58 protein-coding genes and 1 tRNA gene (1 of these 59 only partly in view) are annotated in these 55481 nt (G+C 63.3%); 19 read left to right on the top strand and 40 right to left on the bottom strand.

Annotated elements, in window-relative coordinates; translation table 11 throughout:
* Positions 1–61 precede the first annotated feature (61 nt).
* From iscX to trmJ, 10 genes are all read right to left on the bottom strand, one after another.
* Positions 62–262, bottom strand: coding sequence for a Fe-S cluster assembly protein IscX (iscX, locus tag B4L76_RS08075; RefSeq protein ID WP_023382209.1), 201 nt, complete (start codon positions 260–262; stop codon positions 62–64).
* Between the two features lie 10 nt (positions 263–272).
* Complete coding sequence (fdx, locus tag B4L76_RS08080; RefSeq protein WP_025337773.1) at positions 273–614, bottom strand: ISC system 2Fe-2S type ferredoxin; 342 nt, start codon at positions 612–614, stop codon at positions 273–275.
* 3 nt (positions 615–617) lie between these two features.
* Positions 618–2480, bottom strand: coding sequence for a Fe-S protein assembly chaperone HscA (hscA, locus tag B4L76_RS08085; protein ID WP_296231721.1), 1863 nt, complete (start codon positions 2478–2480; stop codon positions 618–620).
* A gap of 42 nt (positions 2481–2522) precedes the next feature.
* Positions 2523–3044, bottom strand: coding sequence for a co-chaperone HscB (gene hscB / locus B4L76_RS08090; RefSeq protein ID WP_296231722.1), 522 nt, complete (start codon positions 3042–3044; stop codon positions 2523–2525).
* A gap of 8 nt (positions 3045–3052) precedes the next feature.
* Positions 3053–3376, bottom strand: coding sequence for an iron-sulfur cluster assembly protein IscA (gene iscA / locus B4L76_RS08095; RefSeq protein ID WP_170028347.1), 324 nt, complete (start codon positions 3374–3376; stop codon positions 3053–3055).
* A gap of 28 nt (positions 3377–3404) precedes the next feature.
* Complete coding sequence (gene iscU / locus B4L76_RS08100; protein WP_003248539.1) at positions 3405–3791, bottom strand: Fe-S cluster assembly scaffold IscU; 387 nt, start codon at positions 3789–3791, stop codon at positions 3405–3407.
* Positions 3792–3837: 46 nt separating this feature from the next.
* On the bottom strand, positions 3838–5052 hold the full coding sequence (locus tag B4L76_RS08105; protein ID WP_296231723.1) for an IscS subfamily cysteine desulfurase: 1215 nt from the start codon (positions 5050–5052) through the stop codon (positions 3838–3840).
* 46 nt (positions 5053–5098) lie between these two features.
* On the bottom strand, positions 5099–5590 hold the full coding sequence (gene iscR, locus B4L76_RS08110; protein WP_050704358.1) for a Fe-S cluster assembly transcriptional regulator IscR: 492 nt from the start codon (positions 5588–5590) through the stop codon (positions 5099–5101).
* Positions 5591–5769: 179 nt separating this feature from the next.
* Positions 5770–6555 carry a serine O-acetyltransferase gene (gene cysE / locus B4L76_RS08115; protein ID WP_296231724.1) on the bottom strand — a complete coding sequence of 262 codons (786 nt, stop codon included), beginning with the start codon at positions 6553–6555 and terminating at the stop codon, positions 5770–5772.
* A gap of 3 nt (positions 6556–6558) precedes the next feature.
* Positions 6559–7314, bottom strand: a complete 756-nt coding sequence (trmJ, locus tag B4L76_RS08120) for a tRNA (cytosine(32)/uridine(32)-2'-O)-methyltransferase TrmJ (protein ID WP_296231725.1) — start codon at positions 7312–7314, stop codon at positions 6559–6561.
* Between the two features lie 151 nt (positions 7315–7465).
* Between trmJ and suhB the strand changes: the two genes are divergently transcribed.
* Positions 7466–8284 (top strand): inositol-phosphate phosphatase, encoded by an 819-nt coding sequence (suhB, locus tag B4L76_RS08125; protein ID WP_296231727.1) that lies wholly within the window; start codon positions 7466–7468, stop codon positions 8282–8284.
* Positions 8285–8498: 214 nt separating this feature from the next.
* On the opposite strand, the gene B4L76_RS08130 is transcribed toward suhB, so the two are convergent.
* The 6 genes from B4L76_RS08130 to queA all read right to left on the bottom strand — a co-directional run bounded on the left by B4L76_RS08130 (position 8499) and on the right by queA (position 14564).
* Positions 8499–9041, bottom strand: coding sequence for a glycine zipper 2TM domain-containing protein (locus B4L76_RS08130; RefSeq protein ID WP_296231728.1), 543 nt, complete (start codon positions 9039–9041; stop codon positions 8499–8501).
* 118 nt (positions 9042–9159) lie between these two features.
* On the bottom strand, positions 9160–10068 hold the full coding sequence (gene secF, locus B4L76_RS08135) for a protein translocase subunit SecF (protein ID WP_296231729.1): 909 nt from the start codon (positions 10066–10068) through the stop codon (positions 9160–9162).
* A gap of 10 nt (positions 10069–10078) precedes the next feature.
* Entirely contained in the window at positions 10079–11941 is a 1863-nt protein-coding gene (gene secD / locus B4L76_RS08140; protein WP_296231730.1) for a protein translocase subunit SecD, read from the bottom strand.
* A 65-nt stretch (positions 11942–12006) separates the two neighbouring features.
* The gene (gene yajC / locus B4L76_RS08145) at positions 12007–12342 is read right to left on the bottom strand and encodes a preprotein translocase subunit YajC (protein ID WP_085623861.1); all 336 of its coding nucleotides are present in this window, start codon (positions 12340–12342) and stop codon (positions 12007–12009) included.
* Between the two features lie 42 nt (positions 12343–12384).
* On the bottom strand, positions 12385–13500 hold the full coding sequence (gene tgt, locus B4L76_RS08150; RefSeq protein ID WP_161959640.1) for a tRNA guanosine(34) transglycosylase Tgt: 1116 nt from the start codon (positions 13498–13500) through the stop codon (positions 12385–12387).
* Between the two features lie 14 nt (positions 13501–13514).
* Entirely contained in the window at positions 13515–14564 is a 1050-nt protein-coding gene (gene queA, locus B4L76_RS08155; protein ID WP_296231731.1) for a tRNA preQ1(34) S-adenosylmethionine ribosyltransferase-isomerase QueA, read from the bottom strand.
* 107 nt (positions 14565–14671) lie between these two features.
* Here queA and B4L76_RS08160 point away from each other — a divergent pair.
* Positions 14672–14756: transfer RNA gene (locus B4L76_RS08160), tRNA-Leu, on the top strand.
* 88 nt (positions 14757–14844) lie between these two features.
* Here B4L76_RS08160 and B4L76_RS08165 read toward each other — a convergent pair.
* Positions 14845–15753, bottom strand: a complete 909-nt coding sequence (locus B4L76_RS08165; RefSeq protein WP_296231732.1) for a LysR family transcriptional regulator — start codon at positions 15751–15753, stop codon at positions 14845–14847.
* Positions 15754–15860: 107 nt separating this feature from the next.
* Here B4L76_RS08165 and B4L76_RS08170 point away from each other — a divergent pair, with 107 nt between their 5' ends.
* The 5 genes from B4L76_RS08170 to B4L76_RS08190 all read left to right on the top strand — a co-directional run bounded on the left by B4L76_RS08170 (position 15861) and on the right by B4L76_RS08190 (position 20048).
* Positions 15861–17102, top strand: a complete 1242-nt coding sequence (locus B4L76_RS08170; protein ID WP_296231733.1) for a D-amino acid dehydrogenase — start codon at positions 15861–15863, stop codon at positions 17100–17102.
* Between the two features lie 26 nt (positions 17103–17128).
* Positions 17129–17479 (top strand): RidA family protein, encoded by a 351-nt coding sequence (locus tag B4L76_RS08175; RefSeq protein WP_296231734.1) that lies wholly within the window; start codon positions 17129–17131, stop codon positions 17477–17479.
* A gap of 26 nt (positions 17480–17505) precedes the next feature.
* Positions 17506–18408: a transporter substrate-binding domain-containing protein gene (locus B4L76_RS08180; protein ID WP_296231735.1), complete on the top strand. Its 903-nt coding sequence runs from the start codon at positions 17506–17508 to the stop codon at positions 18406–18408.
* A 135-nt stretch (positions 18409–18543) separates the two neighbouring features.
* Positions 18544–19032: a GNAT family N-acetyltransferase gene (locus B4L76_RS08185; protein ID WP_296231736.1), complete on the top strand. Its 489-nt coding sequence runs from the start codon at positions 18544–18546 to the stop codon at positions 19030–19032.
* A 122-nt stretch (positions 19033–19154) separates the two neighbouring features.
* Positions 19155–20048, top strand: a complete 894-nt coding sequence (locus B4L76_RS08190; protein ID WP_296231737.1) for a bestrophin family protein — start codon at positions 19155–19157, stop codon at positions 20046–20048.
* Between the two features lie 136 nt (positions 20049–20184).
* Here the strand turns inward: B4L76_RS08190 and phnE are convergent, their stop codons facing one another.
* The 4 genes from phnE to B4L76_RS08210 are packed head-to-tail and all read right to left on the bottom strand — an operon-like array spanning position 20185 to position 23433.
* Positions 20185–20952 (bottom strand): phosphonate ABC transporter, permease protein PhnE, encoded by a 768-nt coding sequence (gene phnE, locus B4L76_RS08195; RefSeq protein ID WP_296231739.1) that lies wholly within the window; start codon positions 20950–20952, stop codon positions 20185–20187.
* Positions 20949–21776 (bottom strand): PhnE/PtxC family ABC transporter permease, encoded by an 828-nt coding sequence (locus B4L76_RS08200; protein WP_296231740.1) that lies wholly within the window; start codon positions 21774–21776, stop codon positions 20949–20951. The genes phnE and B4L76_RS08200 overlap by 4 nt, the downstream gene beginning before the upstream one ends.
* Positions 21770–22564 (bottom strand): phosphonate ABC transporter ATP-binding protein, encoded by a 795-nt coding sequence (locus tag B4L76_RS08205; protein ID WP_296231945.1) that lies wholly within the window; start codon positions 22562–22564, stop codon positions 21770–21772. The genes B4L76_RS08200 and B4L76_RS08205 overlap by 7 nt, the downstream gene beginning before the upstream one ends.
* 14 nt (positions 22565–22578) lie before the next feature.
* Positions 22579–23433 carry a putative selenate ABC transporter substrate-binding protein gene (locus tag B4L76_RS08210; RefSeq protein WP_296231741.1) on the bottom strand — a complete coding sequence of 285 codons (855 nt, stop codon included), beginning with the start codon at positions 23431–23433 and terminating at the stop codon, positions 22579–22581.
* A gap of 126 nt (positions 23434–23559) precedes the next feature.
* Here B4L76_RS08210 and selD point away from each other — a divergent pair, with 126 nt between their 5' ends.
* Together selD and mnmH are read left to right on the top strand one after the other, a co-directional pair.
* Positions 23560–24594, top strand: a complete 1035-nt coding sequence (gene selD, locus B4L76_RS08215; RefSeq protein ID WP_296231742.1) for a selenide, water dikinase SelD — start codon at positions 23560–23562, stop codon at positions 24592–24594.
* Positions 24594–25706 carry a tRNA 2-selenouridine(34) synthase MnmH gene (gene mnmH / locus B4L76_RS08220; protein WP_296231743.1) on the top strand — a complete coding sequence of 371 codons (1113 nt, stop codon included), beginning with the start codon at positions 24594–24596 and terminating at the stop codon, positions 25704–25706. Before selD ends, mnmH begins: the two co-directional genes overlap by 1 nt.
* A gap of 106 nt (positions 25707–25812) precedes the next feature.
* Here mnmH and B4L76_RS08225 read toward each other — a convergent pair whose 3' ends face one another.
* The 13 genes from B4L76_RS08225 to hmpA form a co-directional block, all read right to left on the bottom strand.
* Positions 25813–26199: a lysozyme inhibitor LprI family protein gene (locus tag B4L76_RS08225; protein ID WP_296231744.1), complete on the bottom strand. Its 387-nt coding sequence runs from the start codon at positions 26197–26199 to the stop codon at positions 25813–25815.
* A gap of 21 nt (positions 26200–26220) precedes the next feature.
* Entirely contained in the window at positions 26221–26760 is a 540-nt protein-coding gene (locus B4L76_RS08230) for a hypothetical protein (protein ID WP_296231745.1), read from the bottom strand.
* 84 nt (positions 26761–26844) lie between these two features.
* Positions 26845–27408: a GNAT family N-acetyltransferase gene (locus B4L76_RS08235; RefSeq protein ID WP_296231746.1), complete on the bottom strand. Its 564-nt coding sequence runs from the start codon at positions 27406–27408 to the stop codon at positions 26845–26847.
* 86 nt (positions 27409–27494) lie between these two features.
* Positions 27495–27878: a YkgJ family cysteine cluster protein gene (locus tag B4L76_RS08240; protein WP_170028317.1), complete on the bottom strand. Its 384-nt coding sequence runs from the start codon at positions 27876–27878 to the stop codon at positions 27495–27497.
* A 159-nt stretch (positions 27879–28037) separates the two neighbouring features.
* A complete protein-coding gene (locus B4L76_RS24480) occupies positions 28038–29165 on the bottom strand; it encodes a hypothetical protein (protein WP_296231747.1) in 1128 nt (375 codons plus the stop codon).
* Between the two features lie 116 nt (positions 29166–29281).
* Positions 29282–30490 carry an alanine transaminase gene (gene alaC, locus B4L76_RS08250; RefSeq protein WP_296231748.1) on the bottom strand — a complete coding sequence of 403 codons (1209 nt, stop codon included), beginning with the start codon at positions 30488–30490 and terminating at the stop codon, positions 29282–29284.
* 267 nt (positions 30491–30757) lie between these two features.
* Positions 30758–31645: a heme o synthase gene (gene cyoE, locus B4L76_RS08255; protein ID WP_296231749.1), complete on the bottom strand. Its 888-nt coding sequence runs from the start codon at positions 31643–31645 to the stop codon at positions 30758–30760.
* A gap of 11 nt (positions 31646–31656) precedes the next feature.
* On the bottom strand, positions 31657–31989 hold the full coding sequence (gene cyoD / locus B4L76_RS08260; protein ID WP_296231750.1) for a cytochrome o ubiquinol oxidase subunit IV: 333 nt from the start codon (positions 31987–31989) through the stop codon (positions 31657–31659).
* On the bottom strand, positions 31989–32612 hold the full coding sequence (gene cyoC / locus B4L76_RS08265) for a cytochrome o ubiquinol oxidase subunit III (RefSeq protein ID WP_296231751.1): 624 nt from the start codon (positions 32610–32612) through the stop codon (positions 31989–31991). The genes cyoD and cyoC overlap by 1 nt, the downstream gene beginning before the upstream one ends.
* Before the next feature lie 3 nt (positions 32613–32615).
* The gene (gene cyoB / locus B4L76_RS08270) at positions 32616–34634 is read right to left on the bottom strand and encodes a cytochrome o ubiquinol oxidase subunit I (protein WP_063911280.1); all 2019 of its coding nucleotides are present in this window, start codon (positions 34632–34634) and stop codon (positions 32616–32618) included.
* A 3-nt stretch (positions 34635–34637) separates the two neighbouring features.
* Positions 34638–35582, bottom strand: coding sequence for a ubiquinol oxidase subunit II (gene cyoA / locus B4L76_RS08275; protein WP_015268993.1), 945 nt, complete (start codon positions 35580–35582; stop codon positions 34638–34640).
* A 558-nt stretch (positions 35583–36140) separates the two neighbouring features.
* Entirely contained in the window at positions 36141–36647 is a 507-nt protein-coding gene (locus B4L76_RS08280) for a disulfide bond formation protein B (RefSeq protein WP_170028313.1), read from the bottom strand.
* Positions 36648–37141: 494 nt separating this feature from the next.
* Complete coding sequence (gene hmpA, locus B4L76_RS08285) at positions 37142–38320, bottom strand: NO-inducible flavohemoprotein (RefSeq protein ID WP_296231752.1); 1179 nt, start codon at positions 38318–38320, stop codon at positions 37142–37144.
* Between the two features lie 154 nt (positions 38321–38474).
* On the opposite strand from hmpA, the gene norR reads away from it, so the two are divergent.
* The 7 genes from norR (at position 38475) to B4L76_RS08320 (ending at position 45853) form a co-directional block, all read left to right on the top strand.
* Positions 38475–40028: a nitric oxide reductase transcriptional regulator NorR gene (gene norR / locus B4L76_RS08290; protein WP_296231753.1), complete on the top strand. Its 1554-nt coding sequence runs from the start codon at positions 38475–38477 to the stop codon at positions 40026–40028.
* 69 nt (positions 40029–40097) lie between these two features.
* The gene (locus B4L76_RS08295) at positions 40098–40997 is read left to right on the top strand and encodes a chemotaxis protein (RefSeq protein WP_296231754.1); all 900 of its coding nucleotides are present in this window, start codon (positions 40098–40100) and stop codon (positions 40995–40997) included.
* Positions 40998–41084: 87 nt separating this feature from the next.
* A complete protein-coding gene (locus tag B4L76_RS08300) occupies positions 41085–41396 on the top strand; it encodes a hypothetical protein (RefSeq protein ID WP_296231755.1) in 312 nt (103 codons plus the stop codon).
* On the top strand, positions 41393–42127 hold the full coding sequence (locus tag B4L76_RS08305) for a YkgJ family cysteine cluster protein (RefSeq protein ID WP_296231756.1): 735 nt from the start codon (positions 41393–41395) through the stop codon (positions 42125–42127). The genes B4L76_RS08300 and B4L76_RS08305 overlap by 4 nt, the downstream gene beginning before the upstream one ends.
* 174 nt (positions 42128–42301) lie before the next feature.
* Complete coding sequence (locus B4L76_RS08310; protein WP_296231757.1) at positions 42302–42526, top strand: hypothetical protein; 225 nt, start codon at positions 42302–42304, stop codon at positions 42524–42526.
* A 204-nt stretch (positions 42527–42730) separates the two neighbouring features.
* Positions 42731–44065, top strand: coding sequence for an OprD family porin (locus B4L76_RS08315; RefSeq protein ID WP_296231758.1), 1335 nt, complete (start codon positions 42731–42733; stop codon positions 44063–44065).
* Between the two features lie 297 nt (positions 44066–44362).
* Positions 44363–45853 (top strand): sensor domain-containing diguanylate cyclase, encoded by a 1491-nt coding sequence (locus tag B4L76_RS08320; protein ID WP_296231759.1) that lies wholly within the window; start codon positions 44363–44365, stop codon positions 45851–45853.
* On the opposite strand, the gene B4L76_RS08325 is transcribed toward B4L76_RS08320, so the two are convergent.
* On the bottom strand, positions 45850–46326 hold the full coding sequence (locus B4L76_RS08325; protein ID WP_296231760.1) for a ferritin-like domain-containing protein: 477 nt from the start codon (positions 46324–46326) through the stop codon (positions 45850–45852). The two genes, B4L76_RS08320 and B4L76_RS08325, sit on opposite strands and share 4 nt — an antisense overlap.
* 201 nt (positions 46327–46527) lie before the next feature.
* Between B4L76_RS08325 and B4L76_RS08330 the strand changes: the two genes are divergently transcribed.
* Entirely contained in the window at positions 46528–46749 is a 222-nt protein-coding gene (locus B4L76_RS08330) for a DUF3820 family protein (protein ID WP_289134240.1), read from the top strand.
* Between the two features lie 59 nt (positions 46750–46808).
* On the opposite strand, the gene B4L76_RS08335 is transcribed toward B4L76_RS08330, so the two are convergent.
* Genes B4L76_RS08335 through ptsP form a run of 3 tightly spaced genes read right to left on the bottom strand, consistent with a single transcriptional unit; the run spans position 46809 to position 52345 of the window.
* A complete protein-coding gene (locus tag B4L76_RS08335) occupies positions 46809–48548 on the bottom strand; it encodes a PTS fructose-like transporter subunit IIB (protein ID WP_296231761.1) in 1740 nt (579 codons plus the stop codon).
* Positions 48545–49492: a 1-phosphofructokinase gene (gene pfkB, locus B4L76_RS08340; RefSeq protein WP_296231762.1), complete on the bottom strand. Its 948-nt coding sequence runs from the start codon at positions 49490–49492 to the stop codon at positions 48545–48547. Before pfkB ends, B4L76_RS08335 begins: the two co-directional genes overlap by 4 nt.
* Positions 49493–52345, bottom strand: coding sequence for a phosphoenolpyruvate--protein phosphotransferase (gene ptsP, locus B4L76_RS08345; RefSeq protein ID WP_296231763.1), 2853 nt, complete (start codon positions 52343–52345; stop codon positions 49493–49495).
* Positions 52346–52629: 284 nt separating this feature from the next.
* Between ptsP and cra the strand changes: the two genes are divergently transcribed.
* Together cra and B4L76_RS08355 are read left to right on the top strand one after the other, a co-directional pair.
* A complete protein-coding gene (gene cra / locus B4L76_RS08350; RefSeq protein ID WP_296231764.1) occupies positions 52630–53625 on the top strand; it encodes a catabolite repressor/activator in 996 nt (331 codons plus the stop codon).
* A gap of 2 nt (positions 53626–53627) precedes the next feature.
* Entirely contained in the window at positions 53628–54404 is a 777-nt protein-coding gene (locus tag B4L76_RS08355; protein WP_296231765.1) for a TatD family hydrolase, read from the top strand.
* A gap of 59 nt (positions 54405–54463) precedes the next feature.
* Here B4L76_RS08355 and ampE read toward each other — a convergent pair whose 3' ends face one another.
* Both ampE and ampD read right to left on the bottom strand, forming a co-directional pair.
* A complete protein-coding gene (ampE, locus tag B4L76_RS08360; protein ID WP_296231766.1) occupies positions 54464–55294 on the bottom strand; it encodes a regulatory signaling modulator protein AmpE in 831 nt (276 codons plus the stop codon).
* A protein-coding gene (gene ampD, locus B4L76_RS08365; RefSeq protein ID WP_296231767.1) for a 1,6-anhydro-N-acetylmuramyl-L-alanine amidase AmpD crosses the window boundary here: on the bottom strand, positions 55291–55481 show its 3' end. The gene runs 382 nt beyond the window's last position; only the last 191 of its 573 coding nucleotides appear in the window; its start codon lies beyond the right edge, outside the window; its stop codon occupies positions 55291–55293. Before ampD ends, ampE begins: the two co-directional genes overlap by 4 nt.

Genomic DNA, 55481 nt, shown 5'->3' on the forward strand with positions numbered 1-55481 from the left:
AAAAATTAAACCCGCGAATTATACGCGGGTTCCAGGGGATTGCCTAACCTGCAGGACGCGTTCAGTCGGCTTCTTCGATCCAGGCCGCCTGGATGGCCTCGAGCACTTTCTCACCGCCGCGTGACGGATCGTCGCTGAATTCTGGCAAGGCCAGCACCCAGCGGTGCAAATCGACGAAATTCACATAACGAGGATCGACGTCCGGCTTGCTTTCTGCAAGCTGGATGGCGATCTCAAGTACATCAATCCATTTCAGGCTCATGGAACAAACCTCAGTGCGGCGCTTCGGCGGCGTGGTTGAGCGAATATTTGGGGATCTCGATGACCAGGTCCTGGTCAGCGACGACCACCTGGCAGCCGAGGCGCGATTGCGCCTCCAGGCCCCAGGCCTTGTCCAGCATGTCCTCTTCCAGCTCGTCGGCCTCTTCCAGCGAGTCGAAGCCCTTGCGCACGATGCAGTGGCATGTGGTGCAGGCCTTGACGCCGCCGCAGGCGCTTTCCATCTCGATGTGATGGTCGTGGGCCAGCTCCAGGATGTTGGTCCCGGGCTCGACCTCCACAGTCAGCCCTTCTGGGCAGAACTTCTCGTGCGGCAGGAATGTCACCAGCGGCATCGGTTACTCCTCGATCTCATTCAGGTTGCGCCCGGCCAGTGCGGCTTTGACCGTCGAATCAAGGCGACGGGCGGCAAATGCGTCGGTCACCTGCGACAGACGCTTGGTCTGTTGCTCGATGGCTGCGCCATCGGTGCCGGCCAGCAAATCACGTAGTTCTTGCATCTGGAATTCGATGGCTTCGCGCTCGTCACTGCTGAGCAGGCGTTCGCCATCGGCGTCCAGGGCGCCCTGTACCGCTTCGAGCAGGCGTTCGCCATCCACCTGGTGCTCGCGCAACTGGCGGGCTTGCTTGTCCGAACCTGCGTGTTCGAAGGAGTCCTTGAGCATCCGGGCAATTTCGCCGTCGGTCAGGCCGTAGGACGGTTTGACCTGGATGCTGGCTTCCACGCCCGAACCCAGCTCGCGGGCAGCGACACTGAGCAGGCCGTCGGCATCGACCTGGAAGGTGACGCGGATCTTTGCCGCACCGGCGACCATGGCCGGAATGCCGCGCAGTTCGAAACGCGCCAGCGAGCGGCAGTCGCTGATCAGCTCGCGCTCACCTTGCAGCACGTGGATCATCATGGCCGTCTGGCCGTCCTTGTAGGTGGTGAACTCCTGGGCACGCGCCACCGGAATGGTGGTGTTGCGCGGGATCACCTTCTCCATCAGCCCGCCCATGGTCTCGAGGCCAAGCGACAGCGGGATAACATCGAGCAGCAGCAACTCGCCACCCTCGCGGCGGTTCCCGGCCAGGGTATCGGCCTGGATCGCGGCACCGATGGCCACCACCTGGTCAGGATCGATCGAGGTCAGCGGGGTGCGCCCGAACAAGCCGCCCACAGCTTCGCGCACACGCGGCACGCGGGTCGAGCCACCGACCATGACCACGGCGCTGACTTCTTCCAGCTCGATGCCGCTGTCACGCACGGCGCGGCGGCAGGCCTTGAGGCTGCGGGCAACCAGCGGTTCGATCATGGCTTCGAAACCGGCACGGCTGAGTTCGCCCTGCCAGGCGCCATGGCTGACGCTGACCACGTCGGCGTCGGTCAGGGCTTCCTTGGCGGCACAGGCGGTTTGCAGCAGTGCGCGCTGGGTGGCCGGGTCTAGGTCGGACGACAGGCCGGCCTGCTCGATGATCCAGCCGGCAATCGCGTGGTCGAAGTCGTCACCACCCAGGGCGGTGTCGCCACCGGTGGCCAGTACTTCGAACACGCCGGCGGTCAGGCGCAGGATGGAGATATCGAAGGTGCCGCCCCCCAGGTCATAGATGGCCACCACGCCTTCGGCATTCTGGTCCAAGCCATAGGCCACGGCGGCTGCGGTCGGCTCGTTGAGCAGGCGCAGCACGTTCAGGCCGGCCAGGCGCGCAGCGTCCTTGGTGGCCTGGCGCTGGGCGTCGTCGAAATAGGCAGGCACAGTGATCACCGCCCCGACCAGCTCGCCGCCCAGAGTGGCTTCGGCACGCTCGCGCAGCACCTTGAGAATATCGGCGGACACTTCAACCGGGCTCTTCGGCCCCTGCACGGTATCGATGAACGGCATGTGCGATTCACCGCCGACGAAGCGGTACGGCAGCTGCTCGCCCAATTGCTTGACGTCGGCCAGGCCACGCCCCATCAGACGCTTGACCGACAGCACGGTATTCAATGGGTCGAGGGAAGCGGCGTCACGCGCAGCCTGCCCCACCTCGTTGCGCCCGTCGAGGTAGCGCACCGCGGACGGCAGAATGACGTTGCCCTGCGCATCGGGCAGGGGCTCGCTACGGCCGCTGCGCAGTGCGGCGACCAGGGAGTTGGTGGTACCCAGGTCGATCCCCACCGCCAGGCGGCGCTGATGCGGTTGAGGGCTTTGACCGGGTTCGGCAATCTGCAGTAGGGCCATGCTTATCTGAATACCTTAGGTGCCATCACGGGCAGCACCGGGTTAGTCGTCGAGGCGCTCTTCCAGTTGGCGCACTTCTTGGGCGAGCTTGTCGAGGAACTGCATGCGGCGCATCAGGCGCTCGGCCTTGTCGCGCTCGCCCGGGGCGTCCCAACAGGCGGCAAAGTCCTCGTTCAGCGTGTCCTGGGCGACCTTCAGGCGCTTCTTGAACACAGCTACACCGTCAAGGTCGGCTTCGTCCTGCAGCTCTTCGAGCTCCTCGCGCCACTGCATCTGCTGCAACAGGAAGTCCGGGTCGTGGACCGTGACTTCCTGTGGCACTTCGTGACCGCTGATGGCCAGCAGGTAGCGGGCGCGACGCGGCGCACTGCGCAGGGTCTGGTAGGCGTCGTTAAGGGCTGCGGACTTTTCCAGCGCTACGCGTTGCTCACGCTCGGAGGCATCGGCAAAGCGGTCGGGATGGACCTCACGGGCCAGCTCGCGATAGCGAGTGGCCAGCTTTTCGAGATCCAGACGGAAGCCTGGCTGGAGGTCAAACAATGCGAAATGACAAGGAGTACCCACAGCCAGCCTCAAACGTTGAAGCTTTCGCCGCAGCCACACTCACCGCGCACGTTGGGGTTGTTGAACTTGAAGCCTTCGTTCAACCCTTCCTTGACGAAGTCCAGCTCGGTGCCGTCGAGGTAGACCAGGCTCTTGGGATCGATGATCACCTTGACGCCATGGTTCTCGAACACCTGGTCTTCCTCCGCCAGTTCGTCGACGAACTCCAGCACGTAGGCCAGGCCCGAGCAACCGGTGGTGCGCACGCCCAGGCGAATGCCTTCACCCTTGCCGCGCCCTTCCAGGGAACGCCGCACGTGGTTGGCGGCGGCTTCTGTCATGCTGATAGCCATCTGGACTCCTTACCTCGCAACAGGCGACTTAGATCAAGCCTTTCTTCTGCTTGTAATCGCGTACCGCTGCCTTGATGGCATCTTCGGCGAGTACCGAGCAGTGGATCTTGACCGGCGGCAACGCCAGTTCTTCGGCCAGCTGGGTGTTCTTGATGGTTTCGGCTTCGTCCAGGGTCTTGCCCTTCATCCACTCGGTGGCGAGGGAGCTGGAAGCGATGGCCGAACCGCAGCCGTAGGTCTTGAACTTGGCGTCTTCGATCACGCCCTGCTCGTTGACCTTGATCTGCAGGCGCATCACGTCACCGCAGGCCGGGGCGCCGACCATGCCGGTGCCAACGTCCGGGTCTTCGGCATTCATCTTGCCGACGTTGCGCGGGTTTTCGTAGTGGTCGATGACCTTTTCACTGTATGCCATGGTGCAATTCCTTCCTCATCAGGGAGCCGCTCTTGCCGGCGACTGCTTAGTGGGCGGCCCACTCGATCTTGGAGATGTCAACGCCGTCTTTGTACATGTCCCACAGCGGCGACAGCTCACGCAGTTTGTTCACTGCCTCGCAGACTTTCTGCGCGGCGTAGTCGACTTCTTCTTCAGTGGTGAAACGGCCGAAGGAGAAGCGGATCGAGCTGTGCGCCAGCTCGTCGTTGCGGCCCAGGGCGCGCAATACGTAGGACGGTTCGAGCGACGCGGAGGTGCACGCCGAACCGGACGATACGGCGATGTCCTTCAGCGACATCAGCAGCGATTCGCCTTCGACGTAGTTGAAGCTCAGGTTCAGGTTATGCGGCACGCGGGCGGTCTGGCTGCCGTTGACGTACAGCTCTTCAAGGTTGGAAACCTGCTTGAAGAAGCGCTCGCTCAGGGCCTTGATGCGTACGTTTTCCGCGGCCATTTCCTGCTTGGCGATGGCGAAGGCTTCGCCCATGCCGACGATCTGGTGGGTCGGCAGGGTGCCCGAACGCATGCCCCGCTCATGGCCACCGCCGTGAATGATGGCTTCCAGGCGTACCCGCGGCTTGCGGCTGACGTACAGCGCGCCAATACCCTTGGGACCGTAGACCTTGTGCGCCGAGAACGACATCAGGTCGACTTTCAGCTTTTGCAGGTCGATTTCGACCTTGCCGGCCGACTGGGCGGCGTCGACGTGGAACAGAACGCCACGCGAGCGGGTCAGTTCGCCGATGGCGGCGATATCGTTGATCGAGCCGACTTCGTTGTTCACGTGCATCAGCGAGACCAGGATGGTGTCGTCACGCAGCGCTGCCTCTACCATGGCCGGGGTGACGATGCCGTCTTCGCCCGGCTCCAGGTAGGTGACTTCGAAACCTTCACGCTCCAGCTGGCGGGCGGTGTCCAGGACTGCCTTGTGCTCGATCTTGGAGGTGATGATGTGCTTGCCCTTGGTCTGATAGAAGTGCGCGACTCCTTTCAGCGCGAGGTTGTCGGACTCGGTGGCACCGCTGGTCCAGACGATTTCGCGCGGATCGGCATTGATCAGTTCGGCAACCTGACGGCGGCCGTTTTCGACCGCTTCCTCGGCCTTCCAGCCGAAGACGTGGGAGCGGGAAGCCGGGTTACCGAAGTTTCCGTCGACCAGCAGGCACTCGGCCATTTTCTGGGCCACGCGTGGATCGACCGGAGTGGTCGCGGAGTAATCGAGGTAGATCGGCAACTTCATTTGTCTCTCCTATCAGGCGGTGGCGTCGCTCGTCGTCCCAGCGGGATCAATCGACGGCGGACGTCTCAATCTTGTCCAGCTGGGCGACTCGGCCTGCGACACGACGCAGGTCCTGGCGCTGGGCGACTTCCTGCACCTCGCGGCGCATGACGAGGTCGGCCAGGCTGATGCCGCTGAGGAATTCATGGATCTGCTGGCTGAGGTCGCACCACAGGTGGTGGGTCAGGCAGGTATCACCGGCATGGCAGTCCCCGAGGCCCTGGCAGCGCGTGGCATCGACCGATTCGTTGACCGCATCGATGACCTGGGCTACCTGGATGGTTTCCATGCCCCGCGACAGCTGGTAGCCACCGCCTGGACCGCGCACGCTGGAAACCAAGCTGCTGCGGCGCAGCTTGGCGAACAGCTGTTCCAGATAAGAAAGGGAAATGCCCTGGCGCTCGGAAATATCGGCCAAAGACACCGGCCCATGCTGCGCGTGCAACGCCAGGTCGAGCATGGCGGTCACGGCGTATCGGCCTTTGGTAGTCAGTCGCATGGCTATTGGGTACCACGGGAGTTTCGGGATGTGTGCGAGTATGCGATTCCCGAGCATTTAAGTCAACTATTAGACCTACTGCTTTAGTCGGGTTTGCATCTGGGAGGCGGGCGCGAGTGTAGCAGACCAGGGGCGCCAGCACACGCCCCGTATGTCATTGCACCGCGGACACGGCGCAATCAATGCGTCTGAGTGTCGCGCTGGGCCACCTGAGCGACATCCTTGAAGTCATCTTCCGGCAGCGCGGGCAGCTCCTTGGCGCAATAGTCGCTGCCCATCTTGGTCAGGGCCCCGCACATCCCCTCAAGCCGCTCGTCGACCGCTTGCAGGTGATCGAGCATCTGGCCGATAGCACGGGCCACCGGATCGGGCATGTCGCCGCTGACACCGTAGGCATCGAAACCGATTTTCTCGGCCATGGCCTTGCGCTTGGCCTCCACTTCAGTGTCTTCGCTCTTGACGATGATCCGCCCCGGGATACCCACCGCCGTGGCGCCCGCCGGCACCGCCTTGGTCACCACTGCATTGGAGCCGATCTTGGCCCCGGCGCCGACGGTGAACGGGCCCAGCACCTTGGCCCCCGCCCCTACGACCACGCCGTTTTCCAGGGTGGGGTGGCGCTTGCCCTTGTTCCAGCTTGTGCCGCCCAAAGTCACCCCCTGATACAAGGTGACATCATCGCCGATCTCGGCGGTTTCACCAATGACGATGCCCATGCCGTGGTCAATGAAGAAGCGTCGGCCGATGGTGGCGCCGGGATGAATCTCGATGCCGGTCAGCCAACGCCCGAAATTCGACACCAGGCGCGCCAGCCATTTGAAATCACGCTTCCACAGGGCATGGCCCAGGCGGTGCAGCCAGATGGCGTGCATGCCGGGGTAGCAGGTCAGTACCTCGAAGGCGTTGCGCGCAGCCGGGTCACGGTGGAATACGCTTTGAATATCTTCACGCAGGCGTTCGAACATCTGTCAGTCCTTCCGTTTATGCGGCTCGCCCCGAACCACCTTCTGGGTCTCGGTGAGGATGCCGCGCAAAATGCTCATTTCCGAACGCTCGACCGCGACCCGCCCGTACAGCCGGCGCAGGCGCGGCATCAGGTGCTTGGGCTTCTCGGGGTCGAGGAAGCCGATACCGACCAGGGTCTTCTCCAGGTGGTCGTAGAACAGCTCCATTTCGTCCATGGTCGCCAGTTCGCTGGCGTCAACCTTGTCGACCTTGCCCGCTACCTCACCGGCCGCCAGCCAGGCCATGCGCACCTCGTAGGCGAGCACCTGGACGGCGGCAGCCAGGTTCAGCGAGCTGAAGTCGGGGTTGGAGGGAATGTGCACGTGGAAGTGACATCGCTGCAGTTCTTCGTTGGTGAGGCCGGCGTGCTCGCGCCCGAACACCAGGGCGATCTCCTCGCCACCATTGGCATGTTCCACCGCCTTGGCCCCGCATTCACGCGGGCCGATCAGCGGCCAGGGAATGCTCCGTTCGCGGGCGCTGGTGCCCATCACCAGGTTGCAGCCGACCAGCGCCTGCTCCAGGCTGTCGACCACCTGGGCGTTGTCCAGCACATCGTCGGCCCCCGAGGCTCGGGCGCTTGCATCCACGGCGGGAAATTCTTTCGGCTGCACCAGCACCAGACGCGACAAGCCCATGTTTTTCATGGCACGCGCAGCGCCGCCGATGTTGCCGGGGTGGCTGGTATTGACCAGAACAACACGAATATTTTGCAGCAAGGTGTCGTGCTCACAGATGCAGGAATCAGGGCTTTCGATCTTACAGAACCGACAGACGTAACGCCACGAAAGCAAATGTCACACTTCTGCCGCCAAAGATTTCTGCTAGAATGATCGGCTTTCTTCTTTAACATCTCCAGGTGACCCGCCCATGCAGCCTATGCTGAATATCGCCCTGCGCGCCGCTCGCAGCGCCAGTGAACTGATTTTCCGCTCCATCGAACGCCTGGATAGCATCAAGGTCGATGAGAAAGAGGCCAAGGACTACGTTTCCGAAGTCGATCGCGCCGCCGAGCAAAGCATCGTCAACGCCCTGCGCAAGGCCTACCCGAACCACTCCATCCAGGGCGAGGAAACCGGCCTGCACGCGGGCAGCGGCGAAGAAGGCAAGGACTACCTGTGGGTCATCGACCCACTGGACGGCACCACCAACTTCCTGCGTGGCATCCCGCACTTCGCGGTCAGCATCGCCTGCAAATACCGTGGCCGCCTTGAGCACGCCGTGATCGTCGACCCGGTTCGCCAGGAAGAATTCACCGCCAGCCGTGGCCGTGGCGCCCAGCTCAATGGCCGTCGCCTGCGCGTCAGCTCGCGCACCAGCCTGGAAGGCGCCCTGCTGGGCACCGGCTTCCCGTTCCGTGACAGCCAGATGGCCGAGCTGGACAACTACCTGGGCATGTTCCGCGCACTGACTGGCCAGACTGCCGGCATCCGCCGCGCCGGCTCCGCCAGCCTGGACCTGGCCTACGTGGCTGCAGGCCGTTTCGATGCCTTCTGGGAATCGGGCCTGTCCGAATGGGACATGGCAGCCGGCGTGCTGCTGATCCAGGAAGCGGGCGGCCTGGTCAGCGATTTCAACGGTAGCCATGACTTCCTCGAGAAAGGCCATATCGTTGCTGGCAACATCAAGTGCTTCAAGGCGGTGCTGACTGCCATCCAGCCGCACCTGCCAGAGAGCATGAAGCGCTAAGCGCGGATTGCAGGCAAAAAAAAGCACCCCTCGGGGTGCTTTTTTTGCCTGTCGAAGCCATGCGCAATCTGCTTCTTGTGGGAGCGGCCTTGCGCCGCGAAAGGGCTGCAAAGCAGCCCCGACGATCTCTAATGGTTCACAGCCCCCGGGGCCGCCACGCGCCCCTTTCGCGACGCAAGGCCGCCCCCCACATCTAGAACAGGCCGCATGCGCCTTACTGCGCGGCTTCGCTGAGGATCAGCTTGCCATTCTTGTCCACGGGAATGGTCGAACCGGGTTCGTGATCCATCTTCACCTGGCCTACCTGGTCGCCGATGGTGTACTTGACGTTGTAGCCCACCACCTTCTCGCTGATGTCATTGACCGTGTTGCAGCGGGTTTGCGTAGTGGTGTAGGTATCACGCTCCTGCATGCCTTCCTGCACCTTGTTACCGGCATAACCGCCACCGACCGCACCGGCCACAGTGGCAATCTTCTTGCCAGTACCACCGCCGATCTGGTTACCCAACAGACCGCCGGCAAGGGCGCCTACCACAGTACCGGCGATCTGGTGCTGGTCCTTGACTGGCGCCTGACGCGTCACGGTGACGTCCTTGCAGACCTCACGCGGGGTTTTAACCTGTTGTTTGATCGGTTGCACGTCGGTGACCTGGGCATATTCAGGCCCCTTGTTGACCAAGCTGTAGGTCGCGACAGCACCTCCGGCAGTCACACCGACAGCACCCAGTACCGCACCTACCAGCATTGATTTGTTCACATGAACCTCCTGATCATACCGGCGGGTCCGACCCGCCTTCTCCCAGCCTTGGAGTAAAAAAAAAGGCGCAAGTTCAGTACTTGCGCCTTTCGGGCCGCCAGGCGGCATGCAGCATGCCTTATGGACGGTCGTCCACACCGTCGCTCTTGGCCGGCGGGATCAGGTCCTCACTGCTCAGGTTCAGCCAGATCAGCACCACGTTGGCGATGTAGATCGACGAATAGGTACCGGCCATGACACCGATGAACAGTGCCAGCGAGAAGCCGAACAGGTTGTCACCACCGAAGAACAGCAATGCGGCGATGGCCAGCAAGGTCGAAACCGAGGTGGCGATGGTACGCAGCAGGGTCTGCGTGGTGGAAACGTTGATGTTCTCGATCAGCGAGGCCTTGCGCATGACGCGGAAGTTCTCGCGCACCCGGTCGAACACGACGATGGTGTCGTTCAACGAGTAACCGATGATCGCCAGCACCGCAGCCAGCACGGTCAGGTCGAAGGTGATCTGGAAGAACGACAGGATACCCAGGGTCACCACCACGTCGTGGATCAACGAGACAATCGCGCCCACGGCGAACTTCCACTGGAAGCGGAAGGCCAGGTAGATGAGGATGCCGCCCAGGGCCAGGAGCATGCCCATGCCACCCTGGTCGCGCAGCTCTTCACCCACTTGCGGGCCGACGAACTCGACCCGCTTGACCGTGGCAGGGTTGTCGCCGCCGGCCTTCTGCAAGGCTTCGGCCACTTTGTTGCCCAACTGCGGGTCATCGCCCGGCATGCGCACCAACAGGTCGGTGGTGGCGCCGAAGCTTTGCACCACCGCCTCGTGGAAGCCGGAGCTGACCAGCTCGCTACGCACCGCCTGGAGATCGGCGGGTCGCTCGTAGGTCAGCTCGATCAGCGTACCACCGGTGAAGTCGAGGCCGAAGTTCAGGCCCTTCTGCCACCAGCTGAACAGCGCCAGCACGGTGAGGAGCACGGTGATGGCGAACGCGACATTGCGCACGCCCATGAAATTGATGGTTTTCATCGCAGCTCCCTCAAACCCACAGCTTCTTGATGTCACGCCCGCCGCAGGTCAGGTTGACCATTGCGCGAGTCACCATGACGGCGGTGAACATCGAGGTGAAAATCCCGAGGGACATGGTGACCGCAAAGCCCTTGACCGGGCCGGTACCCATGGCGAACAGGATGCCACCGACCAGCAGGCTGGTCAGGTTGGCGTCGATGATCGCGGTGTAGGCGCGGTTGAAGCCTTCATGGATGGCGCGTTGTACCGACATGCCAGCTTTCAGCTCTTCGCGGATACGCGAGAAGATCAGCACGTTGGCGTCCACCGCCATCCCCATGGTCAGCACGATACCGGCGATACCGGGCAGGGTCAGGGTGGCGCCCAGCAGCGACATCAGCGCCAGCAGCAGGACCATGTTGCCCGCCAGGGCGACGGTGGCGATCACACCGAAGCCGCGGTAGATGGCGATGATGAACAGCGAGACGAACAGCATGCCCCACAGCGACGCATCGATGCCCTTGGTGATGTTATCGGCACCCAGGCTTGGACCGATGGTACGCTCTTCAGCGAAGTACATCGGAGCGGCCAGGCCACCGGCACGCAGCAGCAGGGCCAGTTCGGACGATTCGCCCTGGCCGTTCAGGCCGGTGATGCGGAACTGGCTGCCCAGCGGCGACTGGATGGTCGCCAGGCTGATGATCTTCTTTTCTTCCTGGAAGCTCTGGACGGCAACGTCCTTCTCGACGCCATCGACGGTCTGCTTGACGTAGCGGGTGACCGGCTTCTGCTCGATGAAAATCACCGCCATGCTGCGGCCGACATTGCTGCGGGTAGCACGGCTCATGAGCTCGCCACCGTGGCCATCAAGGCGGATGTTCACCTGCGGGCGGCCGTGCTCGTCGAAACTGGCCTGGGCGTCGGTAACCTGGTCACCGGTGATGATCAGGCCGCGCTCGACCGCGGCGGAACGCCCGCCTTCACGGAACTCGAACACTTCGGTAGTGGCCCTGGAGGCACCCGGTTCGGCACCGAAGCGGAACTCCAGGTTGGCGGTCTTGCCGAGGATGCGCTTGGCTTCGGCAGTGTCCTGCACGCCTGGCAGCTCTACCACGATGCGGTTGGCGCCCTGGCGCTGTACCAGCGGCTCGGCCACGCCCAGCTCGTTGACCCGGTTGCGCACGGTAGTGAGGTTCTGCTTGATCGAGTATTCGCGGATCTCGGCGACTTTCGCCTGGGTCAGCGCCAGACGCAGCACGGCGAGCTCGTTGCGCTCGGTGGTGGTCAGGTCGAAATCATTGAAATTCTTGCGAATCAGGGCACGCGCCTGCTCGCGGGTGGCATCGTCGGCGAAGCCCAGCATGATGCCGCCATCCTGCTGAGGCAGGCTGCGGTAGCGGACGCGCTCTTTGCGCAGCAAGGTCTTGACCTCGCCTTCGTAGACTTTCATGCGCGCGCTCATGGCCTTGTCCATGTCCACTTCCAGCAGGAAGTGCACACCACCGGACAGGTCCAGGCCCAGCTTCATCGGGCTGGCGCCCAGGTTGCGCAGCCATTGCGGGGTCGTCTGGGCCAGGTTCAGCGCCACGACATAGTCATCGCCGAGTGCCTTGCGCACGACATCCTTGGCTGGCAGCTGATCTTCCTGATTGGTCAGGCGGATCAGCCCGCTGCCCTTTTCACCCAGGCTCGCGCCCTTGACGGCGATCTTGGCATCGACCAGCGCCTTGCTGACGCGGTCGAGGTCGGCCTGGCTCACGTGCAGCGCCGAGCTGGCACCACTGATCTGTACCGCCGGATCATCCGGGTAGAGGTTGGGAGCGGAATAAATAAAACCGATCGCCAGTACCAGCACGATCAGTGCGTATTTCCACAGAGGGTATTTGTTCAGCATCACGCCGCCCGTTCAAGACGCGGGGCGCTTTGCGCGCCCCGACTGGAAAATATGAAACCGGTAACTCAGATAGCCTTGAGCGTACCTTTTGGCAGGGTGGCCGCAATGGCACCCTTCTGGAACTTCAGCTCGACGCTGTCGGAAACTTCCAGGACCACGAAATCATCGGAAACCTTGACGATCTTGCCGGCGATGCCGCCGTTGGTGACAACTTCGTCACCTTTCTGCAAGTTGCTCAGCAGGTTCTTCTGCTCTTTGGCACGCTTGGCCTGCGGGCGCCAGATCATCAGGTAGAAGATGACCAGGAAACCGACCAGGAAAATCCACTCGAAGCCGGTACCGGCTGGGCCGGCGGCGGGTGCTGCGGCGTCCGCGTATGCGGCGGGGATCAAGAAGCTCATTGGGCACTCCTAATGTAATGTTCTAATAATGGATGCGGACAGTCAGTCCAAGGGCGGTACGGGAAGCCCGCGCTTGGCGTAGAAGGCGTCGACAAAGGCGGCCAATTTACCCTGTTGAATAGCCTCGCGTAAACCGGCCATCAAGCGCTGGTAATGGCGCAAGTTGTGGATGGTATTCAGCATGCTACTCAGCATTTCGCCGCACTTGTCCAGGTGGTGGAGATAGGCGCGGGAGAAGTTGCTGCAGGTATAGCAGTCACAGGTCGGATCCAGCGGCGAATCATCGTGGCGATGGAACGCGTTGCGGATCTTGATTACCCCGGTATCGACGAACAGATGACCGTTGCGCGCGTTACGCGTGGGCATCACGCAGTCGAACATGTCGACGCCGCGGCGCACACCCTCAACGAGATCCTCCGGTTTGCCTACCCCCATAAGGTAACGAGGTTTGTCAGCCGGCATCTGGCCCGGCAGGTAATCCAGCACCTTGATCATTTCGTGCTTGGGTTCGCCGACCGACAGGCCACCGATGGCCAGGCCGTCGAAACCGATGTTTTCCAGGCCTTCCAGCGAGCGCATGCGCAGGTCCTGGTACATGCCGCCCTGGACGATACCGAACAGCGCCGCGGTGTTGTCGGCATGGGCATTCTTCGAGCGCTGGGCCCAGCGCAGCGACAGCTCCATGGAAGCGCGCGCCACATCATGCTCGGCCGGGTAAGGGGTGCACTCGTCGAAGATCATCACCACATCCGAGCCCAGGTCGCGCTGCACCTGCATCGACTCTTCCGGGCCCATGAATACCTTGGCGCCATCGACCGGCGAGGCGAAGGTCACGCCCTCCTCCTTGATCTTGCGCATGGCGCCCAGGCTGAACACCTGGAAGCCCCCGGAGTCGGTGAGGATCGGGCCTTTCCACTGCATGAAGTCGTGCAGGCCGTTGTGCTTCTTGATCACCTCGGTGCCCGGACGCAGCCACAGGTGGAAGGTGTTGCCCAGGATCATCTCGGCGCCGATGGCCTCGATATCGCGCGGCAGCATGCCCTTGACCGTGCCATAGGTGCCGACCGGCATGAAAGCCGGGGTCTCCACGGTGCCACGTGGGAAGGTGATGCGGCCACGACGGGCCTTGCCGTCGGTGGCCAGCAGTTCGAAGGACATTCGACAGGTGCGACTCATGCTTGATCCTCGGGCCCGCGTGGCGCCGGATTGCGGGTGATGAACATGGCATCACCGTAACTGAAGAAGCGGTACCCCTGCGCCACCGCCGCCGCATAGGCGGCCATGGTCTCGGGGTAGCCGGCAAAGGCCGAGACCAGCATCAGCAGCGTGGACTCCGGCAAGTGGAAGTTGGTGACCAGGGCGTCGACCACATGGAACGGCCGGCCCGGGTAGATGAAGATGTCGGTATCGCCGCTGAAGGCCTTGAGCACGCCGTCGCGCGCCGCGCTTTCCAGCGAACGCACGCTGGTGGTGCCGACCGCGATTACGCGACCGCCACGGGCGCGGCAGGCGTCGATGGCATCCACCACATCCTGGCTCACTTCAAGCCACTCTTTATGCATGTGGTGGTCTTCGATCTTGTCGACCCGCACCGGCTGGAAGGTGCCAGCGCCCACGTGCAGGGTGACGAAGGCGCGCTCGACGCCCTTGGCGGCGATCTTCTCCAGCAGCGCCTCGTCGAAGTGCAGGCCCGCCGTGGGCGCGGCGACCGCGCCGGCGCGCTCGGCGTACACGGTCTGGTAGCGCTCGCGGTCGGCGCCCTCGTCCGGGCGGTCGATATAGGGCGGTAGCGGCATGTGGCCGACGCGGTCGAGCAACGGCAGCACCTCTTCGCTGAAGCGCAGCTCGAACAGCGTGTCGTGGCGCGCGACCATTTCCGCCTCGCCACCGCCATCAATGAGGATCACCGCGCCTTCTTTCGGCGCCTTGCTGGCACGCACATGGGCCAGCACCCGGTGGCTGTCGAGCACGCGCTCGACCAACACTTCCAGCTTGCCGCCGGAAGCCTTCTGGCCGAACAGGCGCGCCGGGATCACCCGGGTGTTGTTGAACACCACCAGGTCGCCCGGGCGCAGGTATTCGAGCAGGTCGGGGAATTGCCGGTGCGCCAGCGCACCGGTTGGCCCATCGAGCACCAGCAGACGGCTGCCATGGCGCTCGGCCAACGGGTGGCGGGCGATCAGGGAATCAGGGAGTTCGAAGGAAAAATCGGCGACGCGCATGATGATGTTCGGTTCGGCAGGGCCGGGAAGTTTAGCCCAATGTGTGAAAATTGACCATGAAAGCCGATTGACCGACCAGCGGAGCCTCTCTATACTGCGCGCCACAAGCCCTGATGGCGGAATTGGTAGACGCGGCGGATTCAAAATCCGTTTTCGAAAGGAGTGGGAGTTCGAGTCTCCCTCGGGGCACCATCACATCGTTCCAAGCGGTCCCTCCAGACCCGGAACACCAGAGAAACCGGCCACTGAGCCGGTTTTTTTGTGCCTGCCCGAACCGTTTTCAATCAGCCCAACGGTCCAGCTGCCCCTGGGCACGCCTGCTGAAGATGGTCAACAACTCGCTCAAGGTATGCGGTGAGGGTTCGGCAGCGCGGGTCACGGCATACAAGGTGATCGGCAATGCCGGGGCCAGCGGACGAATCGTGGTCGCCCCAGGCGCTGCGCCAAGCGCGGTGAAGGGGTCGATGACCGCCAGCCCGGCGCCGGATTCGACCATCGCCCTGGCCAGCGAATAGGTCTGCACCGCGATGCTCACCCGGGGCGGCGGCTCGACTGCCTTGAGGTAGCTGTCGAGGCGGGCCGACAGCGGGTCGGCGCTGGACAGCCCGATCAAGGGCGCACCGGCCAAGGCCGTCAACGGCAGCGGCTTGCCTTCCTCTTCCAGCGGCCAATAACCTGCCGGCGCCAACGCCACCAGCACCCCGCTGGCCAGCGCCTGGGCCTTCAGCGCCGGGTGATCGGGCTGTTGCAGGGTCAGGGCGACATCGATCTCGCGCATCAGTAGGTTCTGCACCAGTTCGCGGCTGTGGGCGCTGGACAGCTCACAGGCGATGTCCGGATAACGCTGGATCCACTCATGAATGGCCGGCGGCAACAGTGACAGGGCCAGTGCCGGTGTGGCACCGATGCGCAGGCTGTGGCCCGGCTCGCGACGCAGGCTTTGTGCCAGGCGGCGCACCCCTTGCAGGCTCTCCGTGACCTTGTCCACTTCACGCTCCAGTTCCAGCGCTTCGGGGGTCGGCTGCAGTTTGCCACGCACCCGCAAAAACAGTGGGAAACCCAGTTGCTGCTCGGCGTGCTGCAGCACCTTGGTCACGGCAGGCTGGGAAACGTGCAGCAACTGCGCAGCACCGCTGACCGAGCCGGTCTGGCGGATGGCCTGGAAAATCTCGATATGGCGAAGGCGCATGGTCAGTCCATAACCTTTGTTTATGGCTCAGCGATCTTTATTCATTTTCCGCCACCTGTCACCTGGCCATAACCTCAGGCTCGTTCCAATAACGACCAAGGACTGACATGGCTCGGCAGGTATGCATCATCGGCGGTGGCGTCATTGGCCTGGCAACCGCTTACGCACTGGTTCGCGACGGCTTCGACGTGACGCTGATCGAGGCGCGCGATACGTTGGGCAGCGAAACCAGCTTCGCCAACGGCGGCCAACTGTCCTATCGCTACGTGGCGCCGCTGGCCGACGCCGGCGTGCCATTGCAGGCCATTGGCTGGATGCTGCGCGGCGACTCCCCGCTCAGGCTGCGCCCGCGCTTCGACCCGGCACAGTGGCGCTGGATGGCCTCGTTCCTCGGGGCTTGCCGCGCCTCGGTCAATCGCGCCAACGCAGGCCATCTGTTGCGCCTGGCGCTGTTGAGCCAGTCGACCTTGCAAGCCTGGCGTGAGGAGGATGGCCTGGAGGGGTTCCACTGGCGGCGCAACGGCAAGCTGGTCACCTTCCGCCAGGCCGGCAGCTTCGAACATGCACGCAAAAGCCTGGCCGCGCCCCAGCAGCAACAGGTGTTGTCGCACGCCGACTGCGCCCGCCTGGACCCGGCGCTGGCAGAAGCCCCCTTTGTCGGCGCCATCTATACCCCGGATGAAGAGGTAGGTGACTGCCATGCTTTCTGCCAGCAACTGGCGGCGCGCCTGCAGGCGTCGGGACGTTGCCAGTTCCGCCTGGGCCAGGCCGTGTCCGGCATCCGCCATGCGCATGGCGTGGTCAATGCGGTCGAACTGGGCGATGAAGTGCTGCCGGTCGAGCAACTGGTGGTCGCCGCCGGCCATCGCAGTGCGTTGCTGGCACTGCCGGGTGTCGACCTGCCGCTGTATCCGCTCAAGGGTTATAGCCTGACAGTCCCGATCGGCGCCGAGCACCGGGCGCCGGACCTGAGCATCACCGATTACGACCGCAAGATCGTCTACGCGCGGATCGGCGAGCAGTTGCGGGTGGCGGCGATGGTCGACATCGTCGGTTTCGACCCGTCGCTAGACCCCAAGCGCCTGGCCCTGCTCAAACGCCAGGCCCGCGAGACCTTCGCCAACGCCGGTAATTATGACTACGCCGTCGAATGGGCCGGTATGCGTCCGGCCACACCTAGCGGCGTGCCGCTGCTGGGCGCAACGGCGTATCGCAACCTGTGGCTGAACCTTGGTCATGGTGCGCTGGGCTTTACCCTGGCCTGCGCCAGTGCTCGCCTGCTGAGTGAACTGATCGGCCAACGCCGCCCCTCCATTGACCTGCAGGGTTTCACACCCCGTGCGGCGTGATCCCCTACCCCTTGAAGGACTACCCTATGACCATTGACCGCATCCAGCCCAATCCACGCCTGTCCGCCGCCGTGACCTACGGCAACCTGGTGTTTCTTTCCGGCCAGGTGCCGGGTGACGCCACCGATGCCGCTGGCCAGACTCGCCAGGTACTGGAAAAAATCGACGCACTGCTGGCCGAGGCAGGCAGCGACAAAGACCATTTGCTCAGCGCGACCATTTACCTGAAGGACATCGGCAGGGATTTCGATGCGATGAATGACGTCTGGTCTGCCTGGCTGTCACCTGGCCAGGCGCCCAGCCGCACCACTTTGCAGGCCGAACTGGCGCGCCCGCAGGTGCTGGTGGAAATATCCGTGATTGCGGCACGTCGCTGACCCCTTACCCACAACGGAGAACAACAATGCAAAAAATCACGTTGATCGGCTGTACCCTCGCCCTGTTGCTGGGCACCCAGGCCCATGCTGACGAAGCAGCGCTGGGGCCTACCCTGAGCAAGATCGCCAAAGCCAACAGCATTACCCTGGGCTATCGCGATGCGTCAGTGCCATTTTCCTACGTGGGCGATCACTCGGGCCAACCGATGGGCTATTCGGTAGACCTGGCGAGCAAGATCGTCGAGCGGGTGCAGCAGAAGCTGGCAATGCCCCAGCTCAAGGTGAAGTACAACCTGGTGACATCGCAAACCCGTATTCCGCTGGTGCAGAACGGTACCGTCGACCTTGAGTGCGGTTCGACCGGCGTCACCGCAGAGCGACAGAAGCAGGTGGCGTTTTCCTACGGGTTCATTTATGTCAAAGGCCAGTTGCTGACGGCCAAGGACAGCGGGATCAAGCGCTTCGCCGACTTGCGTGGCAAGAATGTGGTGACCACCGCCGGCACCACCAACGAGCGCTACCTGAAAAGCTACAACATCGATCACAAGATGGACATGTACGTGATCAGCGCCAAGGACCATGGCGAAGCCTTCCAGATGTTGCAGTCCGGACGGGCGGCGGCGTTCTACATGGACGATGCGCTGCTCTACGGCGAACGCGCCAAGGCGCGCGACCCGCACAACTGGGTGGTAGTCGGAGAAGAGCAGTCGCGGGAAATCTACAGCTGCATGGTGCGCAAGGATGACCCGCAGTTCCTCGCCCTGGTGAATGCATCGCTAGGCGAGCTGTATAGCTCAGGCGAAATCAACGGGATCTACCAACGCTGGTTCCAGCAGCCGATTCCGCCTAAAGGCTTGAACCTCGAATTCCCGATGACCAGCGAACTCAAGGCCATCTTTGCCAAGCCGGTAAGCGATCCGGTGCAATAGCTGCAGCCCGGCGTCCACCCTCGGTGAACATCCGAGAGCGGCAGTGAACAACGTGTGTCACTGCCACAGGTCGCTATTGCGAAGCGTCAGCGCCGCAGTAGCGACTTCCGATCAGCCAGCACACAAGGACTCGCCATGCCCCTGACCCACCGCCCGGTACGGCCCGACGACATCCCCGCAATCTGCAGCTTCCCGCAAAGCCCGGCCGAACTGTTCTATATGTTCCCCAAAGCCACCTATCCCCTGACCCCTGCGCAATTGAGCGATGCCATCGCCCAACGCAGCGGCTCCACGGTGGTGGAAGGCAACGGCACGGTGCTGGCCTTCGCCAACTTCTACAAGGCCGAACACGGCGGCGTGTGCGCCCTGGGCAACGTGGTCGTGGCCCCCACCGCGCGCGGCCAGGGCGTAGCGCAGTACCTGGTGACAGCCATGCTCGAACTGGCTCGTCAACAGTTCGCAGCACGGGAGGTGTGGGTGTCGTGCTTCAACCACAACACTGCGGGCCTGTTGCTCTATCCACAGCTGGGCTTCGTACCGTTCGGCATCGAGGAGCGGCAGGCGTGGGAGGGGTCGCGAGTGGCGTTGGTGCAGATGAAACAGGTGTTGATTCAGCCCGGCTGAGCCAGCGAGGCCGCGTTGGGGCTGGACCGTATAATCAAAAATCCCTTGCAACAATCACCCACCGAACCTTCGCCCTGCCTCGACGTCGGATCCTGCATCTGCCCATTTTCGAGGTACCCCGCGTGAAAGAGATCATCGTCCGCAAGTACCGTCTGGCCGTGAAGACCATCGGTTATATCGGCTGGTCGCTGTTCTGGCTGCTGATCTGGGATGTGCTGGTCACCATCGACTTCATGCTGTTCTTCAACAGCAAGTTCACCCTGCCGCTGATCCCGCTGACCTTGCTGGGTTCTGCGTTGGTAGTGCTGGTCAGTTTTCGCAACAGCAGCGCCTACAACCGCTGGTGGGAGGCTCGCACGTTGTGGGGGGCGCTGGTCAACAATTCGCGCAGCTTCGCCCGGCAGACCCTGACCTTGATCGACGACCCGGATGGCGCGCTCAACCCAGTCAAGGCCAGCCTGCTGCGCCGGCATATCGCCTATGTGAACTGCCTGGCGGCGCACCTGAAGGGCGAGAGCTGCCCGGATGAGCTGATGGCCTTCATCCCGCCCGCAGAGTTCGAACGGCGCAACCGCTCGAACAACTTCGCCAACGACATCCTCAGCGGCTCGGCGGCCCTGCTGGCGCGAGAATACCAGGCCGGCAGGCTGGACAGCATCCGTCTGGCGCGGCTGGAGTCGACGCTGGTAGACCTGTCCAACGCCCAGGGGGGCATGGAACGGATCGCCAACACCCCGCTCCCCTACCCCTATGTGTATTTCCCGCGGCTGTTCATTACCCTGTTCTGCCTGATCGTGCCGGTGGGCCTGGTGGAGTCGCTGGGTTGGTTCACGCCACTGGCGTCCACGGTGGTGGGGTTCATGCTGCTGGCGATCGAGCGGATCGGCACGGACCTGCAGAGCCCGTTCCGCTTCAGTGAGCACCAGATCCAGATGGACAGCATCTGCGAGACGATCGAACGCAACCTGGAGTCGATGCAGCGGGAAGCGCAATGCGCCGAAGCGGTGGGTGCCTGAATGATTGATACCAGACACGCATCTGTCTTGCTCGGGATCCAAAAAACCTTGCCTGATCCTTGCAAAAGCGGCTTCAGCCGCGCACACCCGAGCCGGTGCCAGCCTGGATGCAGGCGCAACGCGCCCCGGCTACCGATCAGGCGCGCACGTAGCGCTGGCGCAGCACATCACTCAAGGCATCCACCAGCAATACCAGCACCAGCATGCCCATGATCACCGTGCTGGCCTGGGCCTCCTGGAACAGGCTCAAGGTGGTGTAGAGCATCTGCCCCAGGCCACCCGCCCCGACGAACCCCAGCACACTGGCCATGCGGATGTTGTTCTCCCAGCGGTACAAGCTGTAGGCCAGCAACTGCGGCCACAGGTTGGGCAAGGTGCCGAAACAGAACGCTGCCAGCTGGCTGCCACCCTGCAGGCGGATGGCCGTCGCCGGCTCTGGTGGCGCGTTCTCCAGGGCCTCGGCAAACAGCCGCCCCAGCACCCCGGCGGTATGCAGCGCCAGGGCCAGGGTACCGGCATTGGGCCCCAGCCCAGCTGCCAGCACCGTCAGCGCGGCCCACACCAGTTCCGGAATGGCCCGCAGGGCATTGAGCAGCAACCGCGCACAGCCCTGCAGCGGCCAACCGAAGCGGCCCGCGGCCGGTAGCGCCAGCGCCAGGCCCAACAACATGGCCAACAAAGTGCCCAGCCCCGACATGGCCAAGGTTTCCAACGCGCCATGCGCGACCGCGCGCAAATGCCCGGCAGACAGGTCCGGCTGCAGAAAACGCCCGGCGTATTCCGCCATCTGCCCCAGCCCGCCATTGCCGAACAGCGCTTGCCAGTCCAGCTCAAGGTACGCGAACGAGGCCACCACCGCGGCGATCATGGCCCCGAGCAGCAGCAGGTTGATCGCCCGGTTCATGCCAGCCTCCAGCGCAACAAGCGGCTGAACAGGTCGGCCAGCATCACCAGCAGCAGGAACGTCAGCAGCATGCTCGCCACTTCCGCTCCCGCGAACATGCGCATCGACAGGTCGATCTGCTGCCCTAGCCCACCGGCACCGACGAAGCCCATCACCACCGAGGCCCTTACCGCACACTCCCAGCGATACACGGTATACGACACCACTTCCGATGCAGCGCTGGGCAGGATGCCGTAGAGAAATGCCGCCAACCTGCCACTGCCCGCCTGCAGCAGCGCATGGGCCGGGCGCTGGTCGACCGACTCGAAGATTTCGGCGTAGACCTTGCCGAGCATGCCGCTGTAGGTAATGGCGATAGCCAGCACACCGGCGGTCGGCCCCAGCCCGACAGCCCGCACGAACAACAACGCCCAGACGATTTCCGGCACGCTGCGCAGGAATATCAGCAGCCAGCGCACCGGCAGGCGCAGCATGCGTGACCACAGCCCCGCACGACCACCACGCGAGGCCGCGCGCAACGACAGGGCCCGGCTGGCCAGCAGCCCGGCAGGGACCGCCAGCAACAAGGCCAACGCCATTCCGGCGGTGGCCACGGCCAGGGTCTGCAAGGTGGCTTCAGACAGCAACGCCAGGAAATCTGCAGTGTGAGCCGGCGGCCAGAAGGCGCTGGTAAAACTGGCGATCTGCTGGCGGTTCTGCGCCTGTAGCAGTACCCCGGGGTTGAGCTCGCTCAGTTGCACGCCCGGCCACAACACCAGAACCGCCAGCAGGGCCAGCAGCAACCTCGGCAGCAAGGCCGGGTCGCGCTCGTCAGCCTTCAGCATCGCGGAATCTGCACGGTCAGCGTCGGCCCCTGAGGCGGCGTCGGCACCAGCTGTTCATTGGCATACAGCGCATCGAGCAACTGCTCGGTCACCGCTTGCGCCGGGCAGTCGAACACCACCTGCCCTTCGCGAATGCCAATCACTCGCGGAAAGTGCGCCAGCGCCAGTTCCACCGCGTGCAGGCTGGCCACCAGGGTCACGCCATTGGCCTGGGCGTGACGGTTGAGCAAGGCCAGGCTGTGGTCAGCCAGCACTGGGTCCATGGCCGACACCGGCTCATCGGTCAACAACACTTGCGGCTGCTGGTACAACGCCCGGGCAATGCCCACACGCTGCAACTGGCCGCCGGACAATTGCCCACACTGCACGAACAGTTTGTCGGCCAGCCCCAACTCGGCCAGGGCCTGGCGCGCGCCAGGCACATCGCTGGGGTACAACAGGTTGAGCAAGCCTCGCAGCACGCCCCACTGCCCCAGGCGGCCGGCCAGCACCGCCGTCACCACGCGCTGGCGCAGCGGCAACGGCGGGGCCTGATGCACCAGGCCGACCCGCGCACGCAGGCGCTGCCGCGCCCTGGCAGACAACGCCCAGGGCTGTTCGCCCAGTAGCTCCAGGCGCCCGCTGCTGGGCTGGAGCGCCGTGGCCATCAGGTGCAGCAAGCTGGACTTGCCGGCCCCCGACGGCCCGATGATGGCGACGCGTTCGCCCTGGCAGATGCGCAGGTTCACCGCTTCAAGCGCACGCACCTGGCCATGGCACAGGCCGGCGCCGTACAGCTGGATAGCCACTTCGCCGGAGACCGTCACTTGAGCAGGCCGGCCTCGCGTGCAGCCTGCTCGGTGCCCACGTAGTTCTCAGGCTTGGTCTCGATGAAGCGGCTGGCCGCCTGCAGGTCGAGAATGGCCTTGTGCTCCGGGTTGGCCGGGTCGAGGTCGAGGAATGCCTTCCTGATCTTTTCCTTCAGCGCCGGATCCATGTTGCCGCGCACGGTCCAGTTGTAGTCGAAGTAGGTCGGGGTGGTAGCGAACACCCTCACCTTGGCGGTGTCGACCTTGCCGGCATCGACCAGCTTCTGCCAGACACTGGCATTGAGCACGCCGCCATCGACCTTGCCGGCTTGCACCCAGGCCACGGTCGCATCGTGGGCGCCGGAATAGGCCACTCGGCTGAAGTAGTTCTCAGGCTTGATGCCGTCCTGCTTGAGCATGAAGTAACGCGGCATCAGGCTGCCCGAGGTGGACGAGATGGAGCCGAAGGCAAACGACTTGCCCTTGAGGTCGGCCAGGCTTTTCACGTCGGGGTTGGCGGTGATGAACTTGGAGGTGAACTGGGCATCCTGCTCACGCTGCACCAGCGGCGTGGCGGTCGGGTCCTTCAAGTGTACCTGGACGAAGGTGAACCCACCCAGCCAGGCCAGGTCCAGGCGATCGGAGGCCAGCGACTCCACCACTGCCGGGTAGTCGGCGACCGGCACGAACTTCACTTCCATGCCCAGCTGCCTGGCCAGGTATTCGCCCAATGGCTTGAACTTGCGCTGCAGTTCGGTCGGCGCTTCGTCGGGAATGGCACTGACCCGCAGGGTTTCAGCAGCCTGGGCGACTACGGCACAGCAGGACAGCACGAGGCCGGCGGCGAGCGCCAGGGGGCGTTTGAGCATGGGTGTTCTCCGGTTCAATAGCGGGGAAAGGCCGGCCTTTGAGCCGACCACGTGGATTATAAGAGGCGCAGGCACAAAGGCCAGCTTTGCTACAATCGCGCAATAATTTGACCTGCCGAGGTACACATGAGCGAGCCGATTCGCCTGACCCAGTACAGCCATGGTGCCGGCTGTGGCTGCAAGATCTCCCCCAAGGTGCTGGATGTGATCCTCGCCGAAAGCGGCGCCCAGGCACTGGACCCGAAGCTGTGGGTCGGCAATGCCTCGCGTGACGACGCTGCCGTGTATGCGCTGGACGATGAGCGTGGCGTGGTCTCGACCACCGACTTCTTCATGCCGATCGTCGATGACCCCTACGACTTCGGCCGCATCGCCGCCACCAACGCCATCAGCGATATCTATGCCATGGGCGGCGACCCGCTGATGGCCATTGCCATCCTCGGCTGGCCGGTCAATGTGCTGCCGCCGGAAGTAGCCCGCGAAGTGATCCGCGGCGGCCGTGCGGTGTGCGCCGAAGCCGGTATCCCGCTGGCCGGCGGCCACTCCATCGACGCCCCCGAACCGATCTTCGGCCTTGCTGTCACCGGCGTGGTGAACAAGCGCCACCTCAAGCGCAACGACACCGCCAGCGCAGGCTGCCGCCTGTACCTGACCAAGCCGCTGGGCATCGGCATCCTCACCACCGCCGAGAAAAAGGCCAAGCTGCGCCCACAGGACCAGGGCCTGGCCCGCGACTGGATGTGCACCCTCAACACCCCTGGCAGCCGCTTCGGCAAGCTCGACGGGGTCAAGGCAATGACCGACGTCACCGGCTTTGGCCTGCTCGGCCACCTGGTGGAGCTGGCCGAAGGCAGTGGCCTTACCGCGCACCTGGACTACACAAAAGTGCCACGGCTGCCGAGTGTCGAACACTACCTGGCCGAGGGCTGCATCCCTGGCGGTACCCTGCGCAACTTCGACAGCTACGGGCACAAGATCGGCGCCCTCACTGACGACCAGAAACACCTGCTGTGCGACCCACAAACCAGCGGCGGCCTGCTGGTGGCGGTCGCCCCTGACGGGGAAGCCGAGTTCCTCGCCGAAGCCGACAGGCTGGGCCTGCAATTGGCAGCGATCGGCCAGTTGGTCGAGCGACAGAGCCACGCGGTCGAGGTGATCTGATGCGCCCCGACTGCACCGACTTCCGCCAGCTGTTCCTCGATGACGTGCCGATGATGGACATGCGCGCGCCCATCGAATTTGCCAAGGGCGCCTTCCCCGGCGCCGTCAACCTGCCGCTGATGACCGATCAGGAACGCCAGAAGGTCGGTACCTGCTACAAGCAGCAGGGCCAGGCCGCCGCCATCGCCCTGGGCCACCAGCTGGTCAGTGGCGCCACCAGACAGGCGCGCCTGGAGGCCTGGGCGGCATTTGCCCAGGCTCACCCGGAGAGTTACCTGTATTGCTTCCGTGGTGGCTTGCGCTCGCAGATCGTGCAGGGCTGGCTGCGTGATGAAGCAGGCATCCAGTACCCGCGGGTCAAAGGTGGCTACAAAGCCATGCGTTCCTTCCTGCTGGAAACCACTCAGCAGGCCGTGAAGCAATGTGATTTCGTGCTGATTGGCGGCCTGACCGGTACCGGCAAGACTGACGTGCTGCACCAGCTGGGCAATGTGCTCGACCTGGAAGGCCACGCCAACCATCGCGGCTCCAGCTTCGGCAAGCGCGCCACCGCACAGCCGGCACAGATCGACTTCGAGAACCAGCTGGCCATCGATGTACTGAAGAAACGTGCCCGCGGCATCGAGCAGTTCGTATTGGAAGATGAAGGCCGCATTGTCGGCAGCTGCACGGTACCGCTGGAGCTATACCAGGGCATGCAGCAGTACCCACTGGTGTGGCTGGAAGATACGTTCGCCAACCGCGTGGAGCGCATCCTGCGTGATTACGTGATCAACCTGAGCGCCGAGTTCGTCAGCGTGCATGGCGAAGAAGACGGCCGCCGGTTGTTCGCCGAGCGTCTGCTGCAGAGCATGGCGAACATCTACAAGCGCTTGGGCGGCGAACGCTATCAGCGCCTGTCGGACATCCTGCGGCAGGCCCTTGAGGAGCAGCAGCGCAGCGGTGCGGTGGACTTGCATCGAGGCTGGATCGAAGGCCTGCTGAACGAGTACTACGACCCGATGTACGCCTACCAGCGCGCAGCCAAGGCAGAGCGTATCGAGTTTGCCGGAGATGCCGTGGAAGTACGCGAGTACCTAAAGGCCCGGGCGCTACGCACACCGCACAAGTAGAAGCCGGGGAGCCTTGCGCCCCATCACCGGCAAACCCGCTCCCACCTGGCGCCCACACAGTCCCTGTGGAAGCGGGTTCACCCGCGAAGAGGCCTCGGTCGGCTACTCACTGCCCGGGGCTGAGCAACCGCTCCAGCTCCGCGGCGCGGTCACGGGTCATGTCCATCAGGCATGTACCACCTTGCAGTGCCGCCATGGTTCCGCCACTGGCCTGCACATGGAACTGGCAATTGCCATCGCGGTAAGCCAGCCACGTGCGCTGCACATCCCGCAGGCTCTTCTGCTGCCCGGCATCGAGCTTGCCCATCAGTTGCTTGTACACCCGGTTCAGGCGTTGGTCCTGCACATGCGTTTCGGTCTTGATGCAGTCACTCATGGCCACGGTGCTGGAGGCCTTGTCCATGCATTGGCCATAGGCCGCCGTGTAGTCATCGGCCATTGCCGATGACAGCGAGCAGGCCAATGCCAGACCTGCCAGGTAATGCTTGATCATGCAAACTCTCCTTGTGGGATTTCAAAGCGTCTGCGGCTGCTCCGGCGGCATCAGCACCCTGCCCGGCTCAAAGCGCAACGTCGGCATCTGCGTCGCGGCATAGAGCACCACGCCCAACGCCGCAACCAGCACCACGTCTAGCCAGCTCCAGCCCGGCATATCGGCGGCACTGCGCGCCTTCCAGCAATACCAGGCCTGTCCCAGGCAAAAGACCATGATCGCCGCCAGCCACAGGTAGAACCCGGCACCAAAGCCGGTACGCTCATGAAACGCGTAGCTCTGGTTGTCCGGCAAGCGGTCAATTCCGAAACTGCTGGCAGCCAGGTACAGCGCAACCAGCCCAGCCAGGAACGCCAGCCGGCGGAACCGTCGATGGGCCAGGATCGCCAGCCCCAGCAATGGGTTGGCGAACCACTGATACATCCCGAAAGGCAGGCCCCATGGCCCGTACAAGAGCATCTGCAAGGCCGGCATGTGACGCTCGCCACTCATCAGCGCGCCATCGAAGAACAGTGCGAGCACGTACAGCAGCAAGCTGGCGCTCAGGTAGAAAACGGGCAAGGGGCATACCTGGGGAAAGGAACAGGCTGCGACCATAACCCAGGCCCTGCCGCGCTTCCAAACCTTCGATGAGATGTCATGCGGTCAGGCAACCGGCGGCTCCAGTAGCAGGCCATAGATACCGGAATCGGACAGCTCGCCAGCCACGCACCAGCGCGCGCGCAGGGTACCCTCGAGCACGAAGCCCTGGCGTTCGAGGGTACGTGCCGACCCTTGATTACGCGGGTCGATTTCGCCTTCCAGGCGGCGCATGTGCAGGGTGTTGGCGAGGTAGTCGATGAAGCAGGTCAGCGCCTCGTCCATGTAGCCTCGGCCCTGCACTGCGCTGGCCAGGCAATAACCGATCTCGCCACGACGCGAGACATCGTCGATGTTGAACAGTTGGACCATGCCGATCAGTTCACCGTTGTCGCGCCGGTACATGCCCAGCTTGAGCTGGTCACCGTTGGCATAGGCTTCGCGATCTGCGGCCAGGGCGCTTTCAGCTTCGGCCAGGTCTTGCCAGGGGGCATGATGCCAATAACGCATGACTTCGGGGTCGGCCATGATCGCCAGCCATTGCGCGGCATCGGCATGACGCATCGGGCGCAATTGCAGGCGTGGGCTTTCAAGGCAGAGGTCACTGGGGAAACTGCGAGGTGGGGTCACGCCGGATCTCCTGTCCATGGCTGGGGAAATGACAGTTTAACGTCAAGCACAGGGTCCAGGCATCCGGGGCCGGCACAGGCTGGCGGTCAGGCCACCTCGGCCCCATCATCCGGCCAGTGCGGCTCGTTGGCCCCCGGCGGGGTCAGCGGTGGCAGCCCATACGCGGCCCGCGCATCGTCGCAGCTGGGGTTATGTACCCCACCCACCCACGACGCTTCGAACTCGCGGCAGGGGCTGGAGCGGTTGGCGTAGATGGTACACGCCACCTGCTGGCCGATCTCGCCCTGCAGGCTGATACAGCGGCATGGCTTGGCGTCGGTGCCGATCATGGCAACACGGGTGGGATTGATCTGAACCACCAGGTCGTCCGGTACCAGGCCGCCTGAAGACTGGCATTCGCCCCAGAAGAAGGACACACGGAAGTACCCGCAGCAGGCGCCGCAGTCAAGGCAAGGGTTATATTCGGACATGATGGCACGGAGGGAAGGTTGTTGTTATCGGGGCTGGCCCGCGGCGCCATTTTCAATCCAAGCCGGGGCTGCTGGATAGGGGGGCAATGCAAAAATATTTGCCGCTGATCCGGCGGCCTGCCAAAGGCGACCGGCAGCGCTGCCGATCGCCCGTTTTTGTCAGCAGATGGCCTTGTAGGTCGCGGCATCCACGCGCTGCAGAGCAAGCCCTGCGCTCGGGTCATAATCACTGCCCTGCACTTTGCTGAAGTAGGTGCGCGCTTCGCCACAGTGCACCAGGCGGTCGTTCGGCTCACCCTCGGTGAGTACGGTGTAGGACTTGCTGCGCATGGCCTGATATTGGCTGTCCGCTGCCGCCATCACCTGGTGATATTTCATCAGCTGGCTGTCGTCCAGTGCCAGGCGCTTGTCGAGCTGCGCACCCCAGCGGGTCAGGCACACCTCGGCGAAATGACGAACGATCAGCCCCGGTTCCACCAGCACCTCGCCGGCACCGGCGCCGTCCACCGAAGCGTTGCCGACGAGCGTGGCGTGGCGGCCTGGCATGGGGTAGATGCTGATCTGCGTCCCGCTTGCGACCGAAGGGATCACACAGGCAAAACCTTTGGAGCGCTCATCCCGCGAGTAGAAACCTACGTATTCTCTGACGTTATCCGCCAACGTCACGCGCTCGGCCTGGACATTGCCGACCCCGGGCACCGGATCGATGGCGAAGATGTTCACGGGTATGTCGCGCAACACCGGATCCTGAGCCATGGCATTGGCCAACATGTGGCAGCTTATCCCTCCCCTGCTCCAGCCAACCAGATTGACTTGAGTCGGAATGCGCGGCTTGCGAAACATGCTGATGATCTGTTCCTGCAGCTCCTGGGGCGTCGGATGGCGGTCACCATAGTCGTAGGTGCGCCAGAACCAGGAAGCGGAGGAAGAAGGGTCCGGAACAGGTACCCCGGCATCTTTCAGGCGCTGGTACTCTTGCTCGCTCAGCTTGGTACGTTGCCAGTTGCTTTCGCCTTTGATCACCTGCAGCACATGTTTGACGTTCTCTTCCCAGCCATGCCCAAACAGCTGGCCGGTCCAGTTGAAATAACCGCCGGGCTCGACGAACAGGTTGTCATCCTGAAGGTTGCCGCTGCCGGGGCCATCCACGGCGATCCAATGGGCGAACTCGCGGCCTTGGTCGTTGCTGGCCAAGGTAGATACCAGCTCGCCGTTCCAGAAATTGGGGTTGGCGTGGTCGAAGCGGTGGGAGCCGGTGCCGCAGAAATAGGCGGTGAAAACACTCATGGGCAGTCTCTGTAGTGAGAAATGAGTGCTGAAAATAAGTTGGCATACTGACGGAACGCAGGCGGAAAGCTCACCTCTGCTGCGGAATCGGGGCTGCTGTGCAGCCCCAACAGTGATTACCTGCGGGCCAGGCCATCGGCCCGGAACATCTGCCGTATCCCGCGGATCGCCTGGCGGATGCGGTCCTGGTTCTCGATCAGGGCAAAGCGTACGTGGTCATCACCGTAGTCACCGAAGCCGATCCCCGGCGACACACACACCTTGGCCTCGGCCAGCAGCTTCTTGGAAAACTCCAGCGAACCCAGGTGCGCATACTCCGCTGGAATCTTCGCCCACACGTACATCGAGGCCTTGGGGTTCTCGACCATCCAACCCAGCTCGTGCAAGCCTTTCACCAACAGGTTGCGGCGCTGACGGTATTGCTCGGCAATGTCGCGCACACATTGCTGGTCACCCTCCAGCGCAGCGATGGCGGCTACCTGCAGCGGGGTGAAGGTGCCGTAGTCGTGGTAGCTCTTGATCCGCGCCAGGGCACTGACCAGCTCGGGGTTGCCGACCATGAAGCCGATCCGCCAGCCGGCCATGTTGTAGCTCTTGGACAGGGTGAAGAACTCCACCGCGATGTCCTTGGCCCCCGGCACCTGCATGATCGACGGCGCTTTCCAGCCGTCGTAGACGATGTCGGCATAGGCCAGGTCATGCACTACCAGTACCCCATACTGCTTGGCCAGGGCCACCACGCGCTCGAAGAAATCCAACTCCACGCACTGCGCGGTGGGGTTGGACGGGAAGCCAAGGATCATCATCTTCGGCTTGGGGATCGACTCGCGAATGGCCCGTTCGAGTTCATTGAAGAAGTCCACCCCCGGCACCAGCGGCACCGAACGCACCTGAGCCCCAGCGATCACCGCACCATAGATGTGGATCGGGTAGCTGGGGTTGGGCACCAGCACCGTATCGCCCTGGTCGAGCGTGGCCAGCATCAGGTGCGCCAGGCCTTCTTTCGAGCCGATGGTGACGATGGCTTCGCTTTCCGGGTCGATGGCGACCTCGTAGCGTTCCTTGTACCAGTTGGAAATGGCCCGGCGCAGACGCGGGATACCGCGAGAGGTGGAATAGCCGTGGGTGTCTTCGCGCTGGGCGACCTGCACCAGCTTCTCGACAATGTGCGACGGCGTGGCGCCATCGGGGTTGCCCATGCTCAGGTCGATGATGTCCTCGCCACGGCGGCGGGCCGCCATCTTGAGCTCGGCGGTGATGTTGAAGACGTAAGGGGGGAGACGATCGATGCGCGCAAAGCGGCGCGGCGAACCTGGGTTGGCCATGGCTTCCTCTGAGTACGTAAGCGCCCGGAACCGTCCGAGCGACGTTGGCCGATGTGGCGGCCTGAAACAGAAGATAGTCCCGAATGAGCGATTCTGTAAAGGATAATTTCCTGTTTTTACCGACATTTTCAGATCTATTGTTCGAAAACGTGGTGATTATTGTTGCCAGGCCTGTCCCTATCGCCGACGAGCCAGCGACGGGGCCCGATACAGGCATAAAAAAACCCCGGCACCATGCCCGGGGTTTTCGTGAAACAGGCAGCAGTCTCAGCGTGCGTAAGTCATCAGCACGTCCGCAGCGGTCTGGCTGTCCACCCCCATCATCACGCTAAGCGCGGTGACGGTGAGGATGGAGAAGCCGAACACCTTGCGCGCCCACTTGCTGTCGTCCTCGGCCTTGTAGCCACCCCAGGCCATGTACAGCCAGTACAGGCCCATGGCGGCTGCCACGGCCAGGTAGCCGAGGCCGGCGTAACCGCCGAGGGTAAGCATCAGGGTGGCGAGAACGAAGGCCAGTACGTACAGCACGATCTGCTTCTTCGCCGCCAGAACACCGCGCGCCACCGGCAGGACCGGAATGTTGGCTGCGCTGTAATCCTTGAAGCGGAAGATCGCGATGGCAAAGCTGTGCGGCATCTGCCACAGGCTGAACATCACCAGCAGGGTGACCGCAGCCAGGTCGAAGCTGTTGCTCACGGCGCAGTAGCCGATCACTGGAGGCATGGCACCCGACAGGCTGCCGACCAGGGTGCCGTGCACCGATTTACGCTTCAGCCACAGGCTGTAGAAACCGACGTAGACGATGAAGCCGACCAGCGCGCAGAACGCCGACAGCGGGTTGGCCTGGACATACAGCAGGCTGAAACCCGCCACCCCGAGCAGGGTGGCGTAGATCAGCGCGAGGGGCAGCGGCATGCCGCCCTGGACCATGACGCGGTTCTTGGTGCGCTCCATTTTCTGGTCGATGTCGCGGTCGATGCAGTTGTTGAACACGCAACCGGAGGCGACGACCAGGGAGGTTCCCACTACTACCGCCAGGAACAGGGCGAAATCCACATGGCCCTTCGCGGCAAGGAAGAAACCGCCTGCCACGGAAAGCACGTTACCGAAAATGATCCCCGGTTTGGTGATTTGGATAAAGTGCTTAACGGACATGCAGTCTTACCTCACTTGGCCAACATTTCGAGGTGGATGCTGAACATGATCCACAGCGACAGGCCGACAAGCAGAGCGATCACCAAAGTGGTGAACAGGAACGTCGATACGTTGTTGCGTTGCTCTTTCGAGCGGTCCATGTGCAGGAAGTACACGAGGTGTACCACTACCTGGATCACGGCCATGGCAACAATGATCAGAACGGTCAGGTTCTTCGGCAGGCTTGGCGACATGGCCAGGCCGAACGGGATCGCGGTCAGGATGATCGACAGGATGAAGCCGATCATGTACGACTTGACGCTGCCGTGGTTACCTTCGTGATGAGTGTCGTGTGCGTTAGCCATTACAGAACTCCCAGCAGGTAGACGACGGTGAATACGCAGATCCAGACCACGTCCAGGAAGTGCCAGAACAGGCTCAGGCAGCTCATGCGGGTCTTGGCGGTCGGCGTGATGCCGTGCTTGTTGATCTGGTACATCATGACTGCCATCCAGATCAGGCCGGCGGTCACGTGCAGGCCGTGGGTACCTACCAGGGCGAAGAAGCCCGACAGGAAACCACTGCGGTTCGGGCCGAAGCCTTCGCCGATCAGGTGATGGAATTCATAGATTTCCATCGCGATGAAGGCTGCACCGAACAGGAAGGTCACAGCCAACCAGCCCAGTACGCCAGCTTTCTTGCCATCGAACATCTTCAGCATGGCGAAGCCGAAGGTGATCGAGGACAGCAGCAGGAACAGCGTTTCAACAGCTACGAAATCGAGCTGGAAGATGTCATGACCCGACGGGCCGCCGGCAAAACTGCCGGACAGCACCGCGTAGGTGGCGAAGAGCGACGCAAACAGGATGCAGTCGGTCATCAGGTACAGCCAGAAACCCAGTACGGTCATCTGGCCCGAGTCGTGGTGGTGGTCGTCATGCCCATGGTCGTGACCATGAGCAGCACCGTGCATTACTTGACTGGACATTGATTACACCCGCTCAAACGATTCGACACGTGCGCCGGCAGGCAGAGCACCTGCTTTGGCCAGCGCTTTCATGCGCTCGCCTTCGATGCGCGCCACTTCTTCGGCCGGAACCATGTAGCCCTGGTCGTCACGCGCCGCGTGGCGAACGAAGACAGCGATGGTTGCAACCAGGCTCGCGCCAACCAGCCACCAGATGTGCCAGATGAAGGCGAAGCCGAAGACGGTCAGGAACAGGCCCATGAACAAACCGGTGGAGGTATTGCTCGGCATGTGGATCGCTTCGTACTTGGCCGCTGGCTTGTAGGCAACACCGGCTTCCTTGGCTTCGTGCCAGGCGTCCAGGCCAACCTTCTCAGGCATGTGGGCGAAGTTGTAGAACGGAGGTGGCGACGAAGTCGACCATTCCAGGGTACGGCCGCCCCATGGGTCGCCGGTCACGTCCAGGTTCTGGTTGCGGTCGCGAACCGATACGTACAGCTGGATCAGCTGGCAGGCGATACCGAACAGGATCAGCACGGCGCCGACCACGGCTACGTACAGGTAGGGTTCCCACAGCGGGTTGTCGGAGTGGTTCAGACGACGGGTCATGCCCATGAAGCCCAGGGCGTACAGCGGCATGAACGCTACGTAGAAGCCCGAGATCCAGAACCAGAAGGCAGCTTTGCCCCACTTCTCGTTCAGGGTGAAACCGAAGGCTTTCGGGAACCAGTAGGCGAAGCCGGCGATGTAGCCGAATACCGCACCACCGATGATCACGTTGTGGAAGTGGGCAATCACGAACAGGCTGTTGTGCAGGACGAAGTCAGCACCCGGAACAGCCAGCAGAACGCCAGTCATGCCACCGATGGAGAAGGTGATCATGAAGCCCAGGGTCCACATGATCGGCGCGGTGAAGCGCAGACGGCCCTGGTAGATGGTGAACAGCCAGTTGAACAGCTTCACACCGGTCGGAATGGAGATCAGCATCGTCGCCAGGCCGAAGAAGGTGTTGACGCTGGCGCCGGCACCCATGGTGAAGAAGTGGTGCAGCCATACAGCGAAGCCCAGCACGGCGATGGCGCCCGATGCATAGATCATCGAGTGGTGGCCGAACAGACGCTTGCCGGAGAAGGTCGAGGTGACTTCCGAGAACACACCGAAGGCCGGCAGGATCAGGATGTAAACCTCAGGGTGACCCCAGGCCCAGAACAGGTTGACGTACATCATCGGGTTCCCACCAAGCTCGTTGGTGAAGATGTGGAAGTCCAGATAACGGTCAACAGTCAGCAGGGCGAGTGCAGCGGTCAGGATCGGGAAGGAAGCAACGATCAGCACGTTGGCCCAGGTGCAGGTCCAGGTGAAGATCGGCATGTCCATCAGCTTCATGCCAGGTGCGCGCATCTTCATCACGGTGACGAGGAAGTTCACACCGGTAAGCGTCGTACCCAGGCCTGATAGCTGTAGCGCCCAGATGTAGTAGTCGACACCCACCCCAGGGCTGTACTGAATGCCCGCGAGCGGCGGGTAGGCAACCCAGCCGGTCTTGGCGAATTCACCAACGCCCAGCGAGATGTTGACCAGCAGCACGCCTGCCAGCAGCAGGTAGAAGCTCAGCGAGTTCAGGAACGGGAAGGCAACGTCACGTGCACCGATCTGCAGAGGAACCGCCAGGTTCATCAGGCCGGTGAAGAACGGCATCGCCATGAAGATGATCATGATCACACCGTGAGCGGTGAAGATCTGGTCATAGTGTTCAGGCGGCAGGTAGCCTTCGGAGCCACCGGTAGCGGCAGCCAGCTGGGTACGCATCATGATGGCGTCGGCGAAGCCGCGCAGCAGCATGACCATCGCGACGATGATGTACATCACCCCGATCTTCTTGTGGTCGACAGTCGTCAACCACTCGGTCCACAAGTAGGTCCACTTGCGGAAGTAGGTGATAGCACCGACGACAGCGATACCACCGAGCGCAATCATGGCAAGTGTCACCATGACTATCGGCTCGTGATAGGGTATCGCCTCCAGGCTTAGTTTACCGAACATCTCTTACTCCTCTGCACCGGCAGCTGGTTGCATACTCGATTCCACACCCTTGGTAGTGGCCAGATCTTTGCTGCCTGCTTCTTCGTGGCTCGGACGACCGCGGTTCATGCCTTCGTACTTGTCGACGATCAGCTGGAACTGGTCAGGCGAAGCCTCGCTGTACAGCGCGACCGGGTTGTTTTCGCTTGGTTTGGCCAAGGCGTCGTATTCGGCCTTGTCCAGCTTCTTCGGCGACTGCTTGACCTCGGCGACCCACTTGTCGAAGTCTTCCTGGGAGGTGGCAGTAGCCTTGAATTTCATGCCGGTGAAGCCAGCACCGCTATAGTTGGCGCTGATACCGTCGAACTCGCCGTTTTCGTTGGCGATCAGGTGCAGCTTGGTGGTCATGCCGGCCATGGCGTAGATCTGGCCGCCCAGGCCCGGGATGAAGAACGAGTTCATCACGGCGTCGGAAGTGACGCGGAAATTGACCGGGGTGTTAGCCGGGAAGACGATCTTGTTGACCGTGGCAATGCCCTGCTCCGGGTAGATGAACAGCCATTTCCAGTCCAGCGCGACCACGTCGATCTGCACCGGCTTCACATCGGAATCCAGCGGACGATACGGGTCCAGCTTGTGGGTGGAGTGGTAGGTGAAGTAGCCCAGGGCGATGATGATCAGGATCGGGATGATCCACACCGCGGCTTCGATCTTGGTCGAGTGCGACCAGTCGGGGGTGTAGGTGGCGGCCTTGTTGGAAGCACGGTACTTCCAGGCGAAAACCACGGTCATGATGATGACCGGAATCACCACCAGCAGCATCAGACCGGTAGCGATGAGGATCAGGTTCTTTTGCTCAATGCCGACCTGGCCCTTCGGGTCGAGCAGGGTCCAGTTGCACCCACTGAGTAAAAGCATGCCTAAAAAGGGCAATATGCCAAACAGTCTGGGGTAACGCTTTTTACTCATCTCACGACCTCTAGATCAGCTTGCTTCAATGCAATTTGTGTTTTGGTAGCCAACACTTCGTCCTGCCAAGTGCGGCATTTCGCGCCCGTACTCGCTCCTGCCCGGGTCCGACTGCAGGGCCTTGGCGTCAAGCGGGTTAGCGGTGCTTATGGTTTCGTAGGCAACAGGCCTGTACTTCAGACCAAGTCCATTTGGTGCGGGAAAACGCGGAGGGGGGTCCGCCCGGTATCGCCGTTTGGCGAAACTTGACGAAGTCAGCAAAAAGGAGCGCTGGGGCTTCCTTCAATCCTGCGACTCGCAAGCAGTGCCGAACGGAAATTGGGGGCGATTGTAGATAGGTCGCCAACCCTTGACTATGACTTATTGAGCAACAGTCTTTTACAGGATCTGCAACAATACAGCTCGAAAATTCAACTTCGCGACAGTTTGTCGCACCCCGCTTGCTAGCCCTCGAAGCCGCATTCTGCAAGGCCTGGAGGTTGATCTGGATCAAGCGGGGAGCAACATTTCGCTCTTCTCACGCGGCGCAAAAGAACCTTTGCAGCTCGGTACTTTTGTCTAAGCCTGGCGTCGGTTGCGGTAGATACCGAGCGGAACCAGAACTGCTGTCAGGACGAACGCCAGCAGTGCCCATTGTGCCAGCGACAAGCCGAGGATCGGTGGATACGGCGTACTGCAGAAACCGTCGACCTGGAATACCAGCGGCCAGAGCTTGGCCAGCGGCAGGTCGTCGACGATCGGCTGCAGGGTATCGATGCCACAACTGACCATGGGGTTGGCGAGTATATACACATGGTTGCCGGCCGCAACGATTCCACCAATTGCGCTGAGCACCACCAGCGCCTCGAAGAAGGTCAGGCTGCGGCGCCCGGGCATCGCCGCCGCGATGAAGGCGAACAGGGCAATGAACAACAAAGCATAACGCTGCAGGATGCACAGAGGGCACGGCGCCTCGCCGAGCACGATCTGCATGTAGAGAGCGCCGCCGATCAGCGAAATGCAGATCAGACCCAACAGCACCAGGAAGCGCCGTTCCCGATTAAGGCGCGATGTTTGTTCGTTCATTGCCGGTTCCTTCGATGGATAGTCGCAGCGTGGTCCGCCTGCCTGGGCGCAAGTCTACACGCAGAGCAAGGCCTGTGAGCGTGCCGAGGAAGCGGCGTGATAGCGCGGCGCGGGGCTATCCGGTGTGGCTGAGACCGGCCGCAGCGACGTCGGTTCAACGTCGGGCGGCAAAAAGCGGCTGCCCAGGTGCCGCGCAGGGCCAGGCCCCTCGACACCCGGGAGTGAAGGATACCGTGATTAAAGGAGAATTAAAGATGAAAACTGTACAGCGGTTTTCACCTCTCCTTATAAAGGCATTAAGGTGATGCGTGCCCAGCCGCTGGCAAGCCAGCCCCCAGGCAGCGAATGCAATCGACCGTTTCGTTCTCGATTACCCACGGGCGGGAGCAACTGCGAGGGAGCTGGCTTGCCAGCGGCTGGGATGAATTCTTGTTACAAGCCTGTACCGGCTCTTTCACGGGTAGACCCGCGAAGAGTCCGGTACAGGCGTCACATCACTCCAGCGCAGCCGCCGGCCCGAAGAACTCGTAGCGGCTCTGCTGCTCCGGTACCCCCAGGCCTTTCAACTGGCGCTTGATCGCCGCCATGAAGCTCTTCGGCCCGAGGAAATAGGCGTCCACGTCACGCTCGCGCGGCAGCCATTCGGCCAACAGCTCTTCACTGAGCAAACCAACGGCATCGGCCGCAGCAGCCCCTTGCGGCTCGGCATAGCAATAGAAGCGCTTGAGCTGTGGATGACGCGCAGCCAAGCCGTCTACCCAGTCACGGAAGGCATGTACGCCACCGTTACGCGCACAATGGATGAAACGCACCTCGCGCCGGGTCTGCAGGGCCGCCTGCAGCATAGCCAGGGTCGGGGTGATGCCTACACCCCCGCTGATCAGAACCAGCGGCTTGTCGCTGGCAGCCAGGGTGAAATCGCCGGCCGGCGGGAACAACTGCAGGGTATCCCCAACCGCCAGCTGGTCGTGGAGGTAGTTGGAGACCTTGCCGCCCGCCTCGCGCTTGACGCTGATGCGATATTCCTTGCCGTCGCAGAGTGCCGACAGCGAATAGTTGCGGCGCTGCTCGGCGCCGTCGATGTCCAGCTTCAGGCCGATGTACTGGCCAGGTTCGGCCTTGAGTACCGGCTTGCCATCCACCGGCGCAAAGTAGAACGAGACGATCTCGCTGCTTTCCTGCTCACGGCGTACCAGGCGGAATTCCCGGGTACCGCGCCAGCCACCTTCGGCTTGTTCCTTCTGTTTGTAGAGGTTCTCTTCCGCGCCAATCAGGATGTCGGCCAGCTGGCCATAGGCCGCGCCCCAAGCCTCGATGACAGCGGGGGTGGCGATGTCCTTGCCCAGCACCTCTTCGATGGCGCGCAGCAGGCAACTGCCGACGATCGGGTAGTGCTCCGGCAGAATCTGCAAGGCGACGTGCTTGTTGATGATCTGACCGACCAGGCCGCCCAGCTGCTCCAGCTGGTCGATATGGCGGGCATACATCAGCACGCCGTTGGCCAGGGCGCGTGGCTGATCCCCGCTGGCCTGGTGGGCCTGGTTGAACAGCGGGCGCACCTGCGGGTACTCGCTGAGCATCATTTGGTAGAAGTGGGTGGTCAGCGCTTCGCCGCCGCTTTCCAGCAGGGGGACGGTGGCCTTGATGATTGCACGTTGTTCGGCATTGAGCATTGCAGCAACTCCTGAGCCTGTGGCTTCGAATGACTGCCATGGCTATTACAGCAATCGTGCCAGGTTCTAACCTCAGTAAAATCAAGGGCTTGACAGTGATCATGTCAAAACGACCCGGCGCAGCGTATAGTCATATCGACCTATAGGAGTCCATATGACTGCAAAGCCGTTGCTCACCACCCTTCTGCCCTTGGTCAGCGACCTGTCCCGCGACCTGCCGGACCAGGAACGTTACCGGCGCCTGTTGCAGGCCATGCGTGGACTTCTGCCGTGCGACGCCGCCGCGCTGCTGCGTCTGGATGGCGAGTGGCTGGTGCCGCTGGCGGTGGACGGCCTGAGCGCGGATACCCTCGGCCGGCGATTCCGGGTCAGCGAGCATCCGCGCTTCCAGGTCCTGCTCAGCCGCCCGGAACCCACCCGCTTCGCCAGTGACTCCGAACTGCCCGACCCTTATGACGGCCTGGTCAACGCCGCCGATGCCAACCTGGAAGTTCATGACTGCATGGGCTGCCCGCTGATGGTCGATGAGCGCCCCTGGGGCCTGGTCACGCTCGACGCCCTTACCCCAGGGCAATTCCAGAGCCTGGAACTGGATGCCCTGCAGGCCTTTGCCAGCCTGGCCGCTGCCACGGTCACCGTGGCCGAGCGTATCGAACACCTGGCCCTGCGCGCCGAAGACGAGCACCACCGTGCCGAGATCTACCGCCAGGCCAGCGGCCAGGACAGGGAACTGATAGGCCAGAGCCCGGCCCATAAGCGCCTGGTAGAAGAAATTCGCCTGGTCGGGGGCAGCGACCTGACCGTGCTGATCACCGGTGAGACCGGTGTCGGCAAGGAGCTGGTGGCGCAGGCCCTGCACCGGGCCAGCAACCGCGCCGAAAAGCCGCTGATCAGCCTCAACTGCGCCGCACTGCCCGATACGCTGGTGGAAAGCGAACTGTTCGGCCATGTACGCGGCGCTTTCACTGGCGCCCACGGCGAGCGCCGCGGCAAGTTCGAGCTGGCCAACGGCGGCACACTATTCCTCGATGAAGTGGGTGAACTGCCGCTGGCAGTACAGGCCAAGTTGCTGCGGGTATTGCAGAGTGGCCAGCTGCAGCGCCTTGGCTCGGACCGCGAACACCGGGTGGACGTGCGCCTGATCGCCGCCACCAACCGCGACCTGGCGGCAGAGGTGCGCAGCGGCAACTTCCGCGCCGACTTCTACCACCGCCTGAGTGTCTACCCGCTGCATGTACCACCGCTTCGCGAAAGAGGCCGCGACGTGCTGCTGTTGGCCGGCTACTTCCTCGAACAGAACCGTTCGCGCCTGGGCCTGAACAGCCTGCGCCTGAGCAGCGGCGCCCAGGCGGCACTACTGGCCTACGACTGGCCGGGCAACGTGCGGGAACTGGAACACCTGATCGGTCGCTCTGCGCTCAAGGCGCTGGGCCAGCACGCCGACCGGCCACGCATTCTCACCCTTGAAGCCATGGACCTGGACCTGCGCGCAACGGTAACGCCCACCACGCTCGCCTCCCCTGCCGCGCCAATGCAGGAAGCGGCGCTGCCCGAGGGCGGCCTGCGCGAAGCCGTCGACCTGTACCAGCGCCAACTGATCGAAGCCTGCCTGCAACGGCACCAGCACAACTGGGCGGCTGCCGCCCGGGAACTTGGCCTGGACCGGGCCAACCTCAGCCGTCTGGCCCGCCGCCTGGGGTTACGCTGACGGGGTGTCGCTAAAGCCCGAACAGATCAGGCCGATAACCGGTTACCCCTGTTCCCGACGAAGGTCACCATGGCCACGCAAAATGCCCGCGCGGACTCGCTGTCCCTGCTGCTGTTCACGCTGCGCAGCGGCAAGTTGATGGCAATCAACCTGCTCAAGGTCAGCGAGATCATCCCTTGCCCACCGCTGACCAAGCTGCCCGAGTCGCACCCCCACGTAAAAGGCGTGGCGACCCTGCGCGGCAACCCGCTGTCGGTCATCGACCTGTCCCGCGCCATCGGCGAACGGCCACTGGCCGACCCGGACGGTGGCTGCCTGATCGTCACCGAGATCAGCCGTTCGCGCCAGGGCCTGCATGTGCAGGCGGTCAGCCGCATCGTGCATTGCCTGAGCACCGACATCAAACCGCCGCCCTACGGCTCGGGCAACCGCTCGTTCATCACCGGTGTAACCCGGGTCGACAATACCCTGGTACAGGTGCTGGATATCGAAAAAGTCATCCACGCCATTGCCCCGCCGGCACCCGAGCCCCCCCAAAGCCCCCTGAGCGAAGAAGACGTCAGCCTGTTGGCTGCCGCCAACATCCTGGTTGTAGACGACAGCCAGGTGGCCCTGCAACAGTCGGTGCACACCCTGCGTAACCTCGGCATGGAATGCCACACCGCGCGCAGTGCCAGGGACGCCATCAATGTCCTGCTGGAGCTGCAGGGCACCGCACAGGAGATCAACATCATCGTCTCCGATATCGAAATGTCCGAGATGGACGGCTACGCGTTCACCCGCACCCTGCGCGAGACCCCGGACTTCCAGCACCTCTATATCCTGCTGCATACCTCGCTCGACAGCACCATGAGCGCCGAGAAGGCCAGGCTGGCCGGGGCCAATGCAATCCTCACCAAGTTCTCCTCCCCGGAACTGACCGATTGCCTGGTAGTGGCAGCGCGTACCGTGGTGTTCGCCGAGCGCTGACAAATCCTGCGACAAACTCCCCGGCTTGTCATAGGGGTTGAGATGGGCATAATCGCGCCTCTCGCAAGCCACTTGCCGGAGTCGTCCATGAAGTTCTTCAGCGCTATCCTGATCACCTGTGCCCTGTTCAGCGCTATCGCCCAAGCCTCCAGCAGCCAGGCCTGGAACGAGCAGCGCCAGCAGATGCTCAAGGCCTGCCTGGCCGCCAGCCAGTTCAAGGACGCCCACGTTCGCAGCAAGCCTGCCGAGTTCGATGACCAGGTCGGCATGAGTGCCCTGCTGATCGAGGGCGTCTACCCACAGCAACACATGCAGCAGCGTACCGGCACCGAACTGTGCCTGTACGACCGCCGCCAGCAACGGGCTTTCGTCAGCGAATGGAGCCCGGAGGTCAAGTGACCGACAGCCTGCGTTTCGCCTGCACCGGCTGCGGCAAGTGCTGCACCGGCCACCACGTGCCGTTGACCCTGGCCGAAGCCCGTCACTGGGCGGCGGATGTCGGCCAGGTGGTGGTCCTGATCGAAGCTTTCGTGACCGATGGCCCTGGCATGCCGCTGGAGCAGCGTGAGCATGTGATGCGCCGTTCCCATCCCGTGCGCTGCGGCACCGGCGAGGTACGCGTCGCGGTGACCTTTGCCGCGTTCAACCCCGGGCGCTGCCGCAACCTCGACGACAATGACCGGTGCACCATCTATGACCGCCGCCCGCTGGTCTGCCGCATTTATCCGGTAGAGATCAACCCGCATATCCCGCTGCGGCCTGCAAGCAAGGACTGTCCGCCGCAAGCCTGGCAGCAGGGGCCTGAGCTGATTCACGGCACGCAACTGCTCGATGCCGGGTTGCAGGCACTGGTGCACGCCTCGCGTGAGGCCGACAGAAACGACATCGCGGCCAAGGTGCAGGTATGCCAGGCGCTAGGTATGACTACCAGTGCGCTCAAAGGCAATGGCTTTACGGCTTACCTGCCCGACATGGGCGCGTTTGCCGCCGCCCTGGCGCAACTGCCGGAAGATGACGGGGCAGCTTGGGTCCTGCATGTGGAGGACCAAGCGCTAGGGTCGAGCTTGCAGGGGTACGGCTTGCACATAACTCAACAAGCCTCGCTGTACTACGCCTTCATCGGCTTCTGAACAAGCCGTCCCGCCTAGCACGGGGGTTCACGGCGAATGGCGATTGCTTTGCTGTGCAATCATTACCTTTTGCGCAACAGTGCTTATCGCACTTCGCTCTGTTTCAAGTGTATTGAAAGGGCTAACTTTAGCCCTGTCCTCATTAGCACTTGCACTGCAAGAAGGTAGTTTCAAATGTCCAACAGTAAGGGTATTGCCAGCGTCTTCGTCCTGTCTTCCCTGTTGTTGTCGCCGCTGGCCATGGCCGAAGAATCCCAGGCTTTCATCACCCGTAATGCCGAGTTGGCCGCCGTTCATCAGGAAGCTCGCAACGCCATCGCCGCGCAGCAGTCCGATAGCACCAAAGACGCAAACCAGACAGCTTCCAAAGTTTCTGTCGACACCAATGCCGACAGCTGAGCGAGCGCAGTTACTGCTCCCGATTTCCCTTGGCTACGCCATGGGCACCACCGGTGCCGATATGTTAGCCTTTTAAAGCCGCTGCCGATCAGCGGCTTTTTTTATGTGCTTCAACTATCAGCCCGGCTGTAACCTTTACCTATAAAAACACGCACATTCGAAAATAAAAACTGCCCCACCGCCCGACCCAAGGAGCTAGTACCGGTGCCTTCCGCGTTTCGTTTTACCCCGCTGTTCATTGCGTTGACTGCAACGATCCCTTTCGCCACCCAGGCAGATGAAGACAAGGCTGATGGCTTCATCGAAGGGTCGTCCCTCAACCTGCACTTTCGTAATGCCTATTTCAATCGCGATAACCACAACGCCAGCGTGCGTGACACCCGCGAGTGGGGTCAGGGCGCGGTGGCGCGCTTCGAGTCGGGCTACACCCCGGGCGTGCTTGGCGTTGGCCTGGATGCCCATGCGATGCTGGGCCTGAAGCTCGATGGCGGTGGCGGCCACGCCGGCACCAGCATCCTGCCCGAGCACATCAAGGACGACGGCGAGCTGGGCGCAGCCCCGCATTCGTTCTCCACTGCTGGGGCCGCGCTCAAGCTCAAGGCGTTCGACACCGAGTTCAAGGCGGGTGACCTGTTCCTCACCAACCCGGTAATTGCCGGGGGCGAAAGCCGCATGCTGCCGCAGACCTTCCGTGGCGTGAGCCTGACCAATACCAGCATCGACGGGTTGCTGCTCGAAGGCGGCCAGGTGAGCTTCACCAAGCCTTACAACCAGAGCGGCCACCGCCGCATCGACACCTACTACGGCGCGCTGGACGAGCACGACAAGAGCAAGCACCTGAACTGGGCCGGCGTGTCGTGGAGCGGCACCCCGAACATCACCACCAACCTGTATGCCGCCGAGCTGAAGGACATCTGGAACCAGTACTACGCTGACTTCGACTACACCTACGTGGTCAACGACCTGGTCAGCCTGAACCCGGGCATCCACTTCTACCACACCCAGGAAACCGGCCAGGCGCTACTGGGCAAGATCGACAACAATACCTACAGCGTGCACTTCACCGTCAACGCCGGGTACCACAGCGTCACCGCCGCCTACCAGCGGGTCAATGGCGACACGCCGTTCGACTACATCAACCTTGGTGACAGCATCTACCTGGACAACTCGCGCATGTACTCGGACTTCAACGCGCCGAACGAGCGCTCATGGAAGCTGCAGTACAACTATGATTTCGCCGGCATGGGTGTGCCAGGCCTGACCAGTTCGCTTTCATATTCGCGCGGTGAGGCCGATCTGACCAAGGCTACCCAGGACACCAGCCACTACGACTACTACCGTGCCGACGGCGAGAACGCGATGCACTGGGAGCGTGACCTGGATGTGAAGTACGTGTTCCAGGAGGGCGACCTCAAGGACTTGTCGGTCCTGGTACGCTATGCCGTGCACCGTGGCAGCCAGGGTTATGCCTCGATCGACAGCAACAGCGATAACGATGAATTGCGAGTGATCGTCGATTACCCGTTGAATGTGTTCTGATTCGAAACCGCCAGCGAGGGCCTTGCCCTCGGTTCGCCGACGCGGTGGATGGCACCGGCTTCGCCATAGATCGCGGCTGAAGCCGCTCCTACAGCTACCGCGTCAACTCGAAGCCGGCACAAAACCTCGAGCGGATTTATCCGCGAGGCAGGCGGCGCGGTAGCTGTAGAAGCTGGCTTGGCGGCGATGGGCTGCGCAGAATCGCTTGCGTGATTCCGTCGGACAAATCTTGTTCGACAATCCTCACTTCCCTAGAATGGCGCCGCCGCGAATGGCCCTGCCCACGCAGTAGCGAGCATGATCCCCCGACCCCCGCGTTTCGCACTCTACAGGTCACACCCCGAGCTGTTCCTCAACCTGGGCAGTTGCCTCGCCGTGCTCGCCATTGTAGCCATCGTCAGCTACTTGCTGGCCCGTGAGCGCGACAGCGTCGAGCTGTCGGCGATCCGCTCGTCCAGCAACATCGTCGAGCTGATCGAAAGCGACATCCTGCGCAACGCCGAGCTTTACGACCAGTCCTTGCAGGGGCTGATCTGGGCGGTCGGGCGCAAGGAGCTGGCGCAGATACCCGGCCCACTGCGCCAACGCCTCCTGTTCAATGAAGCCTTTGTCGACCGTAAGCGCGGGGATGTGCTGTGGCTGGACAAACAGGGCAACGTGGTAGGCGACTCCACCAGCAGTGTGCCGCGCAAAGCCAACTTCGGCGACACCGGGGTATTCCAGGCGCACCAGCGCAATGCCAACCTCGGCTTGCTGGTGGGCCCACCGTTCAAGGCCCTGCTCGGCGATCTGGACTGGTGCATCAGTTTCAGCAGGCGCATCTCCGGGCCCAATGGCGAGTTCGCCGGGGTGGCCGCGGGCGCGTTACGCCTGTCGTACTTCAGCGAGCTGTTTCGCCGCCTGGATATAGGCGACGACAGCAGCATCAACCTGCTCAACACGGACGGCCAACTGCTCGCGCGCCAGCCATCGCGCAAACAGGATCCGCTGATCGGCAGCAACTACGCCGACCGACCCAATTTCAAACGTATCCTCAACGAACAGAGCGGCAGCTTCACCGCCCGCTCCGGCAGCAGCGCAAAGCTGCGCATCTATACCTTTGCGCGCGTCCACCAGTTGCCATTGATCGTGCTGGTTGCGCATTCGGCCGATGAAGTGTTCCAGTCATGGCGCCGCACTGCGATCATGGTCAGTGTCGCCACCGGGCTGCTGTGCGTGGGCATCCTCTGGCTGACTTTGTTGCTGGGCCGCGAATTGCGCCGCCGACAAGAAGCTGAACAAGGCCTGGAAACCCTGGCCGCCACCGATAGCCTGACCGGCCTGGCCAACCGCCGCCGCCTCGACCAGGTGTTGCGCCAGGAGTGGACGCGCGCGCAGCGTAGCCGCAAGCCATTGGCAGTGTTGATGGTGGATGTGGACCATTTCAAGGCATTTAACCAGCGTCATGGCCACGCTGGTGGCGACCATGCCTTGCGCGAGGTGGCAAAAACCATCGAGGCATGCATCCGCCGCCCCGCCGACCTGGCGGCACGCTATGGCGGTGAGGAATTCCAGGTGGTGCTGCCGGAAACCGATCTCGCCGGCGCGCAGCTGCTGGCCGAGCGCATACGCGCCAGTGTCGAGGCGCTGGCGCCGTTTGCCGATGACGCCCGCTCGGTCACGGTAAGCATCGGCATCGGCCTGTCAGACACCCAGCACGACCTGGCAAGGGTGCTGGGTGCTGCAGATGAGGCGCTCTACCGGGCCAAGGCCAAGGGCCGCAACCGGGTAGAGGGGCCGGCCGATTAGGACCGGGCGCGAGCAGCGTCGCGCAGCGCCTTGACCTGATCATGGTTGCGCTGCACGCCCTGCAGCTGCTTCTCCACCAGGTTGTAGGTCTGGTCGCTGGCGGTGCGGCCCAGCTTGACCAGTTTTTCGCGGGCATCCTTGTAGGCCTTGAGCGCATAGTCCTCACCACGCTCGACCTCGTTCAGCACGGCTTCTTCGCTCTTGCCGGTGAGCATGGACTTGAAGTTGACCCAACCACGGTGCAGGTCACCGCTCAGGCTGGTCGAGGTTTCCGGGTCACCGCCCAGGCGGCGCACCTCGCTCTGCAGCTCGGCTGCGGCGTTGCCACATTCGCCAGCGCGCTGTACGAAGAAGGCCTTCAGTTCCGGGTTCTTGACATCATCGGCCGATTCGCGAAAACCCTTTTCGCCGTCCTTGCTGTACTCGATGAGGTCGTTCAGTACATCGATCACATCTTTGTTCGGGTTGCTCATGGCAAAACTCCTTGGCAGGTGATAGTCCACAAGACAGGAGCAGCGATCGTGCCAACCCGTTTCAAAACAGGAAACCTAAGAATATCAATCAGTTAGGCGAACCACCGTGACGCCGGCAAGCGGCGTTCTGCATGATTGCCGCTTGGGCATTCGTGCAGATTGCAGTATGGTCGGCGCTCCCTATGGCCAGGTGTGCCGATGATGAAGCCGGAAACCCTCGAACTGCTGGTGACCCGCAGCATGCCGTTTGGCAAATATCAGGGCCGGGTCATCGCCGACCTGCCGGGCGACTACCTGGCGTGGTTCGCGCGCAAAGGGTTCCCGTCGGGGGAGCTGGGCGGGTTGTTGGCGCTGATGCACGAGATCGACCATAACGGGCTGGGCGATCTGCTGGTGCCGTTGCGGCAGAAACATCGGCGCTAGCCGGCACAGACTCCTCGCCGGGTAAACCCGCAAAGAGCCTGTGCGGCCAACCCAGACCTCTAGCCTTTCGCCGGTGCTACCGCCAGCTCTACCCCTTCGCTCTTCTTGATCAGTGCATACACCACTGCGGTCAGCAGGCTCCCAGCCACGATTGCCAGCAAGTACAGCGCCGCATGGTTGATCGCATTCGGGATCAGCAACACGAACAGGCCGCCATGGGGTGCCATCAGCTTGCAACCGAAGTACATCGACAAGGCCCCGGTCAGCGCGCCACCGGCGATGCTGGCGGGGATGACCCGCAGCGGGTCCTTGGCGGCAAACGGGATTGCCCCTTCGGAAATGAAGCACAGGCCCAGCGCCAGGGCTGCCTTGCCCGCCTCGCGCTCGCTCTGGGCGAACTTGCGGCGCGCCAGCAAGGTGGCAATACCCAGGCCGATCGGCGGCACCATGCCCGCGGCCATGGTCGCCGCCATCGGCGCGTAGCTCGACGAAGCCAGCAGCCCCACCGAAAAGGCATAGGCGGCCTTGTTGATCGGCCCGCCCAGGTCGACGCACATCATGCCGCCCAGCAACAAGCCCAGCAGGATGGCGTTGGTGGTACCCATGCTGTCGAGGAAGTGGGTCAGGCCTTCGAGCATCGCCGCCACCGGCTGGCCAACCACATAGATCATCACCAGGCCGGTGAACAGGCTGGCCAGCAACGGGATGATCAGGATCGGCTTGAGTGCCTCCAGGCTGCTGGGCAGGCGTGCCCAGCGGGCAATGGCCTTGGCGCTGTAACCGGCGAGGAAGCCGGCGATGATGCCGCCGATGAAGCCAGCACCCAGGGTGCTGGCCAGCAGCCCGCCGATCATGCCAGGTGCCAGCCCGGGGCGGTCAGCGATCGACCAGGCGATGTAGCCCGCCAGCAGTGGCACCATCAGCTTGAATGCAGCCTCGCCACCGATCTGCATCAGCGCCGCCGGCAGCGTACCCGGCTGCTTGTAGGCTTCGATACCGAACACGAACGACAGCGCTATCAGCAGCCCGCCCGCCACCACCATTGGCAGCATGAACGACACACCGGTAAGCAGGTGCTTGTATACCCCGGTTTTCTCGCCCTTGGTCGGGCCAGCCGCCGCTGCGGCATCGGCGCTGTTTTCCACCTTGGCTTCGGTCAGGGCCTTGTCCAGGGTGGTACGAGCCTGCTTGAGGGCAATGCCGGTGCCGCAACGGTAGATACGCTTGCCAGCGAAACGCGCGGTGGGCACTTCAATGTCGGCAGCCAGCAACACCACATCGGCAGCGGCGATGGCTTCGGCCGACAGAGGGTTGCGCGCACCCACCGAGCCCTGGGTCTCTACGGTGAGCTGGTAGCCCAGTTGCTGCGCAGCCTGTTGCAGCGCCTCTGCGGCCATGAAGGTATGCGCAACACCAGTCGGGCAGGCGGTGACCGCTACGATGCGTACCCCCGTACTGGTGACTTCGGCCGGGCTGTCTGCCACGCACGCCAGCAGCTGGGCGTTGACCGCCGCTTCATCAAGGAAGCCCTCGCGATCGGTCAGGGCCTGGGACGGCGTACTCTGGTAGACGCGCTTGCCGACGAAACGGGACAGGTCGACCGGCCCGGTGCTGATCACCAGTACCCAGTCAGCCTCGGCGATCTGCGCGGCGCTCAGTTGCCGCTCAGGGTGCTCGACGTCCTGCACCTCGACGCTGGTGCTCCAGCCGCGCCGCTGGGCCGCGGCGGATAGCAGACGCGCGCTCAGCACGCTCGACACCTGGCCATTGGGGCAGGCGGTGACAATGGCAATGTTCATCGGCAACCCTCTTGTTGTTCTGTCAGTTGCACAGCGGCTTCCAGGCGCGCCAGTTGCACCCGGTCGCGGATGCCGAAACCCACCTGGGTCACCGCCTGGGCGGCGATGGCGGTAGCACGGCTCAAGGTCTGTGCCGGGGCTTCGCCCTGCAGCAGGCCATGGACCATGCCGGCCACCAGCGAGTCCCCCGCCCCTACCGTGCTGGCTACCCGCACCTTGGGCGGGCAGGCATGCATGTCGAGGTCGCGGCTGAACCAGCTGACGCCCTGTTCGCCGGCCGACACCACCACGTGTTCGATGCCATTGGCCAGCAGGCGCGCGGCAGCGGCACGCTGCTGTTGCGGGTTCTCCACCGCCAGGCCCAGCACTTCGCCCAGCTCTTCGGTATTCGGCTTGACCAGCCACGGAGCGCTCTGCAAGCCAGCCCGCAGGGCTTCGCCACTGCTGTCCAGCGCGACCTTCAGTCCCAGGGCTTTGAGTCGCTCAAGCAATTGGCGGAACCACTCGGCACTGATGCCGCGCGGCAGGCTGCCCGCCACCACTACCGCGTCATGCCCGGCAGCGACCTGCTCCAGCAGGCGCAACAAGGCGCTGCGTGCGGCCTCGTCCACCTCCGGGCCCTGGCCGTTGATGTCGGTGACGCGGCCATCAGCCTCGACCAGCTTGATGTTGCTGCGGGTTTCGCCGGGCACGCGAACAAAGCAGTCGGCAAAGCCACGCCACTGGATCAGCGTTTCGAATGGCTGCAGGTTATCGCTGCCGAGGAAACCGCCTACCGTGACGCTGTGCCCCAGGTCGGCCAGTACCTGGGCAACGTTCAGCCCCTTGCCCGCGGCGTGACTGTGCTGCACCTGGCTGCGGTTGACCTGCCCCGGGCGCAAGGTATCCAGCCCGATGGTGATATCCAGCGCCGGGTTCAGGGTAAGAGTAAGGATCTTGGCCATTCAGTAACGCTCCACCAGCGCGCGAACCGCTGCGGCGCTGTCCTGTTGCAGGGCCTCGCGCGCCAGGGCGCGGGCCGTCTGGTGATCGGCCTGGCGGACCAGGGCCTTGACTTCGGCAATGCTGCGCGCCGCGACGCTGAGCTCGTCCACGTCCAGGCCGAGCAGCACGGCGACCGCCTGCGGGTCAGCTGCCAATTCGCCGCACACCCCTACCCATTTGCCATGGGCATGGGCTGCGCGCACGGTCATGTCGATCAGGCTGAGCACTGCCGGGTGCAGACCGTCGGCCTGGGCCGAGAGGCTGGGGTGGCCACGGTCGATGGCCAGGGTGTACTGGGTCAGGTCATTGGTGCCGATGCTGAAGAAGTCGACTTCGCGCGCCAGTTGCGGGGCCAGCAGGGCCGCCGAAGGCACCTCGACCATGATGCCCAGTTGCAGGTCGGCCACCGGGATCTCCGCCCGCAGGCGCTCGACCATGGCCCGCGCTTCGCGCCACTCGTGCACCTGGCCAACCATCGGGAACATGATGCGCAGCGGGCGCTGGTCGGCAGCCCGCAGCAAGGCGCGTAGCTGGTCCTCCATCACCTGCGGGCGCTGCAAGGTCAGGCGTACCCCGCGCACGCCGAGGAACGGGTTTTCCTCGGCGGCGATCGGCCAGTACGGCAGTGGCTTGTCGCCGCCGACATCGAGGGTACGCACCACCAGCGGGCGGCCGTCGAGGCCGTCGAGCACGCGTCGGTATTCCGCCTCCTGGGTGGCCACGTCCGGCGCCTGTGGGTGAGCCATGAAGATCAGCTCGGTGCGCAGCAGGCCCACGCCTTCGGCGCCCTGCTCTACCACCTTGGCGATGCCGCTGCTTTCGCCGATGTTGGCGAACACTTCGATGGCATGTCCATCGCGGGTGACTGCCGGCTCGAAGCGGTTGGCCCAGGCAGCCTGCAAGCGTTGCTCGCGCAGGTCACGCTCGGCCAGGGCACGTTGCAGTTCGTCTGTCGGCGGTGCCACGCTGACCACCCCGCGCTGGCCATCGAGCAGCAACGGCGTACCGGCCTCCAGCAGCAACATTGCCGCGCCAGCGCCAACCACTGCCGGAATGCCCAGGGCCCGCGCGACAATGGCGCTGTGGGCGGTGGCGCCGCCCTGCGCAGTGACGATACCAGCCACACGACTCGGGTCGAGCCGGGCGACATCGGACGGGCCGACTTCGGTCATCACCAGGACATACGGTTGTTCCGGTTCAGGCTGCGCCTGCACCCCACACAGTTGCGCCAGCACACGGCGGCCGACGTCGCGCAGGTCGGCGGCACGTTCGGCCAGCAAGGCGTCATGCAACGATTCCTGCTGACGCGCCGCCGCCTCGATTACCGCCATCCATGCCGCCGCGGCGCTTTCGCCCTGGGCCAGGCGCTGCTCGACGTCATCGCTCAGGGCCGGGTCGGCGAGCATTTCCTGGTGGGTCACGAAGATCTCGCCAATGGCCTTGTCACTGCGTTGGACCAGGGCCTGCAGTTCGCTATTTACAGTCGCCAGCGCTTCGCGCAGCTTCTGCCGCTCCTGGACCAGTGACTCGCCGCGCAGCGGGTAGTCGAACTCGCGCTCGACACACAGGTGCGCCGGGCCACTGGCAATGCCCGGGGCAGCACCCACGCCCTGGACACGGCTACCGGCCGGCGGCGCCTGCAGCACTTCGGCGGCAGTACCAGGGGCAGGCGCGTCAGCCTGCGGCAGCGGCTCCACTTCCTCGCCCAAACCTTGTTCGATGGCAGCCAGCAGCACCGGCAAGGCATCGGCGGCGATGCCTGGCTCGGCCAGCAGTTCCAGCGCCTGGCCACGGCGGGCACCGAGGCTGAGCAGCTTGCTCAGGCTCTTCACCGACACTGCCGGCTGCGCGCTGTCGACCAGGCGCACGCGGATCTCGCCCTCGAAGCCTTTGGCCAGTTGCGCCAGCACCTTGGCCGGGCGGGCATGCAAGCCATGCGGGTTGGCCAGCACGATACGCGCGCTGGGCCAGTCCGCCGGCGCCTCACCGCCCAGCACTTCCAGCACCGCACGGCTACTGGTGGCCTGGTAGAGCGTCTGCCCGCGGCCTTCGATCAGCACTTCACAGAGGCGTTCGAGCAAGGCCTGGTGGGCAGCGCCAAGGCTGGCCAGGCAGAACAGGCCGTTGAGCGGCTGGTCGCGGTAGCGCAGTGGCTGCTGCGGGGTGATGAAGGCCAGGCCCGGCTGGCGCACCAGGCGCTCGCTGTGCAACCACCACAGGCCCTCGCCCAGCGGGAGTGCTTCGGCCTGCTGCAGCACTGCGGCAAACCCGCTGTCGACGCACCCGGCCCGCTGCAGCAGGCGGGCGCCGCGCCAGGCCAGCTCGTCGAAGTCCTCCGCAGGCAGGTTCAGGCCGACCAGTTGCGCATCCAGCGCCAGCTCCTGGGGCGCACCTTGCAACAGCTTGAGCAAGGCCTCGGCATTACCGGCGCGGCGCAGCGCTTCGGCCAGGTCGGTCTCACCCAGGGCGCGGGTCAGCAGTTGCAACAGGCGCAGGTGCTCGTCGGAGCGGGCGGCAATGCCGATGGCCAGGTAGACCATCTGCCCATCACCCCAGTCCACACCTTCGGGAAACTGCAGCAGGCGCACGCCGGTGGCGTACACCAGGTCACGCGTCTGCGGAGTGCCGTGCGGGATGGCAATGCCCTGGCCAAGAAAGGTGGAGCCTTGTGCCTCACGGGCCTGCAGCCCTTGCAGGTATCCCTCGGCGACCAGGCCGTCAGCGACCAGCCGGTCGGCCAGCAGGCACAATGCCTCGGCCTTGTTGGCGGCCTTCTGGCCCATGGCTATCTGCTCCTTGGCGAGCTCGAGCATGACCTTCTCCTTTTGCAGTTCCCGGTCGGGTACTGGAGTATTGTTGTGAAATTCACAGGAACGGCCAGTTCGACAGCCTTGCACGGGTGGCAGCCGAGGCAGGAAATTCGGCGGCTGAAACGTTTAACCTGACCAGGCGGCCACGTTACTCGATAATCTGCCGGGGAAAAAGCCCCATCCTGTCGGACAATTGCGACAATGGTCGTCTGCGCGTGGCGCCGCTGCCGGGTCAAACTACCCGGTCAGGCTTCACTGCCAGCCCCGGTAATAACAAGGAAAATTCGGTGAAACTCAGCGATATCGCCCGTCTGGCCGGTGTGTCCGTGACCACCGCCAGCTACGTCATCAATGGCAAGGCCGAACAACAGCGCATCAGCAACAGCACCGTCGAGCGGGTACGTGCGGTGGTCGAGGCCCATGGCTTCACCCCCAACCCGCAGGCCGCTGGCTTGCGCAGCCGGCACACCCGTACCCTGGGTTTCATTCTCCCCGATCTGGAGAACCCCAGCTACGCCCGCATCGCCAAGCAGCTCGAACAAGGCGCCCGTGCCCGTGGCTACCAGTTGCTGATCGCCAGCAGCGATGACCAGCCCGACAGCGAACGCCAGCTGCAACAGCTGTTCCGTGCACGCCGTTGCGATGCACTGTTCGTCGCCAGCTGCCTGCCGGCGGGAGACGACAGCTACCGCGAGCTGCAGGAAAAAGGCTTGCCGGTGATCGCCATCGACCGCCGCCTGGACCCGGCGCACTTCTGCTCGGTCATCAGCGACGACCGCGATGCCAGCCGCCAGCTGGCCGCCAGCCTGCTCGCCACCGGCCCGCGCAGCATCGCCCTGATCGGCGCCCGCCCGGAGCTGTCGGTCAGCCAGGCCCGTGCCGGCGGCTTCGACGAAGCCCTGCAAGGTTATGCCGGCGAAGTTCGCCGCTACCAGGGCGAAGCATTCAGCCGTGAATGCGGCCAGCGCCTGATGCAGCAACTGATCGACGAACTTGGTGGCCTCCCGGACGCCCTGGTGACCACCTCCTACGTGCTGCTGCAAGGGGTATTCGACACCCTGCAGGCGCGCCCGGCCGACTCCCGCCAGCTGCAGTTGGGTACCTTTGGCGACAACCAGTTGCTCGACTTCCTGCCACTGCCGGTGAACGCCATGGCCCAACAGCATGGCCTGATTGCCGCCACCGCCCTGGAACTGGCACTGGCCGCGATCGAGGAAAAACGTTACGAACCTGGCGTGCACGCGGTCGGTCGAACCTTCAAGCAACGCATCACAGCGGCCTGAACATGCGCCTCATCGACACCCACACCCACCTCGACTTTCCGGATTTCGACGCCGACCGCCCGCGTCTGTTGGCCAATGCGGCGGCGCGCGGGGTGGAGCGGATGGTGGTGCTGGGGGTGTACCAGGCGAATTTCCAACGGGTATGGGAGCTGGCCTGCAGCGACCAGCGCGTGTTCGCGGCACTGGGCCTGCACCCGGTCTACCTCGACCAACATCGCCCGGAGCACCTGGCGCAATTACGCGCGTGGCTGGAACGCCTGCGCGGCCACCCTCGCCTGTGTGCCGTAGGCGAGTTTGGCCTGGATTATTACGTTGAACAGCTGGACAAGGCGCGCCAGCAGGACCTGTTCGAAGCGCAACTGCAAATGGCCTGCGACTTCGAGCTGCCTGCCCTGCTGCACGTACGCCGCAGCCACGCCCAAGTCATTGCCACGCTCAAGCGCTACAAGCCTGCACGGGCGGGGGTGATTCATGCCTTTGCCGGTAGTTACGAAGAGGCCCGCGAATACATCAAGCTGGGCTTCCGGCTTGGGCTGGGCGGAGCAGCTACCTGGCCCCAGGCGCTGCGGCTGCGCAAGACCCTGGCGCGCTTACCGCTGGACAGCGTGGTGCTGGAGACCGATGCGCCGGGCATGGCACCGGTGATGTACCCGGGAGAACGCAACAGCCCGGAGCACCTGCCGGAGATTGCCACGGTGCTGGCAGAGATAATGGGGGTGGGCGTCGGTGAGCTGGCGCAAGCCAGCAGCCGCAATGCGTACGAGGTATTTGGCTGGTAGCAGCTGAATCGCCTCTGTCGCAGGGTTTCCACACGCCCACAAAAGCGACGCGCCTGGTTTCAGGCCAGTACCGTCCAAAGCGCAAACCCGGCGTACCACAGCACCGCACAGCGCAGCAGCAATTCCCACAGGCTGTCCAACCGCCCCAGCCCACGCTGATCGTCTTCTTCCCCAGGAATGTCATCGGCAATGCGGCCCACCCGAGCCACCAGGTGCGCGGCGCTGATATGCCAATTCAGCAATTCATGCAGCATCACCCGCGTCACCGCGACGAAATTGCCCACCAAGGCAAAGCTCAATGCCAATACCCGCACCGGCAGCCAGTCCATGACATGCCGTAGTTGCTCGGCACGCGCCTTCAGCGCCGGCTGCCTGCCGTGCTCGCCACACAGCGCCAGCAGGCGGTAGGCCAGCGCTGCCCCCGGGCCGAGCACGAAGTACCAGAAGATCACCGCGAAAAAGCCCTGGTACACCTGCCACAACAGGTTGCCCTGAACGCTCACCAGCAGGCTGCGTGAATCATCGGCGGCCAGCCCCAGGTCACGCTCTGCCACGTGCAACGCGGCCTGGTCATCCCCCCTGCGCCAGGCGTCGCGGAACGGCCCCAGCGATGCCTTGGCGTCGCCGCGGCCCAGGCTGTATATCAGCACCAGCAGGTGCACTGGCAAAGCCAGCAGGCCATAGGCCACAGGGTCCAGCACGTGCAGCAGCAACACCAGCAATGCGACCGGGGCCAGCACCAGAATGGCCAGTGTCCACCACGGGTGTACCTTGCCGCTACGCTCCAGGCGCACCAGCTCGGCAATGAAGAACCCGTCACGTTGTACCTGATGACGCAAGGCCGAGAACTTTTCGACCCATAGCGCCAGCAACAACACCAGAAAACTCATGCCTTGTCCTCATTGTGCAGCAGCGCTGCGCGGTAACGCGGCCAGTCGAAAGCCGGGCCAGGGTCGCTCTTGCGCTGCGGGGCAATGTCGCAATGGCCCTGGATGCGGTCCAGGTCGATGGCCGGCCACGCGCGGCGGATATGCCGGGTAAGTTGCTCCAGCACCGCGTACTGGGCATCGGTGTAGG

It is taken from the genome of Pseudomonas sp. UBA4617 (genome assembly GCF_002386445.1).
Lineage (GTDB): Bacteria > Pseudomonadota > Gammaproteobacteria > Pseudomonadales > Pseudomonadaceae > Aquipseudomonas.

What these genes read in the sequence shown, in the direction of transcription:
- iscX (WP_023382209.1), bottom strand. Translation starts at nt 262, where the DNA reads ATGAGCCTGAAATGGATTGATGTACTTGAGATCGCCATCCAGCTTGCA.
- fdx (WP_025337773.1), bottom strand. Translation starts at nt 614, where the DNA reads ATGCCGCTGGTGACATTCCTGCCGCACGAGAAGTTCTGCCCAGAAGGG.
- hscA (WP_296231721.1), bottom strand. Translation starts at nt 2,480, where the DNA reads ATGGCCCTACTGCAGATTGCCGAACCCGGTCAAAGCCCTCAACCGCAT.
- iscA (WP_170028347.1), bottom strand. Translation starts at nt 3,376, where the DNA reads ATGGCTATCAGCATGACAGAAGCCGCCGCCAACCACGTGCGGCGTTCC.
- iscU (WP_003248539.1), bottom strand. Translation starts at nt 3,791, where the DNA reads ATGGCATACAGTGAAAAGGTCATCGACCACTACGAAAACCCGCGCAAC.
- B4L76_RS08105 (WP_296231723.1), bottom strand. Translation starts at nt 5,052, where the DNA reads ATGAAGTTGCCGATCTACCTCGATTACTCCGCGACCACTCCGGTCGAT.
- iscR (WP_050704358.1), bottom strand. Translation starts at nt 5,590, where the DNA reads ATGCGACTGACTACCAAAGGCCGATACGCCGTGACCGCCATGCTCGAC.
- cysE (WP_296231724.1), bottom strand. Translation starts at nt 6,555, where the DNA reads ATGTTCGAACGCCTGCGTGAAGATATTCAAAGCGTATTCCACCGTGAC.
- suhB (WP_296231727.1), top strand. Translation starts at nt 7,466, where the DNA reads ATGCAGCCTATGCTGAATATCGCCCTGCGCGCCGCTCGCAGCGCCAGT.
- secF (WP_296231729.1), bottom strand. Translation starts at nt 10,068, where the DNA reads ATGAAAACCATCAATTTCATGGGCGTGCGCAATGTCGCGTTCGCCATC.
- secD (WP_296231730.1), bottom strand. Translation starts at nt 11,941, where the DNA reads ATGCTGAACAAATACCCTCTGTGGAAATACGCACTGATCGTGCTGGTA.
- yajC (WP_085623861.1), bottom strand. Translation starts at nt 12,342, where the DNA reads ATGAGCTTCTTGATCCCCGCCGCATACGCGGACGCCGCAGCACCCGCC.
- tgt (WP_161959640.1), bottom strand. Translation starts at nt 13,500, where the DNA reads ATGTCCTTCGAACTGCTGGCCACCGACGGCAAGGCCCGTCGTGGCCGC.
- queA (WP_296231731.1), bottom strand. Translation starts at nt 14,564, where the DNA reads ATGCGCGTCGCCGATTTTTCCTTCGAACTCCCTGATTCCCTGATCGCC.
- B4L76_RS08165 (WP_296231732.1), bottom strand. Translation starts at nt 15,753, where the DNA reads ATGCGCCTTCGCCATATCGAGATTTTCCAGGCCATCCGCCAGACCGGC.
- B4L76_RS08170 (WP_296231733.1), top strand. Translation starts at nt 15,861, where the DNA reads ATGGCTCGGCAGGTATGCATCATCGGCGGTGGCGTCATTGGCCTGGCA.
- B4L76_RS08175 (WP_296231734.1), top strand. Translation starts at nt 17,129, where the DNA reads ATGACCATTGACCGCATCCAGCCCAATCCACGCCTGTCCGCCGCCGTG.
- B4L76_RS08180 (WP_296231735.1), top strand. Translation starts at nt 17,506, where the DNA reads ATGCAAAAAATCACGTTGATCGGCTGTACCCTCGCCCTGTTGCTGGGC.
- B4L76_RS08185 (WP_296231736.1), top strand. Translation starts at nt 18,544, where the DNA reads ATGCCCCTGACCCACCGCCCGGTACGGCCCGACGACATCCCCGCAATC.
- phnE (WP_296231739.1), bottom strand. Translation starts at nt 20,952, where the DNA reads ATGAACCGGGCGATCAACCTGCTGCTGCTCGGGGCCATGATCGCCGCG.
- B4L76_RS08200 (WP_296231740.1), bottom strand. Translation starts at nt 21,776, where the DNA reads ATGCTGAAGGCTGACGAGCGCGACCCGGCCTTGCTGCCGAGGTTGCTG.
- B4L76_RS08210 (WP_296231741.1), bottom strand. Translation starts at nt 23,433, where the DNA reads ATGCTCAAACGCCCCCTGGCGCTCGCCGCCGGCCTCGTGCTGTCCTGC.
- selD (WP_296231742.1), top strand. Translation starts at nt 23,560, where the DNA reads ATGAGCGAGCCGATTCGCCTGACCCAGTACAGCCATGGTGCCGGCTGT.
- mnmH (WP_296231743.1), top strand. Translation starts at nt 24,594, where the DNA reads ATGCGCCCCGACTGCACCGACTTCCGCCAGCTGTTCCTCGATGACGTG.
- B4L76_RS08225 (WP_296231744.1), bottom strand. Translation starts at nt 26,199, where the DNA reads ATGATCAAGCATTACCTGGCAGGTCTGGCATTGGCCTGCTCGCTGTCA.
- B4L76_RS08240 (WP_170028317.1), bottom strand. Translation starts at nt 27,878, where the DNA reads ATGTCCGAATATAACCCTTGCCTTGACTGCGGCGCCTGCTGCGGGTAC.
- B4L76_RS24480 (WP_296231747.1), bottom strand. Translation starts at nt 29,165, where the DNA reads ATGAGTGTTTTCACCGCCTATTTCTGCGGCACCGGCTCCCACCGCTTC.
- alaC (WP_296231748.1), bottom strand. Translation starts at nt 30,490, where the DNA reads ATGGCCAACCCAGGTTCGCCGCGCCGCTTTGCGCGCATCGATCGTCTC.
- cyoE (WP_296231749.1), bottom strand. Translation starts at nt 31,645, where the DNA reads ATGTCCGTTAAGCACTTTATCCAAATCACCAAACCGGGGATCATTTTC.
- cyoD (WP_296231750.1), bottom strand. Translation starts at nt 31,989, where the DNA reads ATGGCTAACGCACACGACACTCATCACGAAGGTAACCACGGCAGCGTC.
- cyoC (WP_296231751.1), bottom strand. Translation starts at nt 32,612, where the DNA reads ATGTCCAGTCAAGTAATGCACGGTGCTGCTCATGGTCACGACCATGGG.
- cyoB (WP_063911280.1), bottom strand. Translation starts at nt 34,634, where the DNA reads ATGTTCGGTAAACTAAGCCTGGAGGCGATACCCTATCACGAGCCGATA.
- cyoA (WP_015268993.1), bottom strand. Translation starts at nt 35,582, where the DNA reads ATGAGTAAAAAGCGTTACCCCAGACTGTTTGGCATATTGCCCTTTTTA.
- B4L76_RS08280 (WP_170028313.1), bottom strand. Translation starts at nt 36,647, where the DNA reads ATGAACGAACAAACATCGCGCCTTAATCGGGAACGGCGCTTCCTGGTG.
- hmpA (WP_296231752.1), bottom strand. Translation starts at nt 38,320, where the DNA reads ATGCTCAATGCCGAACAACGTGCAATCATCAAGGCCACCGTCCCCCTG.
- norR (WP_296231753.1), top strand. Translation starts at nt 38,475, where the DNA reads ATGACTGCAAAGCCGTTGCTCACCACCCTTCTGCCCTTGGTCAGCGAC.
- B4L76_RS08295 (WP_296231754.1), top strand. Translation starts at nt 40,098, where the DNA reads ATGGCCACGCAAAATGCCCGCGCGGACTCGCTGTCCCTGCTGCTGTTC.
- B4L76_RS08300 (WP_296231755.1), top strand. Translation starts at nt 41,085, where the DNA reads ATGAAGTTCTTCAGCGCTATCCTGATCACCTGTGCCCTGTTCAGCGCT.
- B4L76_RS08310 (WP_296231757.1), top strand. Translation starts at nt 42,302, where the DNA reads ATGTCCAACAGTAAGGGTATTGCCAGCGTCTTCGTCCTGTCTTCCCTG.
- B4L76_RS08320 (WP_296231759.1), top strand. Translation starts at nt 44,363, where the DNA reads ATGATCCCCCGACCCCCGCGTTTCGCACTCTACAGGTCACACCCCGAG.
- B4L76_RS08325 (WP_296231760.1), bottom strand. Translation starts at nt 46,326, where the DNA reads ATGAGCAACCCGAACAAAGATGTGATCGATGTACTGAACGACCTCATC.
- B4L76_RS08330 (WP_289134240.1), top strand. Translation starts at nt 46,528, where the DNA reads ATGAAGCCGGAAACCCTCGAACTGCTGGTGACCCGCAGCATGCCGTTT.
- B4L76_RS08335 (WP_296231761.1), bottom strand. Translation starts at nt 48,548, where the DNA reads ATGAACATTGCCATTGTCACCGCCTGCCCCAATGGCCAGGTGTCGAGC.
- pfkB (WP_296231762.1), bottom strand. Translation starts at nt 49,492, where the DNA reads ATGGCCAAGATCCTTACTCTTACCCTGAACCCGGCGCTGGATATCACC.
- ptsP (WP_296231763.1), bottom strand. Translation starts at nt 52,345, where the DNA reads ATGCTCGAGCTCGCCAAGGAGCAGATAGCCATGGGCCAGAAGGCCGCC.
- B4L76_RS08355 (WP_296231765.1), top strand. Translation starts at nt 53,628, where the DNA reads ATGCGCCTCATCGACACCCACACCCACCTCGACTTTCCGGATTTCGAC.
- ampE (WP_296231766.1), bottom strand. Translation starts at nt 55,294, where the DNA reads ATGAGTTTTCTGGTGTTGTTGCTGGCGCTATGGGTCGAAAAGTTCTCG.